The sequence below is a fragment of the Viridibacillus sp. NPDC093762 genome, from assembly GCF_050279675.1.
GTDB lineage: Bacteria > Bacillota > Bacilli > Bacillales_A > Planococcaceae > Viridibacillus.
This window is the reverse complement of sequence record NZ_JBNNUK010000002.1, coordinates 1-48574: the sequence shown is the minus strand read 5'-3', so window position 1 is coordinate 48574 and position 48574 is coordinate 1. Positions and strand designations below refer to the sequence as shown.

The window sequence follows — 48574 nt, the reverse complement described above, 5'->3', positions numbered from 1 at the left end:
GTGCTTTCTTTTAACCTACTCGCTCCTTTTGGACGTCCTTTTGCTCTACTCGTGCTCTCTTTTAACCTATTCAGCTCTTCTTTTAACTCACTGGTGCTTTCTTTTAACCTATTCATTATTTTTCAAATCAAAAACCCAGAAGCTTCATTTAATACGAAGTTTCTGGGCTAGAGTTTTAACTATTGATAAATTGTCTCTTTATTGTTTATCTTAAATCTCCTGGATCTAGTCTTGCCGTAAGCTATATAGTTGCTGTTGTTCAATACTCTTGAGATTAAAGATCTACTATTACAACTTAGAAAATCGATGCTTTCTTTTATTGTAATTTCTTCAGCACAAATGCTAAACCAATCGTATAGAGTATGCTCGATTGCATTGGGAATTGCTACTTGACATTTTGGACAATGCCATGTCCGTTCAGAGATACGGATACCACTCGTTCCGCAATTACAAATGACTCCCTTTTTTATTTGCTCAATTGATATATTGTATTTTTCACATAAAGGTCTGTGTTTGTACGGTTTATTATTCACTTTAATTAGATGAATCAATGCTTCTAATTGAGCTTCGTTTATGACTACAGGGAGCTCATTTAGTTTTTGGATAAATAGTGCGATTTCTTTCGACATGATGAGTGGTACAGTTGTAGGTGTAGTTTTAATTACTGTACGGCTATTAGGCATAATGATTGTTTTATAGATAGGTAATTGCTGAAACTTCATGGTTTTTAACCAGCGCTCAAATGTGTCTGATGCACGAAGTAATTGCATTTGTGGACAATGATATGCCTTGGATTGCCCTTCAAGTTCTTGAATGAGTTGATAGGGCTGTTCTTGGAAATGTAAGGTTCCTCGCATATTTTTGATTTCAATTAATAGAATATAGCTTTGTGTGAGCAAGACGGAATCTATTTGGGCAATACGTGTTGGAGAGAGTTGACACTCGAAGTTTGGGAAGTAAAAAAAAGAATTGTTAAACAGTACTTCTTGTACCATTTGATCTACTCGACATTCACCATTAAAACCAGCTGTTACATTTTCAAGTTGGCGAATGATATCTTCGATTTTTTTATTATCCGGGGAGAGGCGTTTAATGAGTTGCTTATGTGCAAACATTTCACTTGGTACTTGTCGCTTAATGAATATAGGCTTAACCTCCTAAACTACCACATCTTTATTCTTACCACTTTACATACAGAATAGTCAAACAATATTAAGCGATAATATTGTGTATTAAAAAAATCTCGGAAGTAAATCAAGTTCAAGTATATTAATAGAGCCTACAAAAAGCAATGAAAGATGGGGATGTAGATAGTCTTGATGAGCTTATAAATGACGATTTGATTTTTGTATATCATCTCAGTTAAGTATTGTCAGCCGGCCAAATGATTCGAAAATTATTTCGAGGCAATGTAATTTAGTTCAAAAGTCAATCAATACATTCAGTAAAAAAAGAATCCATTCTAATAACTTGGATTCTTTTATACAATCACTTAATCATCCAACAATATAATCTTTTGCGGTGTTGTTTGTGGTGGAATGCTACGAGTACTCATTTTGAAGAATACAGCTATATCATGTCCATCAAGCATTTCAGCTGCTATACTTTCCCCTACTTCATTTAATATTGTCGTATTGGGACTAATGTTTATCCGTAAATCTGCTTCTACTAAAGATGTTTCGGCATTGTATGTACCAACTTTATTGCCATAGAATAAATCTTCCTCATTCACAAGCACGAGTGTTGGGGAGATCATCAAAGCAGGTTGAAGTTCATGGAAATAGGCGTGAACAACAAGACCTAGCTTTAGTTCCCTAAATAGAAGTGGCTCATATGAAGTGCTATGAAAAAGAAGCATTTTTTTCGTTAGGTTAAGAATAAATATAGAATTGTCCTCTTGTTTTTGACAAGTTAAAGTAAAATGAGATGATGTTTCGTGGAGTTCAGTGAGTATGCCTTTGAAATGTATAAAGTTAGACATGTTAATTCCCCCTTTTTTACTTTTGACGAATTACATACCTGGAAGTTTCGTGTTCAACAATAAGCGAACAGGTCCGTGTACCCGTTCGCTTATATAAAACACTTTTGAAAGAGGTATAGAGTAATGAATTGCGATTCTCTGAACGCATTAATTCAAACTTATTAATCGTTGATAATGTCTGCTAAGATTGCGATGGCTGCATCGATTTCTTCATAGGTTACCGTAAGTGGTGGCAGAAAACGAATGACTTCTTCACCTGCACTAACTAATAGTAAGCCTGCATTTTCAGCTTCGGTGATCAATGGTGCCACAGCTTTGCCGCAGTTTACACCTATCAGTAAGCCCATTCCTTTTACTGTAAATTTCTCTGTTGGTAGAAATTTTTCTAATTGCTCTGTGAAATACTCTGATTTTTTACATACTTCCCCTAAAAATGACTCTTCAAACACATGATTAAGAACTGTTTGTGCAACGGCTACTGCTAGTGGGGTACCACCAAATGTTGTACCGTGTGTACCCGGGCTGAATGTGGTATACATTTCAGCTGTACCAAGCATCGCACCGATTGGGAAGCCCCCACCAAGTCCTTTAGCAAGTGTTACAATATCTGGTTTCAATGCAGTTTGTTCATAAGCATAACGTGTACCTGTACGAGCAATACCTGTTTGTACTTCATCAATAATGAGTAAGATGCCTTGTTCTTTACAGATTTTAGAAATGGCTTCACTAAACTCTTCGGAAACAGTATTTACGCCACCTTCACCTTGCACGACTTCTAGCATTATAGCTGCTACTTCATCATTTACTACTGCCTCTAGAGCTTTCGCATCGTTAAATGGAATATGGATAAATTTATCTACTAAAGGACCAAAGCCATGTTGCACTTTTGCTTGACCTGTAGCTGACATCGCGCCGAATGTTCTGCCGTGGAATGAATTTTCAAAAGTTATAATTGTATTTTTACCCGTGTGCTTACGAGCTAGTTTGATTGCTGCTTCATTCGCTTCAGCCCCACTATTACAGAAAAACCCGTGATCCAGATGAGTATTTTTCACAAGAGTGGCAGCTAACTGCTCTTGTTCAGGACTTTCAAATAGATTAGAAGTGTGCCATAATTTTTCACTTTGCTTTTTAATGGCCTCTACTAAAATAGGATTTGCATGGCCTAGACTTAGTACTGCAATCCCACTAGTAAAATCCAAATACTCTTTTCCCTCTTCATCATAGACTTTCGTTCCTTGACCTTTTACTAAATGAACTGGACGTCTGCTATAGTTCCCAAATAATGCACTCATGCGAAAACTCCCTTTCTTTGGATCTTTGTACCGACTAATTTTGAACCAACAATTTGAACAGTTGGTATCCCTTCATATAAACAGTCGATGGCAGCTTGAACTTTTGGAATCATGCCCCCATATATATCACCAGAATTAATCCATTCTTGGATTTGTTCTGGATTAACATTGTTTTGAACTTCATCCTCAATTTTTATCCCTGGTGTGTCCGTCACGAGTAACAGACTATCAGCATTCATTGCTAAAGCCACTTTACTAGCAACTGTGTCGCCGTTAATATTCAGCGGTACCCCATCAGCTGTTGTTCCAAAACAAGAGACGACCGGAATGATTTTTTCAGCAAGTAGAGTTTTTAGAAGTGCCGTGTTAACTGCTTCAATTTTACCTACGTAGCCATATTCTTTTTTGTCTAAAAATGAACAGTCAAATAAACTTCCATCATAACCACTTAAACCGATTGCTTTAATACCAGCGCCATTCAATTGATGAGTTAGCGCTGGATTTACCTTACCAATTAATGTCGATTGCACAATCTCAATAGCATCACTTAGTGTAATACGAATACCATTTTTAGTAGTAGTCTCAACATTAGCGTAGGCTAATGCCTGATTAATAGCAGGTCCACCGCCATGGACGATAATAATATCTATGCCCACTTGCTGCATCTTTTTGAAATTTTCTAAAAAGTCAGTAGTTAAACCTTTTAGCATACTGCCACCTAGTTTAATTACGATCGTTTTAAGATCTGTATGTTGCATTGATTTGCACGTAGTCATATGTTAGGTCACATCCCCAAGCAGTACCAAATCCTTCACCTTGATTTAAGGATACTGCTATTTTCACTTCATTTTGTTTCAAATAGACAATAAGTTCTTCTTCAGAAAATGGTACTGGTTCACCTTTTTCAACAACTGTAGTTGAGCCAATTTGAATTTTCACATCGGTCGGGTTGACTGTTGCGCCACTGTATCCTACTGCACAAATAATTCGTCCCCAGTTTGCATCACAACCAAAAATCGCTGTTTTCACCAATGGAGACCCTACAACTGTTTTGGCAATTTTACGTGCCTCTTCATCAGTTACCGCACCTTCAACTTTAACTTCGATTAATTTAGTTGCACCTTCACCATCTTTTGCAATCATTTTTGAAAGATCTTGAGATACAGCATGGAAAGCAGCTTTAAAAGTTTCCCATTCTGGATGTGTTGGCTTTAATGTGGCATTGCCTGCTAATCCGTTAGCTAATACTAAAACTGTATCGTTTGTTGATGTATCTCCATCTACAGTAATCGCATTAAACGTCACATCTGTTACTTCTTTTAATAGTTGTTGCAATGCTTGTTGATCGATATCTGCATCAGTTGTGACATAGGCAAGCATTGTCGCCATATTTGGCTCGATCATACCCGATCCTTTTGCCACACCCGCAATGACAACTTCTTTATCGTCTATAACTACGCTATATGCTGTATTTTTAGTGACCGTATCAGTAGTTAGTATCGCTTGTGCAAAATCAATTGCCCCTTCTAGCGTTGCATTTGGGGTAATTTCAGCAATCCCTTTTGCAATCGGCTCCATGTTCATGATTTCTCCGATTACGCCTGTCGATGAAACTCCTACAAGTTCTTTCGCAATCCCTAATTTTTCTGCTGTTAATTGTTGCATTGTTTCAGCATCTTTATAGCCTTGAGTTCCTGTACACGCATTTGCATTCCCAGAATTGACGATGAGTGCTTGCATTCTGCCGTATTCTTTTACAACTTGCTTTGTCAGTATAAGAGGAGCTGCTTTAATAACATTTGTTGTAAAAACACCAGCTACATTTGCAGGTACTTCACTTACTAAAATCGCTAAATCTTTTTTCTTATGCTTGATGCCACAATGTATACCTGTTGCAGTAAACCCTTTTGGTGAGACGATATTTTTACTTGAAATTCTTTTTAAACTTTCAAATGTAGTTGTCATAAAAACACTCCCTATTTAAATGTATAATGGCACTTGCATAAGACCCGTTGTTTCATCAAACCCAAACTGTATATTCATATTTTGAATGGCTTGCCCAGCTGCCCCTTTGACTAAATTATCAATAACAGAAACAATCGTAGCTTTGCCAGTCCTTGAATCGACTTTCACATGGATATCACAGAAATTAGAACCATAAACTTGGTTCGTTCCAAATTTTGCTGTTTCTTTGATAATTCGAACAAAAGGATTGCTTTGATATTGTTGAACTAAACAGTTATAAAGTTGTTCTTCTGTTGTGCCCGAAGTAATCTGCGCATAGCTTGTTGCCAGAATCCCTCGCGTCATCGGTACTAATGTTGTAGTAAATGTAATTGGTGTAACCCTATTTGCGAACATTTTCAAAGCCTGTTCAATTTCAGGAATATGCTGATGTTCATGTATTTTATAGATGGCTGTATTTTCATTTGTTTCACTAAAGTGAGTCATCATACAAGGCTTATTACCCGCCCCTGAAATTCCGCTCTTTGCATCAATGACTAAGCCATCTGCATGAATTAAATCTTCTTTTAACAATGGTAAAAGAGAAAGTAAAACTGCCGTTGGATAACAACCTGGATTGGCAATAAGACTTGCTTCATTAATGGCCTCTTTATTCCATTCAGACAAACCATATACACTTTGTTCAACAGCAAAACTAGGAGCTGGCTCTTTTTTATACCAATATTCATAATCTTCTAAATTTTTTAGTCGGAAATCACCTGATAAATCTATGAATTTCGTTGAGTTATTTAATAGAGGTGGTAGTAACTTGCTTGAAACCCCTGATGGTGTACTTGTAAATACAACATCTAACTGAGCTAAAGTATCTGTATCTATTTTCTCTAAAGGTTGATCGAATAGTTTTTTTAGATGACCATATTTTTGTGAAAAAATGGCTCCTTCATCAGAAGAAGTGAATAATTTAATTTTTCCGACTTCATTGTGATTATGTAATAATCTCATTAGTTCTAACCCACCATATCCTGTTGCACCAATAATTCCGACCTTCAACTGAATCACCTCACGTGTATGTTACAAATTATTATAAGTATGTATAAATATAAAGTCAATTGTATTTATATTAATTTGTTTTTATATTAAAAATGTACACGCTTCCATTATTGGTACAAAAGCGTTTTATATCGTATATATATTTTTCAAAAGAAATTTTACTAATTAAATAGTGTTTTTATGTATCAAAAAACAGCAATTCCTTCAGTTTAAATCGAAAGAAAGCTGTTCTTCTTTATAAAATCACATATTGCTATATTAATTATCTTCATTAAGAAATGAACTTTTTATATCCTATGAAAACATATCACGCAATTTTTCATTAGATAATAAAAAAATCGGTAGCAAATGCTACCGATTATTCGTCTTTCCAGTTCTCCACTTCATATTCCATTGTAGGGTCTGGTTCTTGTCGATTATAGCGTTTCTTATATAAATAGAACAAGTGAGTTACTAACACTTTGAGAACTGCATAACCCGGAATACCTAAAATAACACCTGGTACACCGAACAATGAACCTGCTGTTAATAGGACGAAAATAATCGTAATGGGATGAACATGTAATGACTTACCCATTACTTGTGGTGAAATAAATTTCCCTTCCACTAGTTGCACTATAGTCCATACCGCTGCCAGTTTGACCAACATAATTGGCGACGTTACGATAGCGATAATCGCTGCAGGTGTTATGGCAATAATAGGTCCTAAATAAGGCACAACACTTGTAACCATCGCTAAAAAACCTAACACGATTGCATAATCCATTCTGATGATTAAGAAGCCAATAGTAATCATGACACCGATACAAAATGCAACGATAATTTGCCCTTGAATATATGAGCTAATTTGGCGATCAGCTTTATGGAATAAGTGAGCCGCGTCATCTCTCATACGAGGAGGAAACATTTTTAAAATAAATTTTGGTAGTTTTTCTCCATCTTTTAATAAGTAGAATAAGATGAATGGAACAGTTACGATTGCTAAAAGAATTCCAGTTAGAGCAGAAATAAAGCCTGTAATACCTGTCGCAATACCGCTTCCTAGTTTACCCGCTGTATCTTTAACAGTATCACTTAAATCTTTCGTTATATCTGACATTACTTGATCTAATTCAAAATTGTATTTAGATAAGAAGGAATTGAAAGTCGATCCTTGTACGAAAGATTGGGTTTTATGAAGCATTTCCATAAAGTATTGTGGAAATTCATTGATTAAATTCGTAAACTGCCCTTTTAGGAATGGGAATACTAGAATAACTAACAAAGTAATTATTCCGGCTAGCCCAATGTAAATAATCAAAATCCCCCATACTCTCGGGATTTTCCAATTCTCAAGTATACGCAGAATAGGTCTTAATAGATAATAAGCAATGGAGGCTAAAATAACCGGGAGTACTACTGTTTGTAAAAAAACAATAATGGGATAGAAAATAAAAGATACTTTATCATAGATGAATATAATACACCCTAAAATTAATAAAGTTAATAATCCAAAAAGTAAATTTCTACCCCCTAAAAATCGAATAAATCTTGTTGAAAAAAATGATGGTTTTTCTGGTTCCATCCAATCCCCCCTTTTTGACAAAAAGTGCATATGATTAGTTTACAGGATGCATTCGTTTTGCGCTAATAATATTATACCCCTATATTACTGTTCAAAATCAAGAAATTCCTCTAAAGCTTTATTATTTAAAGCACGATCAATTTCAATGACAGAACCTGCATGAGAATAATTAGCAAATGAATAGCTATGTTCGACCGGAATAGTCAGTTTTTCGATATTTAGATCTCCACCTCTTATGATTGATGTCATTAATGATAATTCATCTTTGGCTGTCATATCAGTTTGAACATAACCTTGCAGTGCTCCTAATAATTTAGGGAAGTTTTTATAATTACCTGGTGATACAACTTCTTTTTTCAATGCTTCTAGAGCTTGTTGTTGTCGATCTACACGTCCAAAGTCACCTTGTGCATCCGAACGGAACCGAGCAAAGCCTAATAATTCTTTACCATTCAACTGTTGTGTTCCTTTTTTCAAATTAACTCCGATGTTTTTTGACATATCTTTATCGACATTAACTTCTACCCCATTTGGTGCAATAATATCTACCATCGATTCGAAGCTTTTAAAGTCAATTAATGCATAATGATTAATTTCTACATCGAACATGTTACTGATTGTATCCTTTAATAATTGAACACCATCTAAATAATAGGCTGTGTTCAACTTATATGATTGATAGCCAGGGATATCTGCATAAATATCTCGCATGAATGATACCATTTTAATGTCATTTGTATCTTTGTTCCATGAAACAAGCATCATAGAATCTGTTCGCGATTTTGCCTCACCGCGAGAATCGACACCTAAAAGTAAAATATTTTCTATATTTTTTGATGAAGCTTCATCACCAATAAAGTTTTCTGGTTTCTGTTCCTGCCCTTTTGCAAGTTCTATCCCTGCTTTATATTCAGTGTATGCATATACGCCTACCCCAACTAATAGAAATAGTAGAAAAGTAAAGAACACACGTCCTTTTCGAAGTTTGCGTTTTTTTTTGCGCACTCGCGTTTGTTGATTTTCTTGCATGATGGATGCTCCTTTCAAGAGGGTATGTTTTTCTAGTTGTTAATGTTGTAAACTAAAAGATGTACAAAATGGCACGTATTAATGACGTCTTTATACTATTGGAGGTTACAACATGGAACAAATTACTAAAATAGCTACATTTGCTGGTGGATGTTTTTGGTGCATGGTCAAACCATTTGTCGAATATGATGGAATACATACAGTAACTTCAGGCTACATGGGTGGACATTTAGAAAACCCAACATATGAAGATGTAAAAGCTGGTCAATCAGGTCATTTAGAAGTCGTTCAGATTGAATTTGATCCAACGATCTTTTCATACGAAAAATTATTAGAAATCTTCTGGCCACAAGTCGATCCAACAGATGACGGAGGTCAGTTCCAAGACCGCGGTGAATCTTATAAAGCAGCCATATTCTATCATGATTCGTTGCAACAACAGTTAGCGGAAGCTTCCAAACTAGCGATAGCTGAAAGTGGAAGATTCAAAAAACCTATTGTCACTGAGATTCGTGAAGCAAGGAAATTCTATCCTGCTGAAGATTACCATCAAGATTATTACAAAAAAAGTCCCAATGACTATAAAGAAGACCGTGCAAAGTCCGGTCGTGATGAATTTATCAATACAAATTGGAAATAACATCAGTTAACACGTAGTTTATTTACTACGTGTTTTTCTTTGAAAAAATTAAACATTTTTTAAAATAGTATTGTCTATATTTTCAAAAGTGGAATAATAAGAAATATCTAATAAATCAAACGGAGATGGTTATTTGTCTTTATTTCTTATTATTTTACCCGTTCTAATAGTGTTTTCAATAGGTTTTATCGGACAAAAATGTATAGGTTTTGATATTAAATCGATTTCTACAGCTGCCCTATACTTAATGTCACCATTCCTCGCTTTTCGTACATTTTATACGACACCATTAACTAAAGATTATTTATACATAGCAATTTTCGCAATAACGTTAACTGTTGTTTTGTTTCTCTGTACTTGGGCTATATCTATTTTACTTAATGCTTCACGATCAGAATTTTCTGCAATGATCCTCGGAGCCGTATTCATGAATAGTGGTAATTACGGAGCACCAGTAGTGTTATTTGCTTTAGGTGCAGCGGGCTTTGATATTGCCGTAATTATAATGATTCTTCATTCACTTCTTATGAATAGCTTAGGCATTTTCTTTGCTTCAATAGGTGGATCAAAAAAAGCAACAATACAACAATCCATCCAAAAAGTTTTACGCATGCCCTTAATTTATGCGGCACTAGCGGGTATTACTTTAGAATTTTACCATATTACTATTCCGAAAACAGTAATGGATGGTGTTAGTTTAGTAGCTGAGGCATCTATTCCAACAGTGATGCTTGTTTTAGGGATGCAGTTAGCTGCTATTTCTGCTAGTAAAGTGAATTATCGCTTAGTTTCGGTTGTATCCATTATCCGTATAATTCTATCACCGATTCTAGCAGCAGTGATTTTATCTTTTATGCCTCTCAGCTCTCTTATTAAAACCGTTTTAATTATCCAATCTGCTATGCCCTCTGCTGCAAATACAACGATGCTAGCACTACAGTTTGATACAGAACCTGATCTAGTATCCTTTACTACACTTGTAACTACTATTATTAGTATCGTATCGATTCCGGTTGTACTCTATTTCTTAGGTATTTAAGCCAGCTGTATCCATGCATAACTCGATAATTGTGTTAACAAACAATGTCAATTACAATTATCTTTTCTTATTCTTAAATGAAGATTAACGAAAAATTGATTAATTGGTATAACCACTTTTTTTATCGGTGTATTATGTATCAATTCAAACGGTTCGGTCGAAATATTACGCCAAATGGCGGGTCATTTATCTTCTCTGTTGAACACCCAATCTTTACTTCAAGAAGTGAACAAGATTGGTATGTCGATGAAGAAGGCAATCATTTACACTGACCAGTAGACAATTATCATTTTGAAGGATTACGTGAAACATCCTTTTTAAATGAAAGCGTCCAAAAATATCATCGTACGTTCTCTACTTATATAAATGTTTTGATTAACGCAGGTTTTAATATTAGTGCAGTCAAAGAATCGACACCTTCTGAAGAAATGTTAAAGAGTCTACCTGAAATGCACGATGAAAACCGTAGACCAATGTTTTTAATGATTGCTGCAAATAAAGATGTCTCTAAAACTAAAAAATGATTTCATAAAAAGCAGTCCTACGTAATGTAGGACCGCTTTTTGCTAATCCATTATTCCTTCAGACCTATAAAACCTATATTTCAAGTGAATATCATTACATTGATTTGTATATTTCCATGAACCCCATAAAAAAGGACTCTCGAAATCAATATATCTATACCATACATTACCTTTTTACAACCTGTACATTCTCCCATTTTATACTGCTTACTCATATTTAATCCACTTGTATTAGCAAGCATAACATTCATGACAAGTTTGTTTAGTACATAAATTCCCAGCATAAATTAAAATCCGCTCGTTCCTAAGAACAAGCGGATTTTATCCAATTTATTGATGTTGCTTTCTAGTATAAAGAACTAAAATGATTAATAACAACACCATGATAAATGAGATTAGATTTATAAATACATGCCCAAAATATTTAAAAAAAGGGGTAATAAAAAGTAAACATGCAAAGGCTATACAGAATAAGCCGTTGTTTTTTGCAAATTTTGATTTATTGCCTTTGAATTTTTGACCATTATATCCTGCAACTAATTCAACATCTTCTTTTTTATAGATAAATAATCCTAAGGCTAAAAAGCAAAGACTGATCAAACTTGTAATCATAATGTCGATTAAAGTAGCCAAGTTTACTCCTCCTTAGTGCTTATTTTATTTCATTTAATAAAATCTATGCATGGAAGATGTCTTACTTTAATAATTATATCCTCTAAAAGTTAATGTTATATAATTGTTTTGTAAATTTTTGTTCATTTTGATTAATAAATATAGAATAAACTAAAAAACGATGCATTTTCATCTACTCCAGACAGTTTTGAATACTCAAATTACTTATTATTTTTTTACAAATCTTAAAAAAACATTTACAAATTATGACCCTGTGAATACATTTGCATCTCATCCTTCTTTAATATTTCGAGCCTTAGCAATCGTTACTGTTCCCCATTGCTTTCTTGATAATTTCACATTCTAAGTAAGGCTTGTAAGAAGCGGGTCTTAGTCTTATTCTTTTTGGATTCAGGAGAATTTGAATTATTATATTTTGAATAGCTCATTTGATTAGTATTAGAAAAAAGTGTGTACTTGTTTATAAGTCAATAAACAAAATTTGTTATTGAAAAAAGTTTATTAACTTAAAAACCCCACTTCTACCAATCGAAATAGGTGAGAGTGGGGTTTTATATATAAAAAATCATTATATGATTACGAAACTTTTTGAATCGATAGTACATTACCGATGTTGTTTCCTGTTCTTATGAGGTAGAAGCTTGCCACATATCGATATTAACCCATAAGTTTTCGGCATATATATTTCCATCCATTTCATGACATTTCAACTCCTCTTTTTATTCTTCACTGAAAATTTATTTCCTTAAGGAAACTTTATTATAATATATTAGCTTTTTCAGTTTCGGTTCACTATTCAGTGGGAAAATTTATTTTTATACCTATTTCAAACCAAAGTATGTACAAGTGGCAATTACGATTATTAGTCCACTTAACAATTATCAGAAAACATGATGAAGGGACATATTGGGAACTATGAGTTAAGTCCTATTGATAAAGATTAATTATTCGGTGAATTCGCTATACAGGTAGAAGAATGTTAATGCTTATACAATATAGAGGTTTTAGTTAGATAACAAACTTCAATAATAAAAAACACAAGGTTTTTACACCTTGCGTTTTTTATACGGTTTAGCTGTTAAAAAGCAAGGTAATAAAAAACAACTATTTTAGCTCACCCAAGACTCTTTAAGCTTCTTAATTCGCCAACTACCATCTTTGTAGTGAACTGTACTTTCTACACCAATAGCCCCTTTTGCTGATCTGTATTTCTCACCATTAAAAAAGATATTGTTTTTTACGTTAAAATTAACTTTTTGAACTGTTAGAAGTACTCCGTCTAAGGTAAATGTATCTTCATTGTAATATCCTTTCTCTTTTAATTCTTCAAGAGTAGCGTCCATTACTTTAACTTTATATTTATCTTCGAAATAGTCTAGAATAGATTTTTTCTGTTTTTCATTTACTTCATCAAAATTACTCATATCAATCGCTATAAACTCCATATCATCATTCAATGATTTGTCTGTTTCCATAATAGCGTCTAAAGCGATGCTATATAGTTCACTTGCATGTTCTTTTGGATTTATATCAGTGTTGCAGGCTGTAAGTAAAAGCGTCAGCATTAATAGAATTACCGTTAGTCTATTTTTCATTTCCCTCCCCCTTATACTAACAATTACATATATCGTTAAAATTTAACACTTAATGCATCTATTTCTAGATAATCAATTTTGAATCATTTAACCACTTATAGTTTTTCAAGATTGTACTGGAAACGATTTTTTTATAATGAATACTTCTTTATTAGAATATTATCATGTTTATTAAGATATTTCTAAATATTGTTAGCTTGATATCGGTTAATTGATTTTTCTTCACCCTTTAAAAAATGGATAACAGATTGTGAAATCAATGTAGCTGCGGGAACTAGCATTGACTCGTCGATATCAAATTTTGGATGATGATGACCAAACGTTTCCCCTGGCTTGCCGATGCCAATATAAGTATACATACCTGGAATGACTTCTGTATAATTAGAAAAATCCTCACTTCCAAGTATCGGATTAATCTCTTCTACTCTTTTTTCACTAAATAATTGAATTGCATTTTTCTTCACCATTTTATATAGTTGTTCATCATTCACCAATGTAGGATCCCCATGTAAATACTCCAATTGATATTTCCCACCGAATGATTCACATAATCCACTAATTATTTTATCCATCCGATTATGGATTTTCTCAGCAATTTCTTTTCCGAATTGTCGCACAGTTCCCGCTATATAAGCTGTATCTGGAATGACATTATAGTTAGTTCCAGATTTTAATTCTCCAATACTAATAACTGCTTGTTCAAGAGGATGTAATGACCTGCTAACAATAGTCTGTATCTGTGTAATAAACTGAGCAGCAATAATGGTCGGGTCCACAGTTTCATTTGGCATAGATCCATGTCCTCCATTACCAAATATAGTGAGTGTGAATTTATCACACCCTGCCATTGTCGGGCCACTACGAACGCCTATTTTACCTAACTCTAACGGTTCCCATAAATGAAATCCAAAAATTGCGTCTGCATCTTTTAAACCACCACTTTTAACGACTTCAATAGCACCTGCTGGAACATCTTCTTCGGCGTGTTGAAATAGAAATCGTATTTTTCCTTCGATTTTATCAGGATGTTCTTTAAAGTAATGAATCAATCCTAATAAAATTGCCATATGTCCATCATGTCCGCAAGCATGCATTACTCCATCTATTTTTGAAGAGAAGGGTAAGCCCGTTTCTTCTAATACGGGCAGAGCATCCATATCAGCTCTTATGATAACAGTCTTACCTGGTTGTTGCCCGGCTATTTCAATAGCAACATCTTTCCCTGAGAATGTGAAAGGTTTTAATCCTAAATTCTCTAATTCTTTAATAATATATTTTCTAGTATTGAACTCATCGTAAGATACTTCTGGATATTGATGAAAATGTCTACGGTAGTCAACCATGATTTGATATAAATTAGATATATTCAATATGACACCTCCTACTGTATTCTCTGTTTATTGATAATTGATTAATTGAGCAATGGTCACAAAAATAGCACCGAGAACATAATGAATAGCGATCAAAGGCCAAATCCACTTCACCCATTTAATCCACGAAATACCTCCTAATGCTAAACCAGCCATAAAATAACCAGAAGTAGGTGTGAAAATATTTGAAATACCATCACCGAATTGGAAAGCTAATACTGCTGTTTGACGCGTAACACCTAATAAATCAGATAATGGGACCATTATTGGCATCGTTAAAGCGGCTTGGCCACTACCCGATGGAACAATATAATTCACTAAACATTGCACTATATACATACCAATTGCAGCTAGTTGCGGTGGTAATGAGTCTACAGCAGAAGCAAGGCCATATAAAATCGTATCCATTATAAGACCTTCTCTTAAAATAATTAGAATTGCATTCGCAATACCAACAACTAACGCACCCATTATTAAAACCTCACAACCTTTAATAAACGACTCTGCCATACTACTAAAATTCATTTTTGAGACAAGACCAATGAGTATACCCATTATCAAAAATAGTCCGGTCATTTGTGTTAATCCCCACTCAAATTTAATGACACCCACAGCTAGCCCTACTAACGTCCCTAATAATACAAAAAAAGCGAGTTTGTGCCGTGTAGTAAAAGGAAATGTTTGGTTTGAATCCGAACTATCTATGAGTGCATTTTTTTCACCGAACATAACACTTGCATTTGGGTTCTTTTTTATTTTATTTGCATATCGCATGACATACCAAATACTAACCGTTAAGAAAATGACAAAGAAGATGATTCTTAAATACATACCTGAGAAAATGGGTAATTCTGCGATTCCTTGGGCTATACCAACCGTAAATGGATTCATAAAAGCAGCCGTAAAGCCTGCAGAAGTTCCTAGTAGTACGATTGCTGTACCAACCATTGAGTCAAACCCAATAAGAACTGCTAACGGGATTAGAATAGTTATATAGGGAATAGTCTCCTCTGCTAACCCTAACATCGCACCAGATAATGCAAAGAAAGTCATTAATACTGGGATTAAGAGCTGCTCTCTGCCAGCAATTTTTTTCGCCATGCTATGAACTGCACCTTCAATAGCCCCTGTAGCTCTCAATATTCCAAATGCTCCACCTACTATAAATATATAAAAAATTAGCGGGGCAGTGGCAATCATCCCTTTATGAATCGACTCAAATACATTTAAAATTGTCGTTCGATTTTCTGGTATTTCATGATAACTTCCAGGTACCACAATCGTTCTACCATCTTGTTCGATACGATCAAATTCTCCAGCTGGTATAATGTAAGTACAAATAGCTCCAATTATAATGACAGAAAACAAAATGACATATACATGAGGAACTTTGAACCTGCCCTTTTTCTCAGTTTGCATTTCCATAATCAACACCCCTTTTACAATTACTCTTAAAACGCCTTATTAATAGTCTGTTATTCAATTTACTTAATAATCTAAGTTCTATTACATAAATTTGATAGAGTATTTGAATTAAGCGAAAATAAAGTAAACAAAAAATGATGTTGTTAAGCTAGTTCTCCTCCGTCTACAGGGATATTCTGACCTGTAATATATACCCCCTCATCAGAAGCTAGGAACGCATAAACCCCTGCAATTTCTTCAGGAGTCGCATGTCTTTTAAGTGGGATATTTTCATTAACCTGCTCTAACATTTCAGGCGAATACTCGGCGATTTGCATAGCTGTTAACACATAACCCGGACATACTGTATTTACACGAATCGTTGGCGCAAGTTCTAAAGCCATTGTTTTTGCTAAAAGGTTTACACCAGCTTTTGATGCATTATAATCGGCGTAATATGGATGGCCTGTTATTCCATTTGTAGAGGCTGTCATTAAAATAACCCCACTACCTTGAATCAACATTCTTTTAGCTGCTTCTTGTGCTGTGTAAAAAATTCCATCTAAATTAATACCAATTACTTTTTTCCATTGTTCTGGAGTGATATCTATAAATTTGCTTCTTATACTAATTCCAGCATTTGATATTAAAATATCAATTCCACCCATTACCTCATCAACTTCTTTAAAGGCTTCTTTCACTTCATCAGGATTACTAACATCAGCTAAAACCCCGTATTTAATAGCAGAGTGTTCTTCTAAAGTTTTTTTTAATTGTTCTTCTTTGTTATCAAATATGGTTACAATTGATCCTTCTGCAGCAAATCGAAGCGATGTGGCTAGACCAATACCACTAGCGCCTCCTGTCACTACAACACGTTTATTTTGGAGACTATCCGAATATCTTCCGAATCCCACGAAACTTCACACCCTTTGCAAAAATTTTTTTAATAAAACTATCTATTCGTATCCACTTTCTACTTTTCTACTTCAACTACTTCCATTCCTAATAACTTTCTAATAACTTGATTGGTTAGATTAGGAACTACTTCCATCGTGTAAACTAGTTCCGTACGCTCATATCGATTATGGGCATCGTATCCATATGGGCCAATGTTTATTGTTGGAACATTTATTTCACGGATTGCCTCATAGTTTACATAATGCTTTGTGCCCCAACTCGGATTATTTTCAATAACTGCTTTTATATCATCTTCCCCATCACTTAATGCAACACAGCTCATATCACATACATAGGGGAAATAGTTGCGTGTTACTATTGGTTTTGAATAATGAGGTTGCACAACTTCGATTGCATAGTCCAATGCCTCTATCAAATTTTGCTCTTTTTCATTTTTCCCACTCAAATCGACACGAGGGGAATAGAGTGAAGAGTAAAATAGAATGATTGCTGGACTTTTATCCTTCATCCAATTCCATTCTTCTTCAACCACTCGTGCGGAAAACATCCGAACATCCAACGTTTCATCTAATAGTAGATTTTCTTTAAATTGCTTCATATGGTCTAAGTATCTATCTCCATAAAGTTCCACCAACGTTTTTTGCATATCTTCATACACAATTACTCTAGTTATCCACGGTAATTCTGAATACGGTTGCCCACTTATTTCACAATATTTTCGATGTCTTTCCTTCATTGTATTAATCCCGTTATCAAAGGCCATTTCCGCTTGTTCTTTTAACAAAGAAAGTACCTCTTTAGGTGACCATGATTGGATAAAAAAATTATAGTAAACGTATGCTGATAATGCTGTTTGTATCGTGTAAGTTGATTTAAAATCAGTTTGTTTCAACGAAACTGGTGGCATAGGGGTTTCACCGAATGATTGATCGCATAAATCGGGATTATAACTAATCTGTCTCGTTAACTCCGCCGCAATATAATTTGGATCTAATCCTTCAAAACTAGATCCTGCATGTGTTTCAGCACCAGTGATAAAAAAAGAAGGTAATAACTTTCCGACTGTTCCTTTATAGATATATCGATTAGGGTCACCTTCGTAGCGAGGGGCAACAAAATCTGAATTAATTAATGCTTGATAATCAAAAAGATGTTCTTCCTTTAATCGTTTTAAATCCTTCAGACCAGATAAAACACCATGAGAACTATCTTCTTCGTCACATTCTGCGAAGAATACAAGATTACCAATAAGCTCTTCAGGATGTTCTGAGTAATACTTTAATAAGTAGAAATGGCTTGCAACTCCGCTCTTCATATCCAAAACTCCACGTCCAAAATGCCATTCATCTGATAGTAAATGTTCTTTCACTAATTCCGGAAGCTTCTCATTTGCAAGCGCTTTCTTTAATTCACTTGGTGAACATGCTTTATCTTTCAAATGACTAAAATCATCAATTCCTACTGTATCGGTATGCCCCATTAAAATAATCGTCTTATTTGATTTTGCCTTTGTACCTTTGACAAAAGCAAAGACATTGTACCGTTCGACTTTATCATCTTCTGTACGTGACATGAATACATGGGATGGGTTACTTTTAAAATAACTTTGTAAGAAGATTAAATCATATAATCTCTTAGCTACTTCAATCTCACCCTTAGTATTTACGATACTTTCTACGCCAACTAATTCATCCGTTACTTTTAAAACATCATCATAACAAGTCAACATATAAATACACTCCTCTAAAATAAACTCTGAACACTGATTAATTGCCTTTATAAAACCTGCTGTAAAAAACGGATTGTTTTTTCTTCTTTTGGATTTTTGAAAAATTCAGACGGAGGTCCTTCTTCAATTATTTTCCCATCAGCTAACATGATGACACGATCAGCTACTTCCCTAGCAAATCCCATTTCATGGGTTACTATAACCATTGTCATTCCTTCCCTCGCTAGATTTTTCATCGTTTCTAAAACTTCTCCTACTAACTCTGGGTCTAGAGCAGATGTCGGTTCATCAAATAACATTACTTCAGGTTCCATAGCAAGGGCCCTTGCTATCGCGACTCTCTGTTTTTGACCACCAGACAATTGATCAGGATAAAAGTTTGCTTTATCTGCTAAACCTACTTTTTGTAAAAGTTCCTTTGCCTTTCTTGTAGCGTCTTCCTTACTTTGTTTTTTCACATGAACAGGTGCTTCTATAACATTTTGTAAAATCGATAAATGAGGAAACAAATTAAAATGTTGAAATACCATTCCCATATTTTCACGAACTTTATTTAGATTCTCTTTTCCAGCATCAATTAATTTTCCGTTAATCTCTATTTGCCCACCATTATTAATTTCAAGAAAATTCAGACATCTAAGGAGAGTACTTTTCCCTGAACCACTTGCACCAATTAATACAACAACTTCTGACTTCTGTATTTCTAAAGTAATATCTTTTAGCACTTCTAAATCACCGAATGATTTACGCAAATTTTTCAGTTTTATCATTTTTCTTCTCTCTCCCTCCAACATCTAATTTTTTCTCCAGTTTATTGAATAGAAGTGTGAAGATTAGAACTAAGATTAAATAATAAATACCGACTACAAAATACGTTTCAAACGGCATATAGTTAGCCGCTTGGGCAGATAGGGCATGATTAAATAGTTCGGAAACTGCAATATAAGCCACCAACGATGAATCCTTCAAACCAATGATAAATTGATTTCCAAGCGCTGGAATAGCTCTTTTGAAAGCTTGAGGAAGTATAATACGTCGCATTCCCAACATATATGGCATACCTAATGAGCGAGCTGCCTCCACCTGTCCACGGTCAATAGATTGGATAGAACCACGGAAAATTTCAGCTATATAAGCTCCTGAGTGTATCCCTAATGCTAAAGCTCCTGCCGTAAAATCTGATAATACAAAAACACTTGAAATACCATAGTATAAGAACATTAATTGAACAATTAACGGCATTCCACGAATTAAGAATATATATATATCTGCAATTTTTCCTAGTATTTTAATATTTGAGACTTTAAAAAATGCAAATACTAAACCAATTATAGTAGCTATTATTAGTGATACAAAGGTAAGTTCTACTGTTATTAATGTCGCTTTTAAAAATTCAATTCCATGCGTTTGAAATATAGAAGCAATATTGGATAAGAAGTTCACTAACAATCTCCTCCTTTCTAAATCCTATACTATTAAATTTAAACTCTATTTTTTATCAAGAAGATTTACTCCAAACCACTTTGTGCTGATTTTTTCATATGTTCCATCTTCAACCATAGATGCTATTGCCTCATTAATTGCTTTTAATAACTCTGGATTTCCTTTATTTATCGCAACTGCAATTTCTTCAGTTTTGATCACATCATCGATTGGTTTAATTTTCAAACCTGATTCCTTAATTGCAGAAACGCCTACAATACGGTCTGTAATTACTGCATCTACACGACCTGGAGGCAAATCTTGCAATGCATATATATCACTTGGAAAGTTCTTAATTTTTGTTGTATATTTTTTTGCATCATCTGTATAAGTACTCGCTTGCATTACACCAATTGTTTTATCCTTTAAATTCTCTTTAGCCTTTATCTCATTATTCCCCTCTGCTACAAATACTTGTGCTCCAGAAGTGTAGTAAGGATCTGAGAAATCTACTTGTTTAGAGCGGTCTTCTGTAGCTGTCATACTGCCAATAATCGCATCATATTTTTTTCCTTTTAACCCTTGTATAATCGTTTCCCATGGGTTTGTTACTGGATTAGCCTCTAATCCAATTCGTTTTGCAATCTCAGTGCCAATTTCAACATCAAACCCTACTAGTTTTTCGTTTTCTTTATAGTTTAGCGGTTTTAAAAGGCCACTCATTGCGAAAGTCAATTTCCCCTCATTTACAAGATCCATCTTCACTTTATTATTATCAGTCTTTTCGTTTCCTTTAGAATTGTTTGAAGCATTACTGTTACAAGCACTTAACACAAAAATAACTATTAATCCAACAAAAAGAGATAATAAAGCATTTTTATTCTTCTTCATTTTCATCCGCCCCTTATTTTTTTTTGAATATAAATTAGCTTGACATTATTCAAAAGACTTAATTTTTTCAAACTTTTATTCTTTTTCTAGGGAACAAAGGCAATCAATTCTTCTCAATTGATTGCCTTTCCTTTTACTTAATAAGTTCTGGTTTTAATACTTTCTTTTGATACATCCTCCAAGTAATACACCATTTCTCAGGATTATCTAAATAATCTTCTTCAACTAGTTGATGAATTGTACTATTGTAAGGGGCATTTTTTACAATTTCAGGATTGTTATATGCCTCATTTGAAATTTGCTGAAGCGCATTAATGTATTCATCTAAATCTGTTTTTGAATAGGATTCAGTTGGTTCTAGTGTAAATGGTTGTGGAACAATATACGGGTGGTGACTAGTCCAGTAATGTAGACCGAAATCAGTCATCCTTCTTTGTACATCTTCTGTAGTAATACCTGTTTCACTAGCCATTTGTTCCCAACTATATCGAACTTGTTCTAATCGTTGACCTTTAACGTAAGGGGCACTTGCACCACGAATTTTTTGTACTTTATGGTATAAGTAGTTATTATTTAATACTGCCGTTTGGGCTACTTCTCGTAATCCATCTGGACCTAATGCGCGTATCCATGCATAAGATCTTAAGATTGTTTGGGCTACGCCATGAAATGCACGTACTTTGCCAATTGAGTGTTGTAAATTATTATTTAATGAATATTTTTCTCCATCATATTCAACAATTGGACCTGGTAAATATTCTTTTAATGCTTCAGTAACCCCTAGAGCTCCTGTTGCAGGCCCCCCACACATATGAGGTGCAGCGAATGTTTTATGAAGATTAAAGAAACACATATCAAAGCCCGCTTCTTTTGCTCTTGTAATACCTAATAAGCCATTTGCATTTGCTTGATCGTAATAACAAATTCCACCCGCTTCATGCACAATCTTTGTAAACTCTTTAATTTTAGAATTAAAGATTCCAGTATCTTCAGGATTTGCTACAACAAACCCAGCCGTTCTTTCAGAAACCACTTCTTTTAATTTCTCAATATCTGGGAATCCATTTTCATCTGGATGTAATGTAATCACTTTATATCCTTTCACAACAGCCGTTGCTGCTTGTGATGGATGCGAGAATATAGTTGTGATGATTTCGTCACGTTGAGCTCCTTCACCACGTGTTTCATGATATTTTCTAACGATTGAAGCCATCGCAAATAATGCCTGTGTTCCGCCACTTGGCTGGAATGAAAAAGCACCCATCCCTGAAATTTCACGCATACACAAATCTAAATTATGAATAATTTCTAACATCCCTTGTACAGTGCTCTCTTCTTGAAGTGGGTGAAGGTCCATCATCTTGGGATTTCTAATTAATAATTCATTTATTTTCGGGATATATTTCATCGTACATGTACCTTGGCCGATTTCTACATTAAAATCTGATCCCAGTGTTTCTTGAGACAGTCGTAAGTAATGGCGAAGTACACGTGCTTGACCAATTTCTGGAATATTCGGTCTATTTTTTCTATACATAGATGCAGGAATAGTAGAAACACCGTCACCAACCGTTGATACCACTTCTTCATTTGCTAGTGGTACTTCAACACCTTTTTCTCCCTCTTGATGAAGTTCAAAAATAATAGGTTCATTCCATTTCGCTTGATGAAAATCGCGAGTAGCTTCAGTTCTTTTTATTGGTTTCATTCTCAAAACTCCTTTTGTAGACGTTTATTTTGTTACAATCTCTTCAAGTGCATCTATCAAACAATCCATATCTTCTTTCGTATGAACCTCTGTCACACAAAATAGAGCACATTGTCCATACTCTGGGAACTCCTTTGAAAGATCCTTACCACCAAAAATTTTCTTTTCTAATAACAGTTCATTAATTGTTTGAACAGAGATTCCCGTTTTGTTAAAGTCTACAATAAATTCTTTAAAGAATGGTGAAACAATTCTAGAACCTTGTATACCCGCAATTTTATTCAATTTCTTTACTGTGTATTGACTATTTTGCATAATGGTTTGCCCTAATTCATACATCCCCTCAGGTCCTAATAAAGATAAGTACACGCCAGCTGTGATTCCCCATAATGCCGTTTGAGTACCAACTGATTCTTTCCCTTTTTCTCTTTGGGCAAAAGAAGTACGTTCATACGCCACATCACCAAATCCATATTCCCCTTCTTTTATTGTTGGTACGATGCCAAATAAACGTGATGGAAACTCATTAATGAAAGTTTCTTCATCACGAGTAGCGATAAAACCTGCTTGGCCACCGCTGTAATTCATATGCATACCAAGTGGTTGTAAATCTCCACAAACAATATCAGCTCCATAATTACTTGGTGGTGCCAATACACCTAATGAGATAGGATCCACCCCTACAACAAGTAATACATCATGATCTTTAGCGATTTCAGAAATCTCATTACCTTGGGATTCAATAAATCCTAAATAGGATGGATTTTCAAAGTAAATCGCTGCTACTTCATTTGAAATTTTACTATTCAAGTCATCTAAGTCCATTAAACCTGTATCAAGATCGAAAGCGATATTGGTAAATTCGAGCTCTGGTGAACCGTAGTTATTAATAATCTTTGTTCTTTCTGGAGCAACTGTAGAAGCTATTAAAACTTTCTTTCTTCCATTAATGCGAGCGGCCATTCTAATTGAAGTCGCCGCAGCCTGCCCCCAATCGAATGTAGGTACATTCACAACATCCATATCTACAAGTTCCGCTAATAGACTTTGATATTCAAATAATGACTGAAATCTACCATGATCTTCATACGGCTCTCCAGCATAAGCTGTTAAGAATTCAGATCTTTGATTGATTTCATCACAAACTGCTGGAACAAAATGTTGCCAACAGCCGGCACCTAAAAAGTTAATATAGTCGTTTGTACTAATATTTTTCTTCAAAAGACCTTCAATATGTCTTCGTAATTCGTATTCTGTTAATGCTTTTGGTATATTCATTTCTTCCTTCAGCCGAAGTTCTTCAGGGATACATGAATATAATTCCATACTGTTTTCTACCCCAATTGCTTTAAGCATTTCTTCCTTAACTTTAGGGACCATATTTGGGATGTATGGGTGCACCTTTTTTGTCATAGTATTACCTCCTAATATTTTGGTTATCGTTATGCCAAGCCGCCACCGTCAACTACTAATTCCGTTCCTGTTACCCAACTTGATAAATCGCTTGCTAAGAATAAAACTCCCTTAGCAATATCTTGTGGTGTTCCTAATCGTGCCAATGGACGGTTCACTGCGGAATCTTTTAAGAAAGAGCCTTCTTCGAGATTTAACTGTTGTGCCTCACTTCTCAATAACGGTGTATCTGTATCCCCTGGACAGATACAATTGACACGGATATTCTGTGGTCCATGGTCAATTGCCATTGCTTTTGTCAAATTGACAACACCAGCCTTTGCCGCACAATATGACGCAGCTTTGTCACCACCTTTTAGTCCCCAACCAGATCCGGTATTGATAATACTTCCACCTGTACCTTCAGCCATAATAGGAATGATGAATTTAGATAGAAGATAAACACCTTTTAATGAAACATCTATAACTGCATCCCATTCATGTTCTTCTAAATCCACAACAGTTTTTCGTTTAATAATACCTGCATTATTGAAAAGTACATCTACATTGCCATATGTTTGCTTAATCTCCTCACTTACTGCTTGGCAATTTGCTGCACTTGTCACATCACATTTTATAAATTGTGCTTGATAACCCCGCTCCAGAATTGTTCTAGCGGCTTGCGTACCTTTTACTTCATCGATATCTAGTAAAATGACACGTAAACCTACTTCAGCCAAAAGCTCTGCTGTAGCATATCCAATTCCAGAGGCTGCTCCTGTTACAACTGCTACTTTGTTAGTAAGTTTAAAATAATCCATTTCCATGTAAAAACCCCCTTGAACTGTTTTATAAATAATAAAGCAAATAGCGTGCCAACTTACATTCGTTATCATTCCTAGCTTTTGATCAAAAGAAAATTGTCATTTTGTCATTATTGACTGAAAATTGACAATTTTAACTCTATTCATCTACAATTATGACATCATAATTATTCCATTATGGAAAAGTAAATATAATTAAAAACACTAATTATTTAGTAGAATGGTTGATTGATATTTCGATTTCTGTGTCTAAACTTACTTTTCAGAAATAATTACACTCTAACAGTGGGAGGTTGTATGAATGTCATCTATTTCCTCAATTACAAAGACTATTCGAACATTTGCAGAACTTTTACAAGTCGAAATTGCTTTCTTTAATTATGAAGGTCTATTAATAGCATCCACTGAAGAATATAAAGTACAAAAAAAAGATCGAGTCTATATACCATTTTTTCAAAAACAAAACAAAGAAGCTGTTAGTTTTGTAAAAGACCCCGGACATATGAAAATGTGTAAAGGTTGCCACTTCCAATCGAACTGCCCTTCAAAAGCAGAAATTCTAATTAAAATCACAAAAAATGATAACCATTATGGCTTTCTTTCCTTTGTCAGTTTCACTTCAGAGGGGCAAGAAAAGTTAATAGCACAACAAGATCAATTTAAGTACTGGTTAACACAATTAAGCGATATCATTTTAACGATATTGGCTGGTTCCGGAGAATTTAAGTACACAGGGAGAGATTCGAAGGAAAATATTAATTATATTATTGGGAACAATACTCAACTAAAAAAACTAAAAGAACTTCTTTCTAGAATTGCTAACAGTACATCTTCAATCGTTATTACAGGTGAAACGGGTACAGGAAAAAGCCTTTTAGCAAAGTTTATACATGAGCAAAGTATGATAAGAAAAGGTAAATTCATAGAAATCAATTGTGCTAGCATTCCTGAAACATTATTTGAAAGTGAATTATTCGGATATGAGGAAGGAGCATTTACTGGGGCAAACAAAAAAGGCAAGCCAGGGTATTTTGAACTTGCAGATCGAGGAACATTATTTTTAGATGAAGTTGCAGATTTGCCTGTCCATTTACAACCAAAGCTATTAAAAGTTTTACAAGATGGGATGGTTAATCGAATAGGCGGAATCAATCCTAAGAAAGTGAATATTCGTGTGATTGCTGCCACTAATCAACCTCTTGAGGAAATGATGGAGGCTAAACAATTCCGTTCAGACTTGTATTATAGATTAAATGTCATCCCAATCCACTTACCAGCATTAAGAGAAAGAAAAGAAGACATAGAATCATTAGTCCCTATCTTAATAGATCGTCTTCAAAATCGGACAGGTAAATTCATTCAGACATGCTCAGAAGGCTATTTAAAAAGATTACAACATTATCACTGGCCAGGAAATATTCGCGAACTCGAAAATGTCATTGAGTATAGTATGAATATGGAGAGAAGCAATCAACTCACAGAATCTTCACTTCCTGATTTCTTACATTCAACACTCACCCATTCACCTAAGAAGTTGAAGGGAAAAAATGATTTAAAGGCAATGGAAAAGGAAGGAATACTTCAAGCACTAAATCGTTTTGGTTTTGATTATGAAGGTAAGAAGTTAGTTGCCGATCAACTAGGAATAAGTGTACGTACACTTTATAGAAGGATGGAAAAATACAACATTTCCTTCCCTGTCAGATGAATTAATGATAATAGGAGCGATTAAGGAAGAAGCCATATTAAATGGATATTTATAAGAACATTAATGAACTTGATTTTTTCTTTATCCGTTATTTATATTAAAAATATATATTTTCCTTTTCCCGTCAAAAATAATTGGAAATATTTTTTATAAAAGCGCACAAACTTGTAAATAGTACAGTGAATCGTATTGAAATGAAAAAATAAAAACCACAAGCAAATTTTGAACGGCTGCTAGTGGTTTTCTTATTATAGTTGTTACCGTTAGTCAAGCTAAGTTTTACTCCAATTATTGAAATCCCTCTGTAAACGACCAATCACTCACTTTTTATCTTCCTTAATTTTGCAACGACGACTAATAATAATGGAAGTAAGATTGCAAAAGTAAATGAATACGGTAACCATACCTCTTCACTAAATTTATTTGAATGAATTATGTTAGGATGTATAATTAGTGAAATGGCGATTAAAATCATCCCCATTGGCAAGACAAGAGGTCGATAATCTTTAATCTTGAGTATTTGAGATAAACCCAAAACTGATGCATAAAAATACATGAACGTCTTAATGTAAATTGTAGTAATCCATAAAAAGGCCATTATTATCTCAATACGTTGAAGAATATTCCCTATAGATATTCTCTGAGCCATTGCATAGCTGGGATAGGACTTCTGCGAGGCATTTGATGCTCCGAGGACTAAGATTGCTAAAGTGATTACAGAAACTAATACAATTCCCCCAGCTACTATACCTATATAAATTCCTTTTGATACTGATTTATTTATATTTACGGAAGCAGGAAAAACCATCAACATAACAACTAAAGGGAAGGAAAATGTACTTGTAAAAAGTAATATGCTATGTATCAATGGTTTAGTTCTCGTTTCTAATATAGGTTGAATATTCTTTATGTCTATTTGAGGAGATATGAAAATGACAAATAGAACAAATATTAGAACAAATATAGGGAACAGTATTTCAGCAGAACGTGCAAATGTTTCGATCCCTAAGTAAACGCCAAAACAAATAACGAGCATAAACATTGTTCCAAAAGCTGCTAAAGGTGTTTCAGGCATAACTGCAGACTTCATAAAATCCCCTAAATAAAAAAGGAGTTCTCCAGCAGCAAAAAAGGAAAATAATACGAAGGCAATAGAAATAAGTTTCCCCACATATTTGCCTAAAATATTTTCATAGGATTCCACTAAAGTTAGATTAGTCGTAATATTCCCTACTATGATAAATAGTTTGACAACTAATAAGCTTAATACTACACCTAAAAGAGTGGCTATCCATGCATCTTGTTTAACCTGTTGTGAAATACTTGCTGGCAAAATTAATATAGCTGTACCAATAGAAAAAAACATGACAATTATGGTTAATTGTCGTACACTAATCATTTGTTTATTCACGGTTTCCTTGCCTCTTTTACTGTTAAATTATTTTTTAACATTTCGAAGATGTCGTTAAAATTGCTGTTCTACTTTAATGTTGTCATAATAAATTCACTAAATGGTTTATAAATAAAAGTTATCCAATCTAATGGATTAGGAAGCTTAACTTTTAAACATACTGCTATACTCAAGCTTGTACCAATTAATAGTAATATTATAAAAACCCATAATTCTTTTGTTTTATTATTTTTCAATAGTTTTGGCATTTCAAACAGCGAAATGGCCGTAGAAATAACTAATATCCCTATTGTTGGAAGCATATGAGATTACTCCTTTGTCTTGTATAGCAATGAGTTTTGCACAGTACCTAATCCACGTGTATTGACTTTTACTTTTACATTAACCTTCAACTCAGGGAATAGCGATTCCCAGTTTCCCTTTATCTTCTTCCATTCTTTTGGATCAGCACGATGAATAGCTTCACCAAAACCTACCACGTCAGCTTGATATTTCTTTTGGATGCTATCAAGTGATTTTTTTATTTTCCCCTTAATTAGTTTGCTTGTACTTTTATTTATCATATGCATCGTCTTGATTTTACTTAAATCGATATCACATTCAATTTCACCAACGTTTTGATCCACATTGATAGTGACATCAATTGAAGGGGAACCATTTATTATTTTTCCTTTCACTTTAGTTTTTGATTTAATTATTTCTGTTGATAATTTCCCACCTTTTGGACAAGACATGATTTCTATTGTACTTTTTAGCTCATCCTTTAGAAAATTATAACCTTGGCTTTCTTCTTCATTTAATTTCCCTACTAACTTATCCTCTTTGAATACTGATAATCCTGTATATTCCAGTAACACGGGTGTTTTGATTCTTTCTACATTTGTTTGGTCAATACCTAACTTTGTGTCCCCCACTATTTCAATTGTTGACAATACTGTACTCTTTCCATCACTACTTAGATTGTTTATTAATTTATCTAATTGAATGATTGAAGTCGTTGCCCATGACTTTTGAGAACCTTCATTAGAATTCTTCAACTTGGTAGCAGGTACCTTTTCTATAGGTGTTAAAACATTCAATACTTCTTTTGCAGTTGATTGATCGGCTACGACAACGTAAAAGTCATTTCGAATTTCATGATCTCTTGATAGGAAATCTAAAGATTGTTTTATCCCTTCAGCTGCCAATTCTTTTCCTATTACTAGCATTTGAAGATGAGACATATAGGGTTTCCTAGGCATTATTGTAGTCATTCTCCGTGCAGCTTCGAATAATGATTTACCCTTTGCATGGTAAGTGACAGCAGGAGAATTCTTACCACCAGTGTTTTTCGTAGAAATTTCACTCGGGTTAACAATTTGCATTGATACCTCAAATTCATCGTCTATTTTATCAATTCCCAATGCCATAACAATAGCTAATTCATTTAATTCACGTTTGCTCCAACATCCATTCAATAGTAGAGTGAGCGAGAGAAGAAATATAATTATTGTTATTCTTTTCATGTCGATCACCTCTATCATTACTATTTTACATACAAATATCGTTAATTATTTACATTATTCTTCGTAGACTTGCTTCCTCTTTTAGTATTAATTTGATTGATTAAACGAGGTCGAGTTAATAAGGAACTACGTGGAAACAGTAGTATCGCATCCTTTTGATCCTCAGGGACTAATGGTGCAAAAGGAGTCATATAAGGTACTCCAAAAGAGCGAAGACTACATAAATGAAGGATTATGGCCATCGTACCCATAAAAAGTCCAAATAAACCAAAAGCAGCCGATAATACCATTAAAGGAAACCGCAACACACGAATTGTACTGGACATTTCATATGCTGGAAAAAGGAAACTACATATGGCTGTGATAGACACAATAATAACCATTACCGCTGAGACAATCCCCGCTTCTACCGCTGCTTGTCCTATAACTAATGTACCTACAATCGACACTGCTGGTCCTATCGTCCTTGGCATTCGAAGCCCAGCTTCTCTTAATATTTCAAAGGCAACTTCCATAAGTAAAGCTTCAACAAATGCCGGAAACGGTACCCCTTCTCGTTGGGAAGCGATACTAATTAGCATAGGTGTCGGTAGCATTTCTTGATGAAAGGTAGTTATTGCTATATAAAGCGACGGAGCCATTAAAGCAGCAGCTATTCCCCCAAGCCTTAAAATACGTATTAGAGTGCTAACAATTGAGCGTTGATAGTAATCCTCTGCAGATTGTAAAAAAGATGTAAGTATTGCAGGCACAATAAGGACAAACGGCGTACCATCTACTAGGATAGCTATTTTACCCTCTAATAGTTCCGCTGCAATTACATCCGGACGCTCTGAGTTATAGACAGTGGGGAAAAGTGTGTAATTTGAATCTTGAATCAGCTCTTCAATATAACCACTCTCAAGAATTCCATCGATATCAATACTATCTAAACGAGTAAATACCTCTTTAACTATTTTATCGTTTGCAATTCCATTTATATACATTACAGCAACGTCTGTTTGTGTTACTTTCCCAATAACCCTTGATTTTATCCAAAGATTTGGACTTTTAATTTTGCGTCGAATCAAAGCCGTATTCGTACGAAGAGTTTCTGTAAATGACTCCTGAGGCCCTTTGACAACTGATTCTGTAGTAGGCTGAGATACCGCTCGATCCTTTGCACTTTTAGTACTTGCGGAAATACCTTTAGTTTGACCTTCTAGCAGTATGACTGTTTCTCCATTTAGAATAGACTGAAATAATGTTTGAAAATCAGTAATATCATTAACATCACCCACTGTAAGACAAAAATCCTTTAGATATTGAATAACATCTTCCGAGTTTGTGTCGAGAGTAGTATCTAAGTCCAACATTAGAGATTCCATGATAAAATCTGTAATAGCCGTTTTATCAGCTAGTCCGTCAGTATAAATAATTGCAATACGCTGCTTTTTAGATTTCCCAATTGCAACCTCACGTATTATGATATCGGTGCTATTTCCAAGGACTTCTTTGATTTTTTTTATATTTTCAGTAAGGCGCGTTAAGATTAGTTTTTGAGAATCCTTATTTTCTGAATCAGGAGAATTAGTAGTATTTTTTTCTGAAAAGCTCATAGTGAATTCCCCTCCTCCGATTGGACTTTTATCTTGGCAAAAGTATGTACTTATCTAGCAGTCCTTTATACATAATGTGCTATAAAATTTAAAATTTACGACAAAAAACTAAAACCCATTTCACTCCTAATTATAAGGAGAAAAATGGGTTTTACTCTATTTACTTATTTTGTTTATTCGTATACAAAACTAAAATGATGAATAATTTAATCATTATGAAGAACCTAATTTTAATAAATCTCAACTAAACTAGCATTCAAGAAAGGTGAAAATAAAACCACAAGCAACTTTTTATTATCTTCTTGTGGTTTTATGATAATTAACCATCTAACATATTCATTTAAAATCCGATTTCATACAAATGACTACCATTTACATATTGAATTTTTCTACTTTCCATATTCACCTGATGAATGTAGGGAATTGTCTTTGTTTTTTTAATCAGTACCGTTTTTTTCGTTTTGCCATCGTATATTTTTATGCCTTTTTTGTCTGTATAGATAATACTTTGAGATGGATAGTCAATGTATTGATTTCCCTCGTAAAAATTGATTTTTGGGAACTTATAGCTCTTACCTCTCATCGTATCTAAATAATAATAACTTCCTACTCTACCATTATAATAAATAAGGACGCCATTTATTGTGACACCGAAACTTTTCGCCTCAAAACCTAAAGCATTGTATAAATAATCAATGGATTTGAATTGTTTTATATCCCCGCCATCTTGATTCATTGAATAAAGCATCCCATCATTTGTGAAATAAATTACATCATCTTGTAGCCAAAAGCTATCAACGGATTTCTGTAATGTCTTTTGCTCTTTTGATTTCAAATCACATACTTTAAAATCATATTCACTCATCGATTGTTTATTATAAGTAACATAAAATAAATTAGATCCTATTATAATAAACGGTGTGACAGTATTGGATGGAATATAATCGTCTATAACTAACCTTTTCTCCCCATTTTCTGTCATTTCATATAAGTTTAAAGCGTAACCTTCTGCCGGTCCAAAGAGACTTTCAGTACGAAAGACGGGCAATGTGAAGTATACTGTAGATTCCTCATTTTGAAACGTAAAGATTGAACTATTATAATCATGTATAGGATTTCCAACATTAGAAGCTATTTTATACTGAGCTGTAAGGTCCTTTAATCCAAGTGTTTGCTTCACTTTATTATTAGTATTATAAAGATTGAACATAACTAGCGGATTTGCTTGCTCATTAGAGTCGGAGAAGTAGATACCACTCGATACATAATCACTATCTTTTACAATATAAAATTCCTTTGTCGCTGCCGCAATTTCCGTTGGTGCAAAAATTGTAAGTGATACGATAAATAGTACGATAATAAGCGTGACCTTTTTCATATAAATACCTCCAATTAATTATTATTTCTACAGACTACATTCAACAAGATTCTTACTATTAAAGTGCTAGGTTGATTTCCACTACGGGATGCTCGCCTTCAGCGGGCAAGCACCCTCCGCTACAATCAACTAAACAATGTAGTAACATACGTTAATATCGAACATAAAAACCATTTCAACGGTAATTAACAACCTAATTTCTCCCTAAACAATACACCTGTTAGAGAATAAAACTATTATTTTTTCAATATCAGTATGGTTAAAATTGGTTAATCTACAAGCCTGATTCTCTAAAGAAATAATTGTCAAAACCATGACGCTTCTTACTATATTTAGAGTCCCATATTAATGAAGAAAGTGTATGATCATTAAAATGTACCCTAGACTTAATTGATATGCCTTAAATAACTTGAAAATGACTATTATGCATTTTTAATCGTTGCAAATTTTCAAAAATTTAGTTATGTCAAATAAGGTTACTTATCTTATAATAGATATATAAGTACGTTTACTCTCGATTGTCTTATACCATTTAGTATCATTCATATGAAATCTACTTGACTTACAACATAAGCAGGAAAAGAACATTTTATGATACTCGTGTGTTCTAATTGCTTCAAGATAGGAGAATCCAAATAGTGTCCAATAACTTAGTAACACTTTTCCCAACAATTGATCTATTATCCGAATGCCCTATTAAATGCGAAAAAAATAAATATATTTTCCATATCGAGCATACTAACACTTGGATGATCATTGATAAAAAGGAAGTATCCGATCGCGAGTATGCTCTACTAGTTTCTCTTTTTAAAGAAATAAAACCCACTCCACCAACTGATAATTCGATATCGGATAAATGGATTCAATTTCTTCAAGATATCGGACCTGTTCCTTTACAAGAGGATAGCGATATACGTATTATTCAGCTGCATTTTAAGGAGCAAGATGGATTAGAAACCGATTTGAAACAAGCCGTTAGTGCATATTTTGACGATGCACTTCAGCTTATTTTCATTTCTTCACATGATGCAGTTCTTATCGAACAGAAGTCATCCTATATACATACCTATGATGATTTCTCTTCTTTTATCGTCGCACTTGAAAGCGATTTTTTTTTAAAAGTCCAGATGTATATCGGGAAATTCCATTCGACAGTTGCACCCTTTTCTCCTCATTTTTTAAAAGAAAAAGAATGGTTCTTCAAAGGACTTTCGAGAAATAATTCTGAACAAATATACACGATGGAAAAGACTTTTCCTTATAGTTTAATTGAACAAATGTCAGAAGAAATGAAACAGATGATCCGCAAAGAAGTATTAGAACCAATTGAGTATGATATGGAATTACTCCAGACAGTTCAGCTCTTTTTTGAAAATGGATTTAATGCTTCTGTTACTGCTAAAGAATTGCATGTACATAGAAATACGCTTCAATATCGTCTTACAAAATTCCAAGATATCACTGGGATTTCTGTACGGTATTTTGATGGAGCCCTTGTTTCTTATTGTGCAAGTTTGATAGCCAGTGAAGACAAAGCGCACAATTAATACGTCAGAAAATTGTGCACATTTTACATATGATGCTTTGGCTAAAATTGATAAACTTTAATATATCAAGAGAGATATCAAAGGGGTGCTTAAGATGGAAAAAATGGTTCTTGAAGATATTTTTAAAGTTTATGATGACGGAAGTACGGCAGTTTCTAATTTCAATTTGCGTGTCCAAGATGAAGAGTTTATCGTTCTTGTAGGTCCGTCTGGATGTGGGAAATCGACAACACTTCGTATGATTGCAGGACTTGAAGAAATTTCTGAAGGGGAATTTAGCATTGATGGTAAATCTATGAATAATGTTCCTCCAAAAGAACGCGATATCGCAATGGTGTTCCAAAACTATGCACTTTATCCACATATGACTGTATATGACAATATGGCGTTCGGATTAAAGCTTAGAAAATTCTCAAAAGCAGAAATTGAAAAACGTGTGAAAAATGCAGCAAGTATTCTTGATCTTGAGCCCTACTTAGATCGTAAACCGAAAGCATTATCAGGTGGACAACGACAACGTGTTGCACTAGGTCGTGCAATCGTTCGTGATGCAAAAGTATTCTTAATGGATGAACCATTATCAAACTTGGATGCAAAATTGCGTGTTCAAATGCGTGCTGAAATTGCAAAATTACATAAGCGTTTGAAAACAACAACAATCTATGTAACACATGACCAAACTGAAGCAATGACAATGGCTTCTAGACTTGTCGTTATGAAAGATGGTCTAATTCAACAAATTGGGACACCAAAAGATGTATACGAGAATCCCGAAAACGTATTTGTAGGCGGCTTTATTGGATCACCTGCAATGAACTTTTTTGAAGGTAAAATCGATAGTGGTTACTTCAAAACTGGAAGTATCTTGTTGAAAATTCCTCAAGAAAAACTAGCAATCTTAAATAGCCAAGGCTATAACGGTAAAGAAATTATTCTCGGTGTTAGACCTGAACATATTTCTGAAGATCCATCGGTACTAGCTCAACATACAGAGTCTACAGTTGAGGCGAATATTGAAGTATCTGAATTAACAGGAGCCGAATTAATGGTCTATTCTGCATTAGATAGTCAACAATATATTGCTCGATTATCTTCTGACTCACTAATTCAACCAGGTCAAAAAATTAAACTTGCATTCGATCTTTCAAAAAGTCATTTCTTTGATAAAGAAACTAAGAGTCGCATTAGATAACAAAAAAACCCTCATCCGATAACTTATGGATGAGGGTTAATTTTTTATCTTTTTTCTTCTATTATTGTTGAGGCAACACCACGTAATACGGCTTCACCTTTATATACGCTTGCTTCAATACGCTCTTCTTTTCCTTTTAATAATGGATGGCTAAGATACTTACTGACCTCATTCTTAACTGCCTTAATCAGCTCAGGATGATGATTAAAAACACCCCCGCCAAGAACGATACAGTGCGGATCTAAAAAAACCATAATATGATGTACTTCTTTAGCTAACGAAGTAACTGCTTCGTTTATGATAGAGACTGTTGCATCGTTACCTTGATAATATAATTCCATCATTTCATGTAATTTTAATGTAGGATTATTAAAATGTTCTCGCCCTTTTGATTCCAATGCAGGACCAGAAACTAGAGGTTCTAACGTTGTCTCTAGGTTGTCTGTTAGACTAAAGCCAATTTCCCCTGCCATGCCAGCACCTCGTAAAAACTCTCCTTGATGAATCGAACAACAAGAAATGCCAGTACTCAGCGTCACATAAACCATAGACTCTTTAGTAAATCCACGGTTCGTATATTCCCCCCAAGTAGCCATATACACATCATTGTCTATTTTAATCTGTGTTTCGGGAAACTCAATCGCTAATCTATCTGCTAATGGGAAGTCTCTCCAAGGTAGGTTATTTTGAAAAACCGCTATCCCTTTTTCAGAGTCTACAATTCCGGGAATTCCCAATGCTATCCCTTTTACATCATCCATGTACACACATGAATTCACTAGTAGATTCTTAAAAGAATCTACTAGTGAATGGAATAGTTTTTCGCCGTCATGTTTTTCACTTGGAATCACGATTTCTTCTACCACAGTCCCGTCTTTGCGAAACAAAGCTGTAGCTAGTTTAGTGCCTCCAACATCTGCTGCTAAAATGTATTCCATTCTCATTCACCATCCAATTACGACAATTTAACTACTTGAGTAAGGTTACGAGGCTTATCTGGATTATATCCTAAATGAATCGCACGTTGATACGCAAGTAATTGCAGATAAGGAACATAAATTCCATGTCTATTTAAATCGCTAATTTCATCCGTCAATTTAATAATATGGTCCGCTTCAAAGCCTTCAGGTGTTGTACCAATAGTAAGAACACAACCACCAAGTCTTTGTATATCCTTAACTAGAGCTTGATCATAATCAGCTGTTTCTAGTTGAGTCATCAAGATGACTACTGTAGTTTCGTCTACAATTGAAATAGGACCGTGTCTAAATTCTAAATTAGAATAGCTTTCACATTCTGTTTGCGTCATCTCTTTTAATTTTAGTGTTGCCTCTTTCGCAATACCGTTATATGAACCAGATCCTAAGAAAATAATGCGTTTTTTAGTAAGATCCTCAGCGACAACTTTTGTTAAGTTTTCATTTGTTAATGCATCTGCAACTAATTGAGGTATTTGTTTTAACTCATTTAAATTGTGAGTTGAATTTGCTTGTGTTGCAGCAAATACTTGTAGGCCATACAACATATTAGAGAATGATTGAGTCATTACGACGCTTTTTTCAGAAATATGGTCAAGTGCTATCACTTTATCTGCTGCAGTTGCCATCGGCGTATCACCGTTACAAGTAATCGCCATTGTGCTAAGGTCAGCATGGCCTTTTAAATGATCTAGTGCGATAAGTATTTCTGAAGTAGTTCCTGATCTTGAAATCGCAACGATTAAATATTTTTTTCCTGGTACTATACATGAAGATGTATGAAGGAATAATTCAGATGCAGGGATTGCTGAAGCAAATACGCCGGTCACCGTTTGGAAATATTTAGCTGCTGAAGCTGCTATGTAATATGATGTTCCACAACCTGTAAATAAGACTTGATCTACATTTCCGATTTCTAAATTTAAACTCTCTACAATTTCAAGAGTCTTTTGAAGTTGTTCGCCTTGACCAGTTATTTCTTTATAAGTATACATATTTATTTTCCCCAATCTATAATTTTATGATTGTAATTTGCTCCATTAAATCAGCAACTTGTTGCGAATCAATGAAACCAATTTTGCTGTACATTGCGTTGACTGAACCACATGCTAATGCTCTTTTATAAGCTATTAATGGTTCTTCACCATTAGCTAATCCATATAACAATCCACCTACAAAGGCATCTCCACTTCCTACTGTGTTAACGACCTCTACTTTCGGTGCATCTGCTCTGAAATAACCATCTTTATTGACAAAAATTGCACCTTTTTCCCCTAAACTAAAACAGACATGCTCAACTCCATCATCTACAAAGCGCTTTCCTATATCAAGTAGATTAGTTTCATTTACAGTTGCTTTGCCGAGAATTGTCGCAATTTCAAATTCATTCGGCTTGATCGCAAAAGGTTTTGCTTTGATACCATTTCGTAAAGCATCTCCACTTGAGTCAAGAATCGCTTTTGCACCGTTTGTATTGATAATATCAATAAGTTCAGCATACGCCGTTGTTGGTAAACCTTTCGGTAAACTGCCGGATAATGCAAACCACTTCACATGTTTAGATTGATTATCTATCCAATTTAGCATTGATAGCCATTCTTCCTTAGTAATCTCTGGACCACTCTCAAGTAATTCTGTTACTTTACTTTTCTTTGAATCTAGCACAGTTAAGCAGACACGGCTTTCACCCTCTACTTGAATCAACTTACTTGGAATACGTTTCTTCAAAAGTAACTGACGAATTCTCTCACCATTAATACCACCTGCAAACCCACCTACAGTAACGTCTGCTCCAGAACCCTTAAGAACTTTTGCAACGTTAATCCCTTTACCGCCCGCTTCTTGAATTATGGTTGAAACTCGATTCGTACCTCCAACTGCTAACGAATCTACTTCATACACCTGATCGATTGCTGCATTTAACGTGATAGTTGTTATCATTTTTGTAGAGTAACAATCTTTGTTTTTACTAATTCAATAAGCGCTTCACGTGCAGGCATGAAATATTTGCGTGGGTCATTTTCATTAGGATTTTCTTTAAAAAATGCTCGAACTTTTTCTGCGAACATGTCTTTCAATTCAGTTGAGAAGTTCACTTTTGCAACACCATAATCTAATGCCTTTCTTAAACTATCATCCGGTACACCCGATGCTCCGTGCATAACTAGAGGGATATTTGTTAAATTTTGAATTTCACCTAGTAATTCAAATTGTAACTTAGGCTCCTTTTTATAATTTCCGTGTGCTGTTCCAAATGCAGGAGCAAATGAATAAATTCCAGTTTCTCGCACAAATCGTTCAGCAATTACCGGATCAGTGAAAAATGCCTTAGATTCTTCTAATTCAAGATCATCCTCTACACCACCAATTGTTCCTAGTTCCGCTTCTACTGGTACATTAATTGCATTTGCGGCAGCCGTTACTTTACGAACAAGCGCAATATTTTCTTCTAATGGGAGTCTTGAGCCATCAATCATAATAGATGTGTAACCTGCACGTAAGCATTCCATCACAATATCAAATGATTCACCATGGTCAAGATGAAGTGCTACTGGTACTTTTGCTTGTTCGGCAGCTGCTTTTGCCATTGCAATCATATATGGCATTTCTACATATTTATATGTGCTGGCAGTAGTTTGCAGAATAACTGGTGAACCTGTTGCTTCAGCGCCTGCAATTACTGCTTTTATTATTTCTAAATTGTGCGCACCGAATGCACCGATTGCATAATGATTTTCGTAAGCGTCTTTTAACATTTCTTTCGTTGTAACTAATGACATAGTTTCTTCCTCCTATTAGATGGGTTGTTGGGTTAACTTTGATTATTTAAAAACTCATAGAAAATTCTATGAGTATTAATGAAGCTCAGTGTAAAATCTACAACGATCACCACGTACAATTGAAATACAAAATTCTACTGGGCGATTATTCGTATCATACGCTGTTCGTTCCAATAGTAAAGCAGGTTTACCGGCTTCTGTCTCTAGAAGTACACTTTCTTCCTCGCGAATCAGAACAGGTTCGAAAGCCTCTTTAGCTCGAACAACTATCACGTTATATCGTTCAGCCAATAAATCATAAAGGGAAAACGTACCAACTTCATGCAAAACAGACATATCTTGAATAACTGACTTAGGCATGAATGATGATTCAAGAATGATAGGCTCTTCTTCAGCACAGCGTAATCGTTTTATTTCAACGACCATTTCATCTTCTGGAAGCTGTAGTCCTTGCCTTACTGTTGCTGATGGCTCGACTTCCTTCACTTCAAGCACATGATCTTTTGGATGTAGACCTTGTTCTTGTAAAACTCGACTAAAACTATAAAAACCACCTAGTGATTGTTCAAATTTAGGTTTCGAAACAAAAGTTCCTTTTCCTTGTACACGATACAATGTACCTTCTTGAACTAATTCTTCTATCGCTTTTTTCGCAGTGTTTCTACTTACTTGGAACAACTCCATTAAACGATTTTCAGAATCTATTTTATCCCCTGGCTTCCATTCACCTCCTCTAATGCGCGCATCTAAACGTTGCTTTAGTTGATGATATAATGGAATAATACTTTTTTGATCTAACGGTTTCATACGTTACTCATCCTCTTCTTACTTCTTCATAAATTCAATATATCATCATTTCATAAAGATTGACATTATTTGAATGCGTCTTTCTGTTGAAAAGCGACAAAACCTCTACAAATTGTCAATTCCACTGCACCATTTTCTCCTAGAACTACGATATCAGCATCTTTTCCAGTTTGAATAGATCCTTTTCGATCGTATACACCTAGACGCTTAGCTTGATTAGAGGAAGTGATTTGCAGTTGTTCGTGAATAGTTAGCCCAAGCCATTTTATAAGATTCAGTCGTGCATTATTCATTGTGACGATACTACCTGCGAGTGATCCAGTTGAAGTTAATATGCATTTACCATCATTAACCTTCACCCTTTGACCACCTAAATCATAAACCCCATCGGTCATTCCCTTTGCTCGAATTCCGTCTGTAATAACGAGCATTCTATCAAGCCCTTTCAACTTAACAACCATTTTCAATAGGTCTGGATGAAAATGAATGCCATCAGGGATGACTTCTACAAAAATATCATCATTTAAAAGTGCACTTCCAACGACACCCGGATCTCGATGATGCAACCCTCTCATTCCATTAAAGAGATGCGTAGCATGTTCAACTCCATGATCTATAGCTTGCAAACATTCATCATATGAACCATTTGAATGCCCCATTGACGGAATAACATTGTTACTTTTAAGTTCCTTTAGTAACTCAAAATGGTTATCTAATTCAGGAGCAAATGTTAAAACTTTAATATTATCTCTAGATAGCGTTTGCCATTTTTTAAATACACTAACATTTGGTACTAGAATAGCCTCTTCTGGTTGAGCCCCTTTTTGTTCCTTATTAATAAAGGGCCCCTCAACATGAATACCTAACATTTCCGCCACACCTGAAAGATTATTATCTTTCATATAGCTTGCAAGATTTTCAATAACCTCATTTATATGTACCATTGGATTTGTCATCGTTGTTGCAAGGAAAGAAGTTGTTCCCTCTTTGGCAAGTGCATGGGCTATTTCTTTAAAAGATTCTTTAGTCGAATCCATAAAATCATATCCGGCAGCACCATGTATATGCATATCGATCATACCTGGAATAACATATTGTTTTCCAGTACAATCAAACACTTGGTCTTCATCACTATGAGATGGACAATCTACCATCTTACCGACAGATTTAATCTTTTCCCCTTTTATATAAACAAACCCATTTTGAACAATTGTTTTTTCAAGAACAACTGTTGCGTTAATTAATATTATATTTTTCATGTTATAGTACCTTCTTCAAATTGCTGTTTAGTATTTTTATCTTCTTTCTGTATTGAACCATCCGATTCACCTTTTAACTTAAAAATTTGGGATGACATCCATGTGAGGAATAGTATCGTCACACTTATTCCGAAAAATGGCAGTAACCCTGGTATGAATAAGAAAATTCGATACAACACATAGAGACCGATAATAGAACCAAGCATTTGGAGTGGAAATGAGATACTTAATAGAAGAGATGTCGAAAAATAACGAGAGAATGGTAGGTCGTAATGCGCAAACACTTGGAATATATTCATTACCATTACAGCATATAAAATTGTAATCATGACAATCAACGTCAACATTAACAAACTATAACTTCCACTCATATTTAACACAATTTTTAAATTGATTATTAAAAAATAACCAATACCAATTAAAATAACACCAATCTTATTTGAGTTAATAAACTCTTCTTTATATACTTTCCAATAATTTTTTATAAGTGTTTTTAAATCATCCTGACCATGTAATCTTTTTCTCATTATCGAAAATAGTCCAACAGTTGCGGGTGATATGCCAAAAATAATTAGACCTAATAAAGTTAATCCAATCCACATTAGTTGCAGTACAGCCAGCATCGTCACAAATTCTACAAACCAATAGAGCTTCCCTTTCCATCCGTTCATGTTCAATTATACTACCTCCCTTAAAGGGTAAAACTCATACAAGGAGATCCTTGTATGAGCAATTTTAAATTTACTTTTCATTTTTTAGTGCGATCATATGCTCCTTGAGCAGTTTTTAGATAATCTTGTAATCCCATTTTATCAAGAGTCTTCTTGTAGTCATCCCACTTGCTGAAATCTTGTTTACCAGTAATAAAGCCTGCAGCCATTTCATCAATATATGTCTGAATATCTGTCATGATTGCACTAACTTTATCACTTTCTTCGAGTGTATAGTTCAATCCTGGTAGTATATCTTCGTCTTTAATACGATAAGGACGAACTTGCTCAGCGTTTTTAATTGTGTTTTCTTTTGCTTCAGCACCTTGGAAGTATTTCTGTTTTACGATTCCAGGGTAATATCCCCCTGGCCAAGTTAAGAATTCACTGATTGCTTGGTCCATATTTTTACCATCTGGATTATCTGTAATTTCCGGTAGATATTTGAAGTTACCGTCTTTATCTTCTTCATACGTTACGCCCTCAAAGCCCATGAAGAACATTTTCGCCCCTTCATCACCATAAAGGTAATCAATCCAGCGAACTAAAGCTTCGGGATCTTTTGCCTTATCAGTTATAACAAACATACCAAGATTTCCAAGTCCATTTGAAACAAAGTTATAAGCACGTTCTCCTGTAGGACCTTCTAGAACTGGTACACCAACATATCCATCAAGCTTCAACAATTCTTTAGGGTCAACTTCGTTTAACATACCATAATTGCCTTTAGATGCTTCAGCAGAAAACGTTTGCGGTTCTGTTGTGAAAACATCTTTGTTAATTAAACCTTCTGTATAAAGTTTGTTCAAGAATGTAAGTAATTCTTTATATTCATCAGTTGATGGGACAAAGCGGAATTCTTCCGTTCCTTCTTTAAAGTCAAGGTTTATGTTCATTGATCCTTGCTTATTCAAGCCATACGTACCACGTAAATAATGAATGAATTCAAGAATACCATATCCGCCACCCCAAGCTTGTTCATCCGCTTTACCATTGCCATTCGGATCTTCTTCTTTAAATGCTTTCAATACTTTATATAGTTCATCCGTTGTTTCAGGCGCCTTTAGGTTTAACTTATCTAACCACTCTTGGTTAATCCAAGGTGTCCCAGCACGAAGCGATTCAAATTTCGGGTCATAGATTGTAGGGAAGCCGTAAATATTGCCATCTGCCATTGTAACGCCTTGTTTCACTGATGGATACTCTTCCATAATCTTCTTAAAGTTTGGAGCATATTCATCAATATAGTCGTTTAATGGTAGAAATACACCTTGCTGTCCGTATTTAACTAAATCTGTTTTAGGAAAAGCTGACGCAAAGAATAGTTCTGGATAATCACCTGCTGCAAGCATTAAATTTCTTTTCTCTGCTAAAGCCTCAGTTTGTACTGTTTTCCAGTTCACTTCGATATTTGACTTTTTCGCGTACTCATCCCAAAGCATCAATTTGTTCCAATCTTGTGATGCAAAGAATTTTGCTCCAAAACCATCAACTTCGATTTTTTCTTTAGCAATGGGCATACCCGTTTTATTAACGTTATCTATATTCTCGCTTTTTCCAGTTGTTCCTTCATTACTAGAGCAAGCGCCTAAAATACTAGATGTTAATAATAGACTTGTGACAATACCAGCAAAATATCTCTTCTTCAATACAATCTCCCCCTCGTATATCTGTTTTCTTTGTTACCCCTTAAGTGAGCCAATCATAACCCCTTTTACAAAATAGCGTTGTAAAAACGGATAAAGCATAAGCATCGGCAAGTTTGCCACAATCAGTACTGCATATTTCAACCCTTCAACACTTAGTTGTTGAGCTAAAAAGCTTTCAGAAGTTGCTTTAATCATGTCATCAGTTTGACCTTGAATTAGTATTTGGCGAAGAATCAATTGAAGTGGAAACTTTTCTTGATCTTGCAAATAGATTAATGCTTGGAAGTATGAATTCCAATGGCCTACTGAATAGAACAGTACCATTACTGCTATTACAGGGAACGATAAAGGAAGTACAATACTCCAAAGAATTTTGAGATTCCCTGCACCATCAATCATTGCCGACTCCTCTAACTCATGAGGAATAGACTGGAAGAACGTTCGCATTATGATAATATTCCAAACTGCAACAGCATTCGGTATGACCATAACCCAAAACGTATTTAACATTCCTAAATCACGAATAAGTAAATACGTAGGGATAAGCCCTCCACTAAAGAACATTGTGAAAACGATAAATGCCATTATAAATCCGCGTCCCTTTAAATCTCTACGTGACAATGGATATGCCGCTAAAATGGTCATGATAACATTCAGAATAGTACCAAATACTGTATATTTTAACGTGTTCACAAAACCATTAATAATATCCTCGTTCTTGAATACCTTTTCATATGCATCTAATGTAAATTCTTTAGGCCATAACCACAGCTCACCTGATAAAACGTACTGTGGGTTACTAAGCGATGCACTGAGAACAAAAACCAATGGATAGATTACTAGTAAAGCGACAATTGCAAGAAATACAATGTTGAATATATTAAACGCGCGATCTGTTTTCGTTTCTCTCAATTTAGTCACCCCTTACCATAGACTTGTCTCATTCACTTTTTTTGCAATTTGATTTACCATGATGAGCATGATGAAGTTAATGAGCGAGTTGAACAGTCCAACTGCAGCTGAGAAACTATATTGAGCTTCCAAGATACCGCTTCGGTATACGAAAGTTGAGATAACATCAGACGTCGACATATTTAAATCATTTTGCATAAGATATACTTTTTCAAATCCAACAGCCATAACTGATCCCGCATTCAAAATGAATAAAATAACAATTGTAGGCATAATTGCTGGAATGTTGATATGAATAATTCGTTGGAACTTAGAAGCACCATCAATCATTGCCGCTTCATGTTGAGCGGGATCCACCGCAGCGAGTGCAGCAATATAAATAATCGAGCTCCACCCCATTGTTTGCCATACATCAGAGAATACAAACAGCGTTTTAAACCAACCTGGCTCTGTTATAAAATCAATTGAATTGCCGCCAAATAACATAATCACTTGATTGACAAGTCCATCTGATTTCAAGAACAATAGTAGCATCCCAACAACAACAACTGTTGATAGGAAATGCGGTGCATAAATTACTGTTTGAACAAATTTCTTATATCGTAAGCTTTTCACTTCATTTAGCATAAGCGCTAGAATGATAGGAACTGGGAATGAAACTAATAGCGTGAATAGTCCAATTCCTACAGTATTCTTAATAAGTCTCCAGAAATAGTAACTATCAAAGAATCTCTCAAAGTGTTTAAATCCTACCCAAGGACTCCCCGTAATTCCTTTTGTCGCGATAAAATCTTTAAATGCAATCTGTAGTCCATAAAGAGGAAAGTAATGAAATACAAGAAAGTATAAAATAACAGGTGTAAGTAATAGATAAAGCTCCCAGTTTTTCTTGAATGATTTCTTCCATTCAATTCGAGCACTTTTCTTCACTTTCGGTCTATTTTTTAATGGCTTCTTTATTTCACTTTTTTCTATTTCATCTACATAACCTACACCATCATCCAGTTTAGTCATGGTCACACCCCTTTTCTTACTAACATATTAACTGTGTACGATAGTAGATTCTTGAGAAATGTTGACTACTTTACCACCCGAACGGATAGATTCAGTAGCTGCACATCCAACTGCTACACTCATTCTTCCAGCAAATGGTGTTGTAAGTGGTTGTTTATTGCGTAAGATTAATTCAACAAAATCTTGTGCAATTTTCGGATCTGCCCCGCCATGACTTCCTTCTTCTGGTTTCATTTCGTATGTGACATTACTAAACTCTTTCACAGTGTTAGTTTTACGTGTTTTCAGGTAAATTTTATTATTTACATCATCGTTTTCTAAGCGACCTTCTGTTCCGATAAATGTATAGTTACGCTCGTAATCTGGAGTGAAATGACATTGTAAATACGATGCCTTAATGCCACCTTCAAGTTCCATAATTAGCATATTGTTGTCTTCCACATCGATTTCTTCTCGGAAAGCACATTCCGTAAATGTATGAGGAACGTATTCAGGACATGTACTCTTTAAATCACACTCAGGGCAAGTTAAGTTGTTCGGCTTGTCCCCTCCGTAGTAATCTAGTGAACCAAATGCCGAAACTTTTGTCGCATACTTACCTGAAATCCAATGGATAACGTCAAGATCATGTGAACCTTTTTGTAATAGAAGAGAAGTTGTATTCTTTGAATTCCCGTGCCAATCGTGGTAGTAGAAATAGCCACCAAATCCTACGAAGTGTCGAACCCAAATTGTTTTCAATTCGCCGATAGCACCTGAATCAATGATGTCTTTCATAGTTTGGTACATGCTCATATAACGCATGTTGAAACCAACCATTAAATGCTTTCCTGATTTTTTCCAAGCTTCAATAATTCGGTCACAACCTTCAACCGTAATAGCAAGTGGTTTTTCAGAATACACATGTTTTCCAGCTTCAAGAGCGGCAATTACATGTTCTTCATGTAAATAATCTGGAGATAATACTGCAATTGCATCAATATCATCACGAGTCAATAATTCTTTGTAGTCTTTTGTTAAAAATAACGGTGAGCCGATTTTTTCTTGAAACTTATCTAATCGTTCTTGAGATAAATCAGCGAGTGCAACAACTTCTGATTCACCTTCTGGTTTATGCCAGTATTGAGCAAGTCCACCACGTAAACCTGCACCAATGACACCAATTCTTACTTTTCTCATCTTTACACCTCATCTATTTTTTAATTATTTAAATAACGGGGGAATTTTTCCAGATTTCCGGAAAACGTTTTCCCAAAGAGTTTTTAAAAACAATTTACGATTTGTTATGTAGACTGGCGAACTAATAATTCGAATGGTAATAAGGTTTTTAATGCCATATTCGGATTATCTTCGATTTGACTCATTAACGTTTTTGCTGCTATTACACCCATTTCATATTGTGGAACCGATATAGTTGTTAACGCAGGAACAATGTATTGGGCCATTTCGTTATTATCAATTCCTATGAATGCAATATCACCTGGAATATTAAGTCCAAGTTCATGAGCAGCCCGCATTGCTGCTATTGCAAGTAAATCACCTGCACAAAAAATTGCGGTTGGACGGTTATTTTTTGTCTCATTCAATATTTTTTTTGCTGCCAAATAGCTTTGTTCCATGCACCAATCAGAATTAATGATCCAGTGCTTTTCAATTGCTAATTCAAAATCATTCATTGCCTTTTTAAAGCCTTTGAAACGTTTTTCTTTCGTCATTTCAATTCCAATTCCACCGCCGATGAAACCGATTTTTTCATGACCTCTTGTAATTAAATGTTCAACAGCTTGATACGCAGCCTCTTCTCTATCGTAATCCACAGTAGAAATTGCATGATCACTATAGTTAAAGTCAACTCCAACGACTGGAAGCAATTCCTTCATTTCAGTGAGTTTTTCTTCGTCAACCTCATCAATCAGTAATACGCCATCTACTTCTTTTTCTCGGATTATTTGATGAAAAAGCACATCATCTTCTAAATCTTCATTGCTTATCAACAATAAAGTGTAGCCCGCATCATTTAATGTTTCGTTAATGCCTGAATAAATTTTAGAAAAGTACGGGTTAGTCTCAGCTAAACGCGAGCTTGCGAGCCATGCAATCCTCTTTGTACGTTTTTTCTCTTGCGTTGAAGATGCTACAAGTTGTCTTGCATATTCATTTGGTATATAACCTAGCTCTTTAACTGCCTTCCAAATTTTCTTTTTCGTATCAGGGTTCACATTCCGTGAAGGATCATTTTTTATGACACGTGAAACTGTCGTAATTGAAACACCAACATGTTCTGCTATTTCTTTTAATCTAACCATTTTATGTACCTCATTCCCTTGCAACCGTTTTCAATTCCTATTATTATACATTATATTTTATAGTAGTATAGGAAAATATTTACGTATCATTACATTAGGTCAACAGGTTGTAGGTACAAGTTAAATCAAAAAAATATACATACCTTTTTATATATTCTGAAAATTGGTACTTAATACAATATATATTCCGGATTATTAATTGTCAATATATTTTTATATATTTTATTAGCATAATTTATCATTAAACCACTGTTTAAATATCGGGTTTGTTTAATGATAAAACAATATTATTCTAGAGCTATCAGCGTATTCATGCGTATTAACAATACTTATTTTTCGTTTATCAAAACCATTAAAAATACTGTTAAAAATTATATCTTGTATGTAATCATTATTGGGATTTCATGAGGATTGTAAAACGTATTTCGCGATTTTAGTTTGTAAAGTATTCTCTTTTTATTAAATACTATGATTTATTTTAAAATAGTATGTAAACTCTAAATAATTCTATCTTTATAGTGGGGGTAGTTTTTTAAAACAATTCTATATATCAAAAGAGCATTCTCCTGTCATGAACTGCCCCGTAAAAGTAAGAGTTGAACAACGCATTCAAGCGGTTTAACGATACTTAAATGGATATGAATCCATTCGTGAAATCGCGAAAGAAATCGGCGTCACAAATCATCATTGCCTACACAGTAATGATTTGTCCAGTATATAAACTAATCCATGATATGTTAGAACAAGCAATGGAACGCCTTCAATCAGGTGATCAAGTCATTCTTCATTCGGATCAAGGTTGGCACTATCAAATGAAAAAGTATCAACGAACATTAAAACAACAC

42 protein-coding genes and 2 pseudogenes are annotated in these 48574 nt (G+C 34.6%); 7 read left to right on the top strand and 37 right to left on the bottom strand.

The genetic code is table 11. The features are described 5' to 3' along the window. Positions 1–179: 179 nt before the first annotated feature. The 8 genes from ACQKM9_RS04065 to ACQKM9_RS04030 form a co-directional block, all read right to left on the bottom strand. The gene (locus ACQKM9_RS04065) at positions 180–1115 is read right to left on the bottom strand and encodes a nuclease-related domain-containing protein (RefSeq protein ID WP_427732903.1); all 936 of its coding nucleotides are present in this window, start codon (positions 1113–1115) and stop codon (positions 180–182) included. A gap of 377 nt (positions 1116–1492) precedes the next feature. Further along, positions 1493–1981: a hypothetical protein gene (locus tag ACQKM9_RS04060; protein WP_427732901.1), complete on the bottom strand. Its 489-nt coding sequence runs from the start codon at positions 1979–1981 to the stop codon at positions 1493–1495. A 161-nt stretch (positions 1982–2142) separates the two neighbouring features. Then, positions 2143–3276, bottom strand: a complete 1134-nt coding sequence (locus ACQKM9_RS04055) for an acetylornithine transaminase (protein ID WP_427732897.1) — start codon at positions 3274–3276, stop codon at positions 2143–2145. Beyond that, the gene (argB, locus tag ACQKM9_RS04050; protein ID WP_427732896.1) at positions 3273–4052 is read right to left on the bottom strand and encodes an acetylglutamate kinase; all 780 of its coding nucleotides are present in this window, start codon (positions 4050–4052) and stop codon (positions 3273–3275) included. The genes ACQKM9_RS04055 and argB overlap by 4 nt, the downstream gene beginning before the upstream one ends. Then, a complete protein-coding gene (argJ, locus tag ACQKM9_RS04045) occupies positions 4015–5241 on the bottom strand; it encodes a bifunctional glutamate N-acetyltransferase/amino-acid acetyltransferase ArgJ (RefSeq protein ID WP_427732894.1) in 1227 nt (408 codons plus the stop codon). Before argJ ends, argB begins: the two co-directional genes overlap by 38 nt. A 15-nt stretch (positions 5242–5256) precedes the next feature. Beyond that, on the bottom strand, positions 5257–6291 hold the full coding sequence (gene argC / locus ACQKM9_RS04040; protein ID WP_427732892.1) for an N-acetyl-gamma-glutamyl-phosphate reductase: 1035 nt from the start codon (positions 6289–6291) through the stop codon (positions 5257–5259). Between the two features lie 358 nt (positions 6292–6649). Beyond that, positions 6650–7855 (bottom strand): AI-2E family transporter, encoded by a 1206-nt coding sequence (locus tag ACQKM9_RS04035; RefSeq protein ID WP_427732890.1) that lies wholly within the window; start codon positions 7853–7855, stop codon positions 6650–6652. A gap of 84 nt (positions 7856–7939) precedes the next feature. Next, a complete protein-coding gene (locus tag ACQKM9_RS04030) occupies positions 7940–8884 on the bottom strand; it encodes an LCP family protein (protein ID WP_427732888.1) in 945 nt (314 codons plus the stop codon). Between the two features lie 112 nt (positions 8885–8996). Here ACQKM9_RS04030 and msrA point away from each other — a divergent pair, with 112 nt between their 5' ends. The 3 genes and pseudogenes from msrA to ACQKM9_RS04015 form a co-directional block, all read left to right on the top strand. Then, a complete protein-coding gene (gene msrA / locus ACQKM9_RS04025) occupies positions 8997–9524 on the top strand; it encodes a peptide-methionine (S)-S-oxide reductase MsrA (protein ID WP_427732887.1) in 528 nt (175 codons plus the stop codon). A 133-nt stretch (positions 9525–9657) separates the two neighbouring features. Next, on the top strand, positions 9658–10563 hold the full coding sequence (locus ACQKM9_RS04020) for an AEC family transporter (protein ID WP_427732885.1): 906 nt from the start codon (positions 9658–9660) through the stop codon (positions 10561–10563). Between the two features lie 176 nt (positions 10564–10739). Beyond that, positions 10740–11087 (top strand): annotated as a pseudogene (locus ACQKM9_RS04015) (class I SAM-dependent methyltransferase); the annotation flags it as partial. Between the two features lie 330 nt (positions 11088–11417). Here ACQKM9_RS04015 and ACQKM9_RS04010 read toward each other — a convergent pair. The 12 genes from ACQKM9_RS04010 to ACQKM9_RS03955 form a co-directional block, all read right to left on the bottom strand. Further along, positions 11418–11720, bottom strand: a complete 303-nt coding sequence (locus ACQKM9_RS04010; protein ID WP_427732883.1) for a DUF3784 domain-containing protein — start codon at positions 11718–11720, stop codon at positions 11418–11420. Positions 11721–12829: 1109 nt separating this feature from the next. Next, the gene (locus ACQKM9_RS04005; protein ID WP_427732881.1) at positions 12830–13315 is read right to left on the bottom strand and encodes a peptide ABC transporter substrate-binding protein; all 486 of its coding nucleotides are present in this window, start codon (positions 13313–13315) and stop codon (positions 12830–12832) included. A gap of 182 nt (positions 13316–13497) precedes the next feature. Then, positions 13498–14685 (bottom strand): M20 metallopeptidase family protein, encoded by a 1188-nt coding sequence (locus tag ACQKM9_RS04000; RefSeq protein WP_427732879.1) that lies wholly within the window; start codon positions 14683–14685, stop codon positions 13498–13500. A gap of 27 nt (positions 14686–14712) precedes the next feature. Further along, a complete protein-coding gene (locus ACQKM9_RS03995) occupies positions 14713–16110 on the bottom strand; it encodes a YfcC family protein (protein ID WP_427732877.1) in 1398 nt (465 codons plus the stop codon). Positions 16111–16253: 143 nt separating this feature from the next. Then, the gene (locus ACQKM9_RS03990; RefSeq protein WP_427732875.1) at positions 16254–17006 is read right to left on the bottom strand and encodes an SDR family NAD(P)-dependent oxidoreductase; all 753 of its coding nucleotides are present in this window, start codon (positions 17004–17006) and stop codon (positions 16254–16256) included. A gap of 59 nt (positions 17007–17065) precedes the next feature. Then, a complete protein-coding gene (locus ACQKM9_RS03985) occupies positions 17066–18739 on the bottom strand; it encodes a M20/M25/M40 family metallo-hydrolase (protein ID WP_427732873.1) in 1674 nt (557 codons plus the stop codon). Positions 18740–18786: 47 nt separating this feature from the next. Further along, positions 18787–19509 carry an amino acid ABC transporter ATP-binding protein gene (locus tag ACQKM9_RS03980; protein ID WP_427732871.1) on the bottom strand — a complete coding sequence of 241 codons (723 nt, stop codon included), beginning with the start codon at positions 19507–19509 and terminating at the stop codon, positions 18787–18789. Continuing rightward, the gene (locus ACQKM9_RS03975) at positions 19484–20164 is read right to left on the bottom strand and encodes an amino acid ABC transporter permease (RefSeq protein WP_370588348.1); all 681 of its coding nucleotides are present in this window, start codon (positions 20162–20164) and stop codon (positions 19484–19486) included. The genes ACQKM9_RS03980 and ACQKM9_RS03975 overlap by 26 nt, the downstream gene beginning before the upstream one ends. 63 nt (positions 20165–20227) lie before the next feature. Continuing rightward, the gene (locus ACQKM9_RS03970) at positions 20228–21052 is read right to left on the bottom strand and encodes an ABC transporter substrate-binding protein (RefSeq protein ID WP_427732869.1); all 825 of its coding nucleotides are present in this window, start codon (positions 21050–21052) and stop codon (positions 20228–20230) included. Between the two features lie 133 nt (positions 21053–21185). After that, positions 21186–22760: an aminomethyl-transferring glycine dehydrogenase subunit GcvPB gene (gcvPB, locus tag ACQKM9_RS03965; protein WP_427732867.1), complete on the bottom strand. Its 1575-nt coding sequence runs from the start codon at positions 22758–22760 to the stop codon at positions 21186–21188. 24 nt (positions 22761–22784) lie between these two features. After that, on the bottom strand, positions 22785–24173 hold the full coding sequence (gene gcvPA / locus ACQKM9_RS03960; protein WP_427732865.1) for an aminomethyl-transferring glycine dehydrogenase subunit GcvPA: 1389 nt from the start codon (positions 24171–24173) through the stop codon (positions 22785–22787). A 29-nt stretch (positions 24174–24202) separates the two neighbouring features. After that, positions 24203–24979, bottom strand: a complete 777-nt coding sequence (locus tag ACQKM9_RS03955; RefSeq protein ID WP_427732863.1) for an SDR family NAD(P)-dependent oxidoreductase — start codon at positions 24977–24979, stop codon at positions 24203–24205. 298 nt (positions 24980–25277) lie between these two features. On the opposite strand from ACQKM9_RS03955, the gene ACQKM9_RS03950 reads away from it, so the two are divergent. Next, positions 25278–26684 carry a sigma-54 interaction domain-containing protein gene (locus ACQKM9_RS03950; protein WP_427732861.1) on the top strand — a complete coding sequence of 469 codons (1407 nt, stop codon included), beginning with the start codon at positions 25278–25280 and terminating at the stop codon, positions 26682–26684. A 316-nt stretch (positions 26685–27000) separates the two neighbouring features. Here ACQKM9_RS03950 and ACQKM9_RS03945 read toward each other — a convergent pair whose 3' ends face one another. The 5 genes from ACQKM9_RS03945 to ACQKM9_RS03925 all read right to left on the bottom strand — a co-directional run bounded on the left by ACQKM9_RS03945 (position 27001) and on the right by ACQKM9_RS03925 (position 32576). Beyond that, positions 27001–28095 (bottom strand): GerAB/ArcD/ProY family transporter, encoded by a 1095-nt coding sequence (locus ACQKM9_RS03945; RefSeq protein WP_427732859.1) that lies wholly within the window; start codon positions 28093–28095, stop codon positions 27001–27003. A gap of 68 nt (positions 28096–28163) precedes the next feature. After that, the gene (locus ACQKM9_RS03940) at positions 28164–28397 is read right to left on the bottom strand and encodes a hypothetical protein (RefSeq protein ID WP_427732857.1); all 234 of its coding nucleotides are present in this window, start codon (positions 28395–28397) and stop codon (positions 28164–28166) included. 6 nt (positions 28398–28403) lie between these two features. Beyond that, positions 28404–29600: a Ger(x)C family spore germination protein gene (locus ACQKM9_RS03935; protein ID WP_427732856.1), complete on the bottom strand. Its 1197-nt coding sequence runs from the start codon at positions 29598–29600 to the stop codon at positions 28404–28406. Positions 29601–29641: 41 nt separating this feature from the next. Continuing rightward, positions 29642–31198 (bottom strand): spore germination protein, encoded by a 1557-nt coding sequence (locus ACQKM9_RS03930; RefSeq protein WP_427732854.1) that lies wholly within the window; start codon positions 31196–31198, stop codon positions 29642–29644. 340 nt (positions 31199–31538) lie between these two features. Continuing rightward, complete coding sequence (locus tag ACQKM9_RS03925; RefSeq protein WP_427732853.1) at positions 31539–32576, bottom strand: hypothetical protein; 1038 nt, start codon at positions 32574–32576, stop codon at positions 31539–31541. Positions 32577–33214: 638 nt separating this feature from the next. On the opposite strand from ACQKM9_RS03925, the gene ACQKM9_RS03920 reads away from it, so the two are divergent. Then, positions 33215–34123 (top strand): PucR family transcriptional regulator, encoded by a 909-nt coding sequence (locus tag ACQKM9_RS03920; RefSeq protein WP_427732852.1) that lies wholly within the window; start codon positions 33215–33217, stop codon positions 34121–34123. Positions 34124–34217: 94 nt separating this feature from the next. Then, on the top strand, positions 34218–35315 hold the full coding sequence (locus ACQKM9_RS03915) for an ABC transporter ATP-binding protein (protein ID WP_427732850.1): 1098 nt from the start codon (positions 34218–34220) through the stop codon (positions 35313–35315). 44 nt (positions 35316–35359) lie between these two features. Here the strand turns inward: ACQKM9_RS03915 and ACQKM9_RS03910 are convergent, their stop codons facing one another. The 12 genes from ACQKM9_RS03910 to ACQKM9_RS03855 all read right to left on the bottom strand — a co-directional run bounded on the left by ACQKM9_RS03910 (position 35360) and on the right by ACQKM9_RS03855 (position 47729). Next, positions 35360–36253, bottom strand: a complete 894-nt coding sequence (locus ACQKM9_RS03910; RefSeq protein ID WP_427732848.1) for an ROK family protein — start codon at positions 36251–36253, stop codon at positions 35360–35362. 17 nt (positions 36254–36270) lie between these two features. Continuing rightward, on the bottom strand, positions 36271–37287 hold the full coding sequence (locus tag ACQKM9_RS03905) for an SIS domain-containing protein (protein ID WP_427732846.1): 1017 nt from the start codon (positions 37285–37287) through the stop codon (positions 36271–36273). 16 nt (positions 37288–37303) lie between these two features. Then, a complete protein-coding gene (pfkB, locus tag ACQKM9_RS03900; RefSeq protein WP_427732844.1) occupies positions 37304–38233 on the bottom strand; it encodes a 1-phosphofructokinase in 930 nt (309 codons plus the stop codon). Then, a complete protein-coding gene (locus ACQKM9_RS03895; protein WP_427732842.1) occupies positions 38230–39072 on the bottom strand; it encodes a class II fructose-bisphosphate aldolase in 843 nt (280 codons plus the stop codon). Before ACQKM9_RS03895 ends, pfkB begins: the two co-directional genes overlap by 4 nt. Before the next feature lie 75 nt (positions 39073–39147). Beyond that, positions 39148–39879, bottom strand: coding sequence for a GntR family transcriptional regulator (locus tag ACQKM9_RS03890; RefSeq protein WP_427732840.1), 732 nt, complete (start codon positions 39877–39879; stop codon positions 39148–39150). Between the two features lie 65 nt (positions 39880–39944). Then, positions 39945–41138, bottom strand: coding sequence for an N-acetylglucosamine-6-phosphate deacetylase (nagA, locus tag ACQKM9_RS03885; RefSeq protein ID WP_427732838.1), 1194 nt, complete (start codon positions 41136–41138; stop codon positions 39945–39947). Further along, on the bottom strand, positions 41135–41809 hold the full coding sequence (locus tag ACQKM9_RS03880; RefSeq protein WP_427733383.1) for a YesL family protein: 675 nt from the start codon (positions 41807–41809) through the stop codon (positions 41135–41137). The genes nagA and ACQKM9_RS03880 overlap by 4 nt, the downstream gene beginning before the upstream one ends. A 77-nt stretch (positions 41810–41886) precedes the next feature. Next, positions 41887–43497: an extracellular solute-binding protein gene (locus tag ACQKM9_RS03875; RefSeq protein ID WP_427732836.1), complete on the bottom strand. Its 1611-nt coding sequence runs from the start codon at positions 43495–43497 to the stop codon at positions 41887–41889. A 33-nt stretch (positions 43498–43530) separates the two neighbouring features. Beyond that, a complete protein-coding gene (locus ACQKM9_RS03870; protein WP_427732834.1) occupies positions 43531–44409 on the bottom strand; it encodes a carbohydrate ABC transporter permease in 879 nt (292 codons plus the stop codon). Positions 44410–44421: 12 nt separating this feature from the next. Next, positions 44422–45423 (bottom strand): ABC transporter permease, encoded by a 1002-nt coding sequence (locus tag ACQKM9_RS03865; protein WP_427732832.1) that lies wholly within the window; start codon positions 45421–45423, stop codon positions 44422–44424. A 27-nt stretch (positions 45424–45450) separates the two neighbouring features. After that, positions 45451–46602, bottom strand: coding sequence for a Gfo/Idh/MocA family protein (locus tag ACQKM9_RS03860; RefSeq protein WP_427732830.1), 1152 nt, complete (start codon positions 46600–46602; stop codon positions 45451–45453). Positions 46603–46706: 104 nt separating this feature from the next. After that, on the bottom strand, positions 46707–47729 hold the full coding sequence (locus ACQKM9_RS03855) for a LacI family DNA-binding transcriptional regulator (protein WP_427732828.1): 1023 nt from the start codon (positions 47727–47729) through the stop codon (positions 46707–46709). A gap of 632 nt (positions 47730–48361) precedes the next feature. On the opposite strand from ACQKM9_RS03855, the pseudogene ACQKM9_RS03850 reads away from it, so the two are divergent. Beyond that, a pseudogene (locus tag ACQKM9_RS03850) lies at positions 48362–48574 on the top strand (IS3-like element ISEnfa3 family transposase); the annotation flags it as partial.

What these genes read in the sequence shown, in the direction of transcription:
- ACQKM9_RS04035 (WP_427732890.1), bottom strand. Translation starts at nt 7,855, where the DNA reads ATGGAACCAGAAAAACCATCATTTTTTTCAACAAGATTTATTCGATTT.
- ACQKM9_RS03890 (WP_427732840.1), bottom strand. Translation starts at nt 39,879, where the DNA reads ATGAAACCGTTAGATCAAAAAAGTATTATTCCATTATATCATCAACTA.
- ACQKM9_RS03985 (WP_427732873.1), bottom strand. Translation starts at nt 18,739, where the DNA reads ATGTTGACTTGTTATGATGATGTTTTAAAAGTAACGGATGAATTAGTT.
- ACQKM9_RS04005 (WP_427732881.1), bottom strand. Translation starts at nt 13,315, where the DNA reads ATGAAAAATAGACTAACGGTAATTCTATTAATGCTGACGCTTTTACTT.
- ACQKM9_RS03910 (WP_427732848.1), bottom strand. Translation starts at nt 36,253, where the DNA reads ATGGAATACATTTTAGCAGCAGATGTTGGAGGCACTAAACTAGCTACA.
- ACQKM9_RS04030 (WP_427732888.1), bottom strand. Translation starts at nt 8,884, where the DNA reads ATGCAAGAAAATCAACAAACGCGAGTGCGCAAAAAAAAACGCAAACTT.
- ACQKM9_RS03895 (WP_427732842.1), bottom strand. Translation starts at nt 39,072, where the DNA reads ATGTCATTAGTTACAACGAAAGAAATGTTAAAAGACGCTTACGAAAAT.
- ACQKM9_RS03940 (WP_427732857.1), bottom strand. Translation starts at nt 28,397, where the DNA reads ATGCTTCCAACAATAGGGATATTAGTTATTTCTACGGCCATTTCGCTG.
- msrA (WP_427732887.1), top strand. Translation starts at nt 8,997, where the DNA reads ATGGAACAAATTACTAAAATAGCTACATTTGCTGGTGGATGTTTTTGG.
- ACQKM9_RS03930 (WP_427732854.1), bottom strand. Translation starts at nt 31,198, where the DNA reads ATGAGCTTTTCAGAAAAAAATACTACTAATTCTCCTGATTCAGAAAAT.
- gcvPB (WP_427732867.1), bottom strand. Translation starts at nt 22,760, where the DNA reads ATGAAACCAATAAAAAGAACTGAAGCTACTCGCGATTTTCATCAAGCG.
- ACQKM9_RS03860 (WP_427732830.1), bottom strand. Translation starts at nt 46,602, where the DNA reads ATGAGAAAAGTAAGAATTGGTGTCATTGGTGCAGGTTTACGTGGTGGA.
- ACQKM9_RS04055 (WP_427732897.1), bottom strand. Translation starts at nt 3,276, where the DNA reads ATGAGTGCATTATTTGGGAACTATAGCAGACGTCCAGTTCATTTAGTA.
- ACQKM9_RS03880 (WP_427733383.1), bottom strand. Translation starts at nt 41,809, where the DNA reads ATGAACGGATGGAAAGGGAAGCTCTATTGGTTTGTAGAATTTGTGACG.
- ACQKM9_RS03995 (WP_427732877.1), bottom strand. Translation starts at nt 16,110, where the DNA reads ATGGAAATGCAAACTGAGAAAAAGGGCAGGTTCAAAGTTCCTCATGTA.
- argB (WP_427732896.1), bottom strand. Translation starts at nt 4,052, where the DNA reads ATGACTACGTGCAAATCAATGCAACATACAGATCTTAAAACGATCGTA.
- ACQKM9_RS03950 (WP_427732861.1), top strand. Translation starts at nt 25,278, where the DNA reads ATGTCATCTATTTCCTCAATTACAAAGACTATTCGAACATTTGCAGAA.
- ACQKM9_RS04065 (WP_427732903.1), bottom strand. Translation starts at nt 1,115, where the DNA reads ATGTTTGCACATAAGCAACTCATTAAACGCCTCTCCCCGGATAATAAA.
- ACQKM9_RS03925 (WP_427732853.1), bottom strand. Translation starts at nt 32,576, where the DNA reads ATGAAAAAGGTCACGCTTATTATCGTACTATTTATCGTATCACTTACA.
- ACQKM9_RS03970 (WP_427732869.1), bottom strand. Translation starts at nt 21,052, where the DNA reads ATGAAGAAGAATAAAAATGCTTTATTATCTCTTTTTGTTGGATTAATA.
- ACQKM9_RS03855 (WP_427732828.1), bottom strand. Translation starts at nt 47,729, where the DNA reads ATGGTTAGATTAAAAGAAATAGCAGAACATGTTGGTGTTTCAATTACG.
- ACQKM9_RS03935 (WP_427732856.1), bottom strand. Translation starts at nt 29,600, where the DNA reads ATGAAAAGAATAACAATAATTATATTTCTTCTCTCGCTCACTCTACTA.
- ACQKM9_RS03915 (WP_427732850.1), top strand. Translation starts at nt 34,218, where the DNA reads ATGGAAAAAATGGTTCTTGAAGATATTTTTAAAGTTTATGATGACGGA.
- ACQKM9_RS04060 (WP_427732901.1), bottom strand. Translation starts at nt 1,981, where the DNA reads ATGTCTAACTTTATACATTTCAAAGGCATACTCACTGAACTCCACGAA.
- nagA (WP_427732838.1), bottom strand. Translation starts at nt 41,138, where the DNA reads ATGAAAAATATAATATTAATTAACGCAACAGTTGTTCTTGAAAAAACA.
- ACQKM9_RS03955 (WP_427732863.1), bottom strand. Translation starts at nt 24,979, where the DNA reads ATGGAAATGGATTATTTTAAACTTACTAACAAAGTAGCAGTTGTAACA.
- argJ (WP_427732894.1), bottom strand. Translation starts at nt 5,241, where the DNA reads ATGACAACTACATTTGAAAGTTTAAAAAGAATTTCAAGTAAAAATATC.
- ACQKM9_RS03865 (WP_427732832.1), bottom strand. Translation starts at nt 45,423, where the DNA reads ATGACTAAACTGGATGATGGTGTAGGTTATGTAGATGAAATAGAAAAA.
- pfkB (WP_427732844.1), bottom strand. Translation starts at nt 38,233, where the DNA reads ATGATAACAACTATCACGTTAAATGCAGCAATCGATCAGGTGTATGAA.
- ACQKM9_RS03905 (WP_427732846.1), bottom strand. Translation starts at nt 37,287, where the DNA reads ATGTATACTTATAAAGAAATAACTGGTCAAGGCGAACAACTTCAAAAG.
- gcvPA (WP_427732865.1), bottom strand. Translation starts at nt 24,173, where the DNA reads ATGACAAAAAAGGTGCACCCATACATCCCAAATATGGTCCCTAAAGTT.
- ACQKM9_RS03980 (WP_427732871.1), bottom strand. Translation starts at nt 19,509, where the DNA reads ATGATAAAACTGAAAAATTTGCGTAAATCATTCGGTGATTTAGAAGTG.